General features: G+C 73.4%; 52 protein-coding genes and 1 pseudogene (1 of these 53 only partly in view). 14 read left to right on the top strand and 39 right to left on the bottom strand.

Translation table 11 applies throughout. From position 1 onward, the window contains the following. Positions 1 to 55 carry the 5' end (the start) of a gamma-aminobutyraldehyde dehydrogenase gene (locus ACZ4K2_RS06625; protein WP_467474364.1) on the bottom strand. The gene continues 1481 nt to the left of window position 1, outside the view, so the window shows 55 of its 1536 coding nt (coding positions 1–55); it begins with the start codon at positions 53 to 55; the stop codon falls past the left edge of the window. Between the two features lie 208 nt (positions 56 to 263). Between ACZ4K2_RS06625 and ACZ4K2_RS06620 the strand changes: the two genes are divergently transcribed. Beyond that, the gene (locus ACZ4K2_RS06620; RefSeq protein ID WP_467474363.1) at positions 264 to 824 is read left to right on the top strand and encodes an NADAR family protein; all 561 of its coding nucleotides are present in this window, start codon (positions 264 to 266) and stop codon (positions 822 to 824) included. A 110-nt stretch (positions 825 to 934) separates the two neighbouring features. On the opposite strand, the gene ACZ4K2_RS06615 is transcribed toward ACZ4K2_RS06620, so the two are convergent. Continuing rightward, complete coding sequence (locus ACZ4K2_RS06615; RefSeq protein WP_467474361.1) at positions 935 to 1357, bottom strand: DUF4190 domain-containing protein; 423 nt, start codon at positions 1355 to 1357, stop codon at positions 935 to 937. Between the two features lie 632 nt (positions 1358 to 1989). Between ACZ4K2_RS06615 and ACZ4K2_RS06610 the strand changes: the two are divergent. The 3 genes and pseudogenes from ACZ4K2_RS06610 (at position 1990) to ACZ4K2_RS06600 (ending at position 5261) form a co-directional block, all read left to right on the top strand. Further along, a pseudogene (locus tag ACZ4K2_RS06610) lies at positions 1990 to 3183 on the top strand (adenosine deaminase). A 68-nt stretch (positions 3184 to 3251) separates the two neighbouring features. Next, positions 3252 to 3938, top strand: a complete 687-nt coding sequence (locus ACZ4K2_RS06605) for a glycerophosphodiester phosphodiesterase (protein ID WP_467474360.1) — start codon at positions 3252 to 3254, stop codon at positions 3936 to 3938. 168 nt (positions 3939 to 4106) lie between these two features. Beyond that, complete coding sequence (locus ACZ4K2_RS06600) at positions 4107 to 5261, top strand: serine hydrolase domain-containing protein (RefSeq protein WP_467474358.1); 1155 nt, start codon at positions 4107 to 4109, stop codon at positions 5259 to 5261. A gap of 107 nt (positions 5262 to 5368) precedes the next feature. On the opposite strand, the gene ACZ4K2_RS06595 is transcribed toward ACZ4K2_RS06600, so the two are convergent. The 3 genes from ACZ4K2_RS06595 to ACZ4K2_RS06585 all read right to left on the bottom strand — a co-directional run bounded on the left by ACZ4K2_RS06595 (position 5369) and on the right by ACZ4K2_RS06585 (position 9374). Then, complete coding sequence (locus ACZ4K2_RS06595) at positions 5369 to 6400, bottom strand: zinc-binding dehydrogenase (protein ID WP_467474356.1); 1032 nt, start codon at positions 6398 to 6400, stop codon at positions 5369 to 5371. Between the two features lie 147 nt (positions 6401 to 6547). Further along, positions 6548 to 7741, bottom strand: coding sequence for an extracellular solute-binding protein (locus tag ACZ4K2_RS06590; RefSeq protein ID WP_467474355.1), 1194 nt, complete (start codon positions 7739 to 7741; stop codon positions 6548 to 6550). 193 nt (positions 7742 to 7934) lie between these two features. Continuing rightward, the gene (locus ACZ4K2_RS06585; RefSeq protein WP_467474353.1) at positions 7935 to 9374 is read right to left on the bottom strand and encodes a gamma-aminobutyraldehyde dehydrogenase; all 1440 of its coding nucleotides are present in this window, start codon (positions 9372 to 9374) and stop codon (positions 7935 to 7937) included. A gap of 170 nt (positions 9375 to 9544) precedes the next feature. Between ACZ4K2_RS06585 and ACZ4K2_RS06580 the strand changes: the two genes are divergently transcribed. The 7 genes from ACZ4K2_RS06580 to ACZ4K2_RS06550 all read left to right on the top strand — a co-directional run bounded on the left by ACZ4K2_RS06580 (position 9545) and on the right by ACZ4K2_RS06550 (position 18084). Then, on the top strand, positions 9545 to 10066 hold the full coding sequence (locus ACZ4K2_RS06580) for an Lrp/AsnC family transcriptional regulator (protein WP_467474352.1): 522 nt from the start codon (positions 9545 to 9547) through the stop codon (positions 10064 to 10066). Between the two features lie 2 nt (positions 10067 to 10068). Continuing rightward, entirely contained in the window at positions 10069 to 11433 is a 1365-nt protein-coding gene (locus tag ACZ4K2_RS06575; RefSeq protein WP_467474351.1) for an aspartate aminotransferase family protein, read from the top strand. A 190-nt stretch (positions 11434 to 11623) separates the two neighbouring features. Next, positions 11624 to 12364 (top strand): ABC transporter ATP-binding protein, encoded by a 741-nt coding sequence (locus tag ACZ4K2_RS06570; RefSeq protein ID WP_467474349.1) that lies wholly within the window; start codon positions 11624 to 11626, stop codon positions 12362 to 12364. After that, positions 12346 to 13698 carry a hypothetical protein gene (locus ACZ4K2_RS06565; protein WP_467474348.1) on the top strand — a complete coding sequence of 451 codons (1353 nt, stop codon included), beginning with the start codon at positions 12346 to 12348 and terminating at the stop codon, positions 13696 to 13698. The genes ACZ4K2_RS06570 and ACZ4K2_RS06565 overlap by 19 nt, the downstream gene beginning before the upstream one ends. A gap of 131 nt (positions 13699 to 13829) precedes the next feature. Then, entirely contained in the window at positions 13830 to 14237 is a 408-nt protein-coding gene (locus tag ACZ4K2_RS06560; protein ID WP_467474346.1) for a VOC family protein, read from the top strand. Positions 14238 to 14274: 37 nt separating this feature from the next. Then, on the top strand, positions 14275 to 15399 hold the full coding sequence (locus tag ACZ4K2_RS06555) for an LOG family protein (RefSeq protein ID WP_467474344.1): 1125 nt from the start codon (positions 14275 to 14277) through the stop codon (positions 15397 to 15399). Between the two features lie 480 nt (positions 15400 to 15879). Beyond that, on the top strand, positions 15880 to 18084 hold the full coding sequence (locus tag ACZ4K2_RS06550; RefSeq protein WP_467474343.1) for an acyltransferase family protein: 2205 nt from the start codon (positions 15880 to 15882) through the stop codon (positions 18082 to 18084). Between the two features lie 57 nt (positions 18085 to 18141). Here ACZ4K2_RS06550 and ACZ4K2_RS06545 read toward each other — a convergent pair whose 3' ends face one another. From ACZ4K2_RS06545 to rpsB, 11 genes are all read right to left on the bottom strand, one after another. Beyond that, entirely contained in the window at positions 18142 to 19161 is a 1020-nt protein-coding gene (locus tag ACZ4K2_RS06545) for an ABC transporter ATP-binding protein (RefSeq protein ID WP_467474342.1), read from the bottom strand. Next, positions 19161 to 20792 carry an ABC transporter permease gene (locus tag ACZ4K2_RS06540; protein WP_467474661.1) on the bottom strand — a complete coding sequence of 544 codons (1632 nt, stop codon included), beginning with the start codon at positions 20790 to 20792 and terminating at the stop codon, positions 19161 to 19163. The genes ACZ4K2_RS06545 and ACZ4K2_RS06540 overlap by 1 nt, the downstream gene beginning before the upstream one ends. A 17-nt stretch (positions 20793 to 20809) precedes the next feature. Then, the gene (locus tag ACZ4K2_RS06535) at positions 20810 to 21883 is read right to left on the bottom strand and encodes a thiamine ABC transporter substrate-binding protein (protein ID WP_467474340.1); all 1074 of its coding nucleotides are present in this window, start codon (positions 21881 to 21883) and stop codon (positions 20810 to 20812) included. A gap of 213 nt (positions 21884 to 22096) precedes the next feature. After that, positions 22097 to 23203 carry a dual-specificity RNA methyltransferase RlmN gene (rlmN, locus tag ACZ4K2_RS06530; protein ID WP_467474338.1) on the bottom strand — a complete coding sequence of 369 codons (1107 nt, stop codon included), beginning with the start codon at positions 23201 to 23203 and terminating at the stop codon, positions 22097 to 22099. Positions 23204 to 23327: 124 nt separating this feature from the next. Then, positions 23328 to 23663: a hypothetical protein gene (locus ACZ4K2_RS06525; RefSeq protein WP_467474337.1), complete on the bottom strand. Its 336-nt coding sequence runs from the start codon at positions 23661 to 23663 to the stop codon at positions 23328 to 23330. A 19-nt stretch (positions 23664 to 23682) separates the two neighbouring features. Next, a complete protein-coding gene (locus ACZ4K2_RS06520) occupies positions 23683 to 24936 on the bottom strand; it encodes a cytochrome P450 (protein WP_467474335.1) in 1254 nt (417 codons plus the stop codon). Between the two features lie 184 nt (positions 24937 to 25120). Beyond that, the gene (locus ACZ4K2_RS06515; protein ID WP_467474333.1) at positions 25121 to 26254 is read right to left on the bottom strand and encodes a phosphatidate cytidylyltransferase; all 1134 of its coding nucleotides are present in this window, start codon (positions 26252 to 26254) and stop codon (positions 25121 to 25123) included. Further along, complete coding sequence (gene frr, locus ACZ4K2_RS06510) at positions 26254 to 26811, bottom strand: ribosome recycling factor (RefSeq protein ID WP_467474332.1); 558 nt, start codon at positions 26809 to 26811, stop codon at positions 26254 to 26256. Before frr ends, ACZ4K2_RS06515 begins: the two co-directional genes overlap by 1 nt. Positions 26812 to 26994: 183 nt before the next feature. Next, the gene (pyrH, locus tag ACZ4K2_RS06505; RefSeq protein ID WP_467474330.1) at positions 26995 to 27753 is read right to left on the bottom strand and encodes a UMP kinase; all 759 of its coding nucleotides are present in this window, start codon (positions 27751 to 27753) and stop codon (positions 26995 to 26997) included. Between the two features lie 216 nt (positions 27754 to 27969). Next, entirely contained in the window at positions 27970 to 28806 is an 837-nt protein-coding gene (tsf, locus tag ACZ4K2_RS06500) for a translation elongation factor Ts (protein WP_467474329.1), read from the bottom strand. A 184-nt stretch (positions 28807 to 28990) separates the two neighbouring features. Continuing rightward, complete coding sequence (gene rpsB, locus ACZ4K2_RS06495) at positions 28991 to 29920, bottom strand: 30S ribosomal protein S2 (protein WP_467474328.1); 930 nt, start codon at positions 29918 to 29920, stop codon at positions 28991 to 28993. A 271-nt stretch (positions 29921 to 30191) separates the two neighbouring features. Between rpsB and ACZ4K2_RS06490 the strand changes: the two genes are divergently transcribed. Continuing rightward, positions 30192 to 30761 carry a murein hydrolase activator EnvC family protein gene (locus ACZ4K2_RS06490; protein WP_467474326.1) on the top strand — a complete coding sequence of 190 codons (570 nt, stop codon included), beginning with the start codon at positions 30192 to 30194 and terminating at the stop codon, positions 30759 to 30761. 102 nt (positions 30762 to 30863) lie between these two features. Here ACZ4K2_RS06490 and ACZ4K2_RS06485 read toward each other — a convergent pair whose 3' ends face one another. From ACZ4K2_RS06485 to ACZ4K2_RS06405, 17 genes are all read right to left on the bottom strand, one after another. Next, positions 30864 to 31421, bottom strand: coding sequence for a TetR/AcrR family transcriptional regulator (locus ACZ4K2_RS06485; protein WP_467474659.1), 558 nt, complete (start codon positions 31419 to 31421; stop codon positions 30864 to 30866). 64 nt (positions 31422 to 31485) lie between these two features. Further along, positions 31486 to 32328, bottom strand: a complete 843-nt coding sequence (whiG, locus tag ACZ4K2_RS06480) for an RNA polymerase sigma factor WhiG (RefSeq protein ID WP_467474324.1) — start codon at positions 32326 to 32328, stop codon at positions 31486 to 31488. Positions 32329 to 32649: 321 nt separating this feature from the next. Next, the gene (gene dprA / locus ACZ4K2_RS06475) at positions 32650 to 33810 is read right to left on the bottom strand and encodes a DNA-processing protein DprA (protein WP_467474322.1); all 1161 of its coding nucleotides are present in this window, start codon (positions 33808 to 33810) and stop codon (positions 32650 to 32652) included. Beyond that, positions 33807 to 35432: a YifB family Mg chelatase-like AAA ATPase gene (locus ACZ4K2_RS06470; protein ID WP_467474321.1), complete on the bottom strand. Its 1626-nt coding sequence runs from the start codon at positions 35430 to 35432 to the stop codon at positions 33807 to 33809. The genes dprA and ACZ4K2_RS06470 overlap by 4 nt, the downstream gene beginning before the upstream one ends. Then, positions 35433 to 35795: a YraN family protein gene (locus ACZ4K2_RS06465; protein ID WP_467474320.1), complete on the bottom strand. Its 363-nt coding sequence runs from the start codon at positions 35793 to 35795 to the stop codon at positions 35433 to 35435. It lies immediately after the preceding gene. Between the two features lie 126 nt (positions 35796 to 35921). After that, the gene (locus ACZ4K2_RS06460) at positions 35922 to 36230 is read right to left on the bottom strand and encodes a DUF2469 domain-containing protein (RefSeq protein ID WP_014675276.1); all 309 of its coding nucleotides are present in this window, start codon (positions 36228 to 36230) and stop codon (positions 35922 to 35924) included. Positions 36231 to 36286: 56 nt separating this feature from the next. After that, positions 36287 to 36817 carry an NUDIX hydrolase gene (locus ACZ4K2_RS06455; RefSeq protein ID WP_467474319.1) on the bottom strand — a complete coding sequence of 177 codons (531 nt, stop codon included), beginning with the start codon at positions 36815 to 36817 and terminating at the stop codon, positions 36287 to 36289. Further along, complete coding sequence (gene lepB, locus ACZ4K2_RS06450) at positions 36807 to 37589, bottom strand: signal peptidase I (RefSeq protein WP_467474318.1); 783 nt, start codon at positions 37587 to 37589, stop codon at positions 36807 to 36809. The genes ACZ4K2_RS06455 and lepB (ACZ4K2_RS06450) overlap by 11 nt, the downstream gene beginning before the upstream one ends. A gap of 145 nt (positions 37590 to 37734) precedes the next feature. Further along, a complete protein-coding gene (lepB, locus tag ACZ4K2_RS06445; protein ID WP_467474316.1) occupies positions 37735 to 38742 on the bottom strand; it encodes a signal peptidase I in 1008 nt (335 codons plus the stop codon). After that, complete coding sequence (lepB, locus tag ACZ4K2_RS06440; protein ID WP_467474315.1) at positions 38630 to 39721, bottom strand: signal peptidase I; 1092 nt, start codon at positions 39719 to 39721, stop codon at positions 38630 to 38632. Before lepB (ACZ4K2_RS06440) ends, lepB (ACZ4K2_RS06445) begins: the two co-directional genes overlap by 113 nt. Continuing rightward, a complete protein-coding gene (gene lepB / locus ACZ4K2_RS06435) occupies positions 39714 to 40415 on the bottom strand; it encodes a signal peptidase I (protein WP_467474313.1) in 702 nt (233 codons plus the stop codon). Before lepB (ACZ4K2_RS06435) ends, lepB (ACZ4K2_RS06440) begins: the two co-directional genes overlap by 8 nt. 46 nt (positions 40416 to 40461) lie before the next feature. Next, positions 40462 to 40812 carry a 50S ribosomal protein L19 gene (gene rplS, locus ACZ4K2_RS06430; protein WP_467474312.1) on the bottom strand — a complete coding sequence of 117 codons (351 nt, stop codon included), beginning with the start codon at positions 40810 to 40812 and terminating at the stop codon, positions 40462 to 40464. 135 nt (positions 40813 to 40947) lie between these two features. Continuing rightward, positions 40948 to 41781 (bottom strand): tRNA (guanosine(37)-N1)-methyltransferase TrmD, encoded by an 834-nt coding sequence (gene trmD, locus ACZ4K2_RS06425; protein ID WP_467474310.1) that lies wholly within the window; start codon positions 41779 to 41781, stop codon positions 40948 to 40950. Then, the gene (gene rimM / locus ACZ4K2_RS06420) at positions 41781 to 42350 is read right to left on the bottom strand and encodes a ribosome maturation factor RimM (protein WP_467474308.1); all 570 of its coding nucleotides are present in this window, start codon (positions 42348 to 42350) and stop codon (positions 41781 to 41783) included. Before rimM ends, trmD begins: the two co-directional genes overlap by 1 nt. Positions 42351 to 42476: 126 nt before the next feature. Continuing rightward, complete coding sequence (locus ACZ4K2_RS06415) at positions 42477 to 42716, bottom strand: RNA-binding protein (protein ID WP_003973401.1); 240 nt, start codon at positions 42714 to 42716, stop codon at positions 42477 to 42479. 5 nt (positions 42717 to 42721) lie between these two features. Continuing rightward, positions 42722 to 43141: a 30S ribosomal protein S16 gene (gene rpsP, locus ACZ4K2_RS06410; protein WP_071370664.1), complete on the bottom strand. Its 420-nt coding sequence runs from the start codon at positions 43139 to 43141 to the stop codon at positions 42722 to 42724. A 310-nt stretch (positions 43142 to 43451) separates the two neighbouring features. After that, positions 43452 to 44048, bottom strand: coding sequence for a hypothetical protein (locus tag ACZ4K2_RS06405; RefSeq protein WP_467474306.1), 597 nt, complete (start codon positions 44046 to 44048; stop codon positions 43452 to 43454). 521 nt (positions 44049 to 44569) lie between these two features. Here ACZ4K2_RS06405 and ACZ4K2_RS06400 point away from each other — a divergent pair. Continuing rightward, positions 44570 to 45454, top strand: coding sequence for a class I SAM-dependent methyltransferase (locus ACZ4K2_RS06400; protein WP_467474305.1), 885 nt, complete (start codon positions 44570 to 44572; stop codon positions 45452 to 45454). A 13-nt stretch (positions 45455 to 45467) separates the two neighbouring features. On the opposite strand, the gene ftsH is transcribed toward ACZ4K2_RS06400, so the two are convergent. The 6 genes from ftsH to nsdA all read right to left on the bottom strand — a co-directional run bounded on the left by ftsH (position 45468) and on the right by nsdA (position 55123). Next, the gene (gene ftsH / locus ACZ4K2_RS06395) at positions 45468 to 47408 is read right to left on the bottom strand and encodes an ATP-dependent zinc metalloprotease FtsH (protein ID WP_467474303.1); all 1941 of its coding nucleotides are present in this window, start codon (positions 47406 to 47408) and stop codon (positions 45468 to 45470) included. Between the two features lie 91 nt (positions 47409 to 47499). Beyond that, positions 47500 to 49050 carry a signal recognition particle protein gene (gene ffh / locus ACZ4K2_RS06390; protein WP_467474302.1) on the bottom strand — a complete coding sequence of 517 codons (1551 nt, stop codon included), beginning with the start codon at positions 49048 to 49050 and terminating at the stop codon, positions 47500 to 47502. 83 nt (positions 49051 to 49133) lie between these two features. Next, on the bottom strand, positions 49134 to 51617 hold the full coding sequence (locus ACZ4K2_RS06385) for a [protein-PII] uridylyltransferase (protein WP_467474301.1): 2484 nt from the start codon (positions 51615 to 51617) through the stop codon (positions 49134 to 49136). Positions 51618 to 51661: 44 nt separating this feature from the next. Further along, complete coding sequence (locus ACZ4K2_RS06380; RefSeq protein WP_467474299.1) at positions 51662 to 52000, bottom strand: P-II family nitrogen regulator; 339 nt, start codon at positions 51998 to 52000, stop codon at positions 51662 to 51664. Continuing rightward, positions 51997 to 53337 carry an ammonium transporter gene (locus tag ACZ4K2_RS06375; RefSeq protein ID WP_467474298.1) on the bottom strand — a complete coding sequence of 447 codons (1341 nt, stop codon included), beginning with the start codon at positions 53335 to 53337 and terminating at the stop codon, positions 51997 to 51999. The genes ACZ4K2_RS06380 and ACZ4K2_RS06375 overlap by 4 nt, the downstream gene beginning before the upstream one ends. 316 nt (positions 53338 to 53653) lie before the next feature. Further along, entirely contained in the window at positions 53654 to 55123 is a 1470-nt protein-coding gene (nsdA, locus tag ACZ4K2_RS06370; protein WP_467474296.1) for a transcriptional repressor NsdA, read from the bottom strand. A gap of 473 nt (positions 55124 to 55596) precedes the next feature. Here nsdA and ACZ4K2_RS06365 point away from each other — a divergent pair, with 473 nt between their 5' ends. Continuing rightward, complete coding sequence (locus ACZ4K2_RS06365) at positions 55597 to 56253, top strand: bifunctional DNA primase/polymerase (protein ID WP_467474294.1); 657 nt, start codon at positions 55597 to 55599, stop codon at positions 56251 to 56253. The last annotated feature ends 23 nt before the right edge of the window (positions 56254 to 56276 follow it).

Genomic DNA, 56276 nt, shown 5'->3' with positions numbered 1-56276 from the left:
CGAAACGGTCCTGCGCGGGAAATCGTTCCGGGGTGGCGGTGCCCGGGTTGTGCATGTCGCTCTCCTCCGCCGTTCGCCCCGGTAGGGGGGTGGGTGGCGTAGCTCCAGCTCGATTTGAGTGCCGATCCTGACAGAGCGGTAAGGCTCCAACAAGTGATTCCGTTGTTGCCTTTTGGTTACGCGACGAAATCTGTCGACCAGGTGTCGAGTCAGGACGGAAAAGGGCGGACGGAGTGTCAGTGGTGCCTGCCACACTCGCGTGCATGGGGACGATCGACGGGCTGGAAGCCCTGCTCAAAGAGGTCCGGGCGGGGAGCCGCATCAGGTACCTGCACTTCTGGGGACACCGGCCGCGGCCCGGCGGCCGGATCGGCGCGAGCTGCCTGAGCCAGTGGTGGCCGTCACCCTTCGTGACCGGCGGTGTGGAGTACGCGACGGCCGAGCACTGGATGATGGCGGCCAAGGCCCGGCTGTTCGGTGACGCGGAGGCGGAGCGCCGGGTGCTGGCCGCGGGCCACCCCGCCGAGGCGAAGAAGGCCGGGCGGCTGGTCCGGGACTTCGACGCGGGCGTCTGGGAGCGGGAGCGCTTCCGGCTGGTGGTCGAGGGCAGCGTGCACAAGTTCGCGGCCCACGACGACCTCGGGCGCTTCCTGCTGGACACCGGGGACCGGGTGCTGGTGGAAGCGAGCCCCGTGGACCGGATATGGGGCATCGGCCTGGCGGCGGACGACGAGGCCGCCGCGGACCCGGAGCGGTGGCGGGGCCTGAACCTGCTGGGCTTCGCCCTGATGGAGGCGCGAGAGCGACTGACGGCGGGGGCGTGACCCTACAGGGGGGCGGCCCTGCGGGGCTCCGGCGGGGGTTCCGGGGTGACGCCCGGTGCCGTTGTCCGCTGGAGCGGGGGCCGTCAGGCGCGCGTGCTGCGGGGGGGCCGTCAGGCGCGCGCCGTGATGATCAGGACGACGAAGCCCACCGCCAGGACGGTGCCCGCCGCGCCGCAGATGAGGCCGGCCAGGGCCGCCCCCGGGTTCGTCGCCTCGCCGCGGCGGGCCTTCGCCCTGCCCACGAAGCCGAAGATCATGGCCAGCACGCCCAGCACGATGGCGATCGGCCACAGCAGGAAGCCGGCCGCCGACACGATGCCCAGCGTCAGCGCGGCCGTGCCCATGCCGTTGCTGGGCACCGGCTGCATGCCGGGCCAGCCGTAACCGGGGCCCGCTGGATGGGGGAAACCGCCGTACGGCGCGGTGTGCGGGCCGGGGTGGCCGTACCCCGGCCCGGTGCCCGGGTAGCCGTACCCCGGGTAGCCGTACGGGACCTGGCCGGGGCCGTCCGGGGCCATCGGCGGCGGGGGCACCGGCTCCACTCCCCCGTGCGGCGGCGCGTAGGGGTCCACCGGAGGACCCGGCACGGCCGCGGGGGGTGCGAACGGATACCCCGGAGGCATGGACCCGGCAGGCGCGAACGGGTTCGGCTGCGGCGCGGGGTGCGGAGGCGCGAAGGGGGCCTGGTGCGCTGCGGCGGGCGGGGGCGCGAACGGATTCGGCTGGGCTGTGGCGGACGGCGGTGCGAACGGATTCGGCTGGGGTGCCGCGGGCGGGGACGCGAACCGCTGGGGCTCGACGGGCGGGGGCGCGAACGGGTTCGACTGGGCTGCGGCGGGCGGCGGCGCGAACGGGTTCGGGTGGGGTGTCTCGGACGCGGACGGGGGCGCGAACGGGTTCCGCTGGGGCTCGGCGGGCGCGGGCGCGGGCCCGGTGGGGTCGGCCCATGGCGCGGGTCCGGCCTGTGCCGGGGACGGCGGGGGCGGGGTCGCGGTCCGTCGGCCGTCGGCCGTGCCGGGGCTCGGTGCCCCGTCCGCCGCCGGTGCCGTCGCTTCCTTGTCCAGGGGGACCCGGGGCGCCGTCGGCCGCCCCCCTTCGCCGTGCTCCCCGGGCAAGGACTGCGCGACCTCGTCGGACATGCGGAAGGACCCCTCTGCTGGACGTCCTGTCATGCTACGGGCAGGGCCGGAGCCGCCGGGCCGGGGCCTACGATGATCCCGCGCCACCGATCAGCCGATCACCGCGCCCGCACCACGGACCCGGTCCGGGCGCCCGTCCCGGGGAGGACCCCTTGACCGCCACCTCCGTACCCGCCGCCGGCACCGCCGACCGCGACCTGCGTGCCTTCATCGCCGGGCTGCCCAAGGCGGAACTGCACGTCCACCACGTCGGCTCCGCCTCCCCCCGCATCGTCTCGGAGCTGGCCGCCCGCCACCCCGACTCCAGGGTGCCCGCCGACCCCGAGGCCCTGGCCGAGTACTTCACCTTCACCGACTTCGCGCACTTCATCGAGGTGTACCTGTCGGTCGTGGACCTCATCCGCACCCCGGAGGACGTCCGGCTGCTCACCTACGAGGTGGCCCGCGACCTGGCCCGGCAGCAGGTGCGGTACGCCGAGCTGACCATCACCCCCTTCTCCTCCACCCGGCGCGGCATAGACGAGCGCGCCTTCATGGAGGCGATCGAGGACGCCCGGAAGGCGGCCGAGGCCGAGTTCGGGACCGTGCTGCGCTGGTGCTTCGACATCCCCGGCGAGGCCGGTCTGGAAGCGGCCGAGGAGACGACGCGGCTGGCCACCGAGGACCGGATCCGCCCGGCGGGCCTGGTGTCGTTCGGGCTCGGCGGCCCGGAGATCGGCGTGCCCCGCCCGCAGTTCAAGCCGTACTTCGACCGGGTCGTCGCCGCCGGGCTGCACTCCGTCCCGCACGCCGGCGAGACGACCGGCCCGCAGACGGTGTGGGACGCGCTCACCGAGCTGCGCGCCGAGCGGATCGGGCACGGCACCAGCTCCGCGCAGGACCCGAAGCTGCTCGACCACCTGGCCGAGCACCGCATCCCGCTGGAGGTGTGCCCGACCTCCAACATCGCCACCCGCGCGGTGCGCACCCTGGACGAGCACCCGATCAAGGAGTTCGCGCGGGCCGGGGTGCTGGTGACGATCAACTCCGACGACCCGCCGATGTTCGGCACCGACCTGAACAACGAGTACGCGGTGGCCGCCCGCCTCCTGGAGCTGGACGAGCACGGCCTGGCCGGCCTCGCGAGGAACGCCGTCGAGGCCTCCTTCCTGGACGCGGCGGGCAAGGCGCGGATCACGGCGGAGATCGACGCGTACACCGCCGCCTGGCCGGCCCGCTGAACCCACGGCACGGGCCCACGCGGAGCAGGTGGGCCCGCGCCGCCCCGCGGGACCGACACAATGGGGCCATGCAGACCGTGACCGCCGTGGCCCATCGCGGCGACCCCTACCGCTTCCGCGAGAACACCCTCGGCTCCCTGCGCTCCGCGCTCGACCAGGGCGCGGACGCCGTCGAGATCGACGTACGGCTCACCCGCGACGGGGTGCCCGTACTGCTGCACGACGAGACGCTGCGGCGGCTGTGGGAGGTCGACCGGCCGTTGCGCGCGCTGTCGGCCGAGGAACTGCGCGGGCTGACGGCGGGCGGGGTGCCGACGCTGGCGGAGGCACTGGCCGCGACCGGCGACAGCCGGGTGATGCTCGACCTGTGCGGGCGGGTCGACCGCCGGACGGCCGGGCGGATCCTGGACGTGGTCCGGCGGAGCGGGGCCGGGGAGCGGGTCTACTACAGCGCCGGCGCGGAGGCGACGCTCGCCGTCCGCGCGGTCGATCCGTCCGCCGAGATCGCCCTGACCTGGACCTCCCTCGCCCCGGTCCGGCCCGCGCTGCTGGCCGCGATCCGTCCGCGCTGGCTGAACTACCGCTTCTCGCTGGTGAGCCGGGAGCTGGCCGCCCGTGTGCACCGCGACGGACACCTGCTGTCCGTGTGGACCCCGGACACCCGCCGCTCCATGAGCCGCCTGCTGGAGCTGGGCGCCGACTCGATCACGACGAACAGGATCGACGTCCTGCACGCCCTGCGCACCCCGGCGTGACCCGCGGCGGTAACCCTTAGGGGCCTTTCCGGGCGGTTCCCCCCGCTCCGCCGGGCGACCGGTCAGGGATGGACGAGGGTCGCACGCCCTCCTCGGTGAGGATCCCGGCGGGCGGGCCACCGGCTGAGGATGATCACACACCTTCAGCGATCCCCTCAGGAGCCCGTCATGCGCCGTACCCGTCGTTCCGCCCTGCTGGCCGCCGGTCTCGTCGCCGCGCTGGCCGCCGGCCCGCTGGCCGCCCCCGCGTTCGCCGCGTCCGCGTCCGCGCCGGCCGCCGCCGTCCCCGCCGCGGCGCCGACGGGCGAAGGGCCGGACGCCGAGGCTCTGTCCGCCGCGATCGCCGACCTCCCCGACCACGACGCCACCGCCGCGCTGCTCCGCGTCGGCGGTGACGGCACCTGGCGCGGGACCGCGGGCGTGCGGGACGTCCGCACCGGGGCGCCGGCCCTGGAGAACGCGCGGTTCCGGGCCGGTTCGGTGACGAAGGTGGTCACCGCGGCGATCGTGCTGCAACTCGCCGCGGAGGGCCGGATCGACCTCGACGGCACCGTGCAGCACTACCTCCCGGGCCTGCTGACCGGGGACTTCGAGCCGGTCACCGTGCGCCAGTTGCTGAACTACACCAGCGGTCTGCGTCCGGGCGCGTCCCTCGGCGACACCGTCGAGGAGGGCTACGCGCACCGCTTCGAGACGCTCACCCCCCGTCAGGTCGTGGCGGCCTCCGTCGCCGAGGGCCCCGCGTACGCGCCGGGCACGCGGCAGACCTACGGCAACATCCACTACACCGTGCTCGGCATGCTGATCGAGAAGGTGACCGGTGACTCGTACGCGCACCAGGCGGCGGTCCGCGTCTTCCGGCCGCTGGGCATGCGGGACAGCTCGTTCCCGGCCGGCGGCGACCCCCGGATCCACGGACCGCACAACCGGGGCTACGACTGGATCGACGGCAGGCTGGTCGACGTGACCGACTGGAACATGACGGACCGGTTCGCGGCCGGCGACCTCATCTCGACCACCGCCGACCTGGAGCGGCTGCTGGTGGGGCTGTTCCGCGGCCGGGTGGTGCCCGAGCCGCAGCTGCGCGAGATGTTCACCGTGCCCGACGTGCCCGGGGCGACGTACGGCGCGGCGCTGGACCGGATGGAGCTGGACGGCAAGGTGATCTGGGGCAAGACCGGCTCACGGCCGGGGTACGCCACGGTGATCGCCGCGACCCCGGACCTGTCCCGCACCCTGGTGTACTCGGTGAACGCCACGGACGCGAAGGGCGACGGCCAGGCCGTCGCCCAGCGCTTCGGGTTCCCGGCGTTCAACCGCTGACGGACCGCGGGCCGCTCGGCGCCCTGCGCCGCCGCGCGGGCCGCGGGGCCGGCCCGCTGACGGAAACGCGGCCCCCGCGGGCCGTGGGGCCGCCGCCGGCCGGGTCCTCAGGGGACGAGGACCAGCCGGACCGGGTCGCCGGCCTTGTCCTGGAGCCGCCGCACGGCCAGCGGGATGTGGCCGCTGACCGAGGGGGCCAGGTCGAGGCGGCCGGTGGAGGCCAGCCGGATCAGCTGCTCCACGTGCTCGGGCGAGGAGCCGTAGTGCCCGCGGACCTGGTTGCGGTTCCAGCTGAACCGCGTGCCCTCGGTGAGGGTGAGCGGGTGCGGCGTCAGCCCCACCAGGACCAGGACGCCCTCCCTGGCCAGCACGGTCGCGGCCTGTTCGCGTACGGCCGGGACGCCGGCGAAGTCGAAGGCGGCGTCCAGCCCGCGGCCCGCGGTGGCCCGGAGCACCGCCGCGGCGAAGCCCGGGTCGGCGGGGTCCAGGGCGAGGTCGGCGCCGAAGGCCAGGGCGCGTTCCCGGGCGGCGGGCAGCGGGTCGGCGGCGACGACCGGCGCGGCACCGGCCAGCCGGGCGAGCCAGATGCCGTGCGCTCCGAGGCCGCCCGCGCCCCAGACGCCCACGGCCTGGGCCGGGCGGACGCCCGCGGTGGTCACGACGGCGGCGTACGGCGTGGAGACCGCGTCCGGGATGATCGCGGCCTGGTCGAAGGGCAGGTGGTCCGGGATCGGGGCGAGCGTGTCCTCGCGGGCGACGGCGTACTGCGCCCAGCCGCCGTCGTAGTCGACGCCCCGGGTGCGGACGGCGAGGCACGGCGTGCGGCGGCGCCGGCAGTTGGCGCACTCCCCGCAGCTCTGGCCGGCCTGGAGCGCCACGCGCGTGCCCGGGGCCCACTCGCCCAGCAGCCCGGGGCCCGGGGTGTGCACCACTCCGGCGACCTCGTGCCCGAGGGTGACCTCCTCGACGGGCAGGAACGGCTTGAGGGTGCCGTCGATCAGGTGCACGTCGGACAGGCAGACCCCGGCGGCCCTGACCTCGACCAGCACCTCTCCGGGCCCGGGGACGGGCACCGGGACCTCCGTGACGCGGAATTCTCCGCCGGGCACGTGCAGGCGTCCGGCGAGCATGGTGTCCATGGATCGCGTCCCTCCGCTTCCGTCCGGGTGCGCGGCCGGGGCGTGACGCGCACGTCGACCGATGTACCGCCCGCCGGCGGGCGCCGCGCCGCGACACGCCGTGGCGGCACCGGACCGAGGGCGCGAGGTCCCGACCCGGCGGAGGGTCTACAGGCCCACGATCTTGTTCCAGCGCCGGGCGAACTCCGTGCGCTCCTCGGAGGTGATGTCGCGGGCGATGGCCAGACGCTCGCGCATGGTCGCGTTCGGGAAGATCAGGGGGTTGTCCGCCAGGGCCGCGGTCTCCTCGTCCCCGGACGCGGCGAGGACCTCGCGGGCCGCCGGGACCGGGCAGACGTAGTTCACCCAGGCGGCGAGCTCGGCGGCGACCTCGGGCCGGTAGTAGTAGTCGATCAGGCGCTCGGCGCCGGCCTTGTGCCGGGCCCGGTCGGGGATCATCAGGGAGTCCGACCACAGCTCGGCGCCCTCCTCGGGCACGACGAAGTGGATGTCGGGGTTGTCCGCCTGGAGCTGGATGACGTCACCCGAGTACGCCTGGCAGGCGAGGACGTCCCCGCTGACCAGGTCCTTGGTGTAGTCGTTGCCGGTGAAGCGGCGGATCTGGCCCCGCTTGACCTCCCGTTCCACCTGGTCGCAGATCCGGTGGAAGTCGTCCGCGGTCCAGCGGGTGATGTCGACGCCGTTGCCCTGCATGAGGAGCGCGAACGACTCGTCGAGGCCGGACAGCAGGGTCACGCGGCCTTTGAGGTCGTTCGCCCAGAGGTCCTTCACGTGCCGGATGTCCCGGCCCAGCTTGCGGCGGTTGTAGGCGATCCCGGTGATGCCGGACTGCCACGGCACGGTGTGCAGGCGGCCCTTGTCGAAGGCGGGGCCGCGCAGCAGCGGGTCGAGGTACTTCGCCACGTTCGGCTGGCGGGCGCGGTCCATCTCCTGGACCCAGCCGAGCCGCACGTACCGGGCGCACATCCAGTCGCTGATGACGATGAGGTCGCGGCCGGTGGACTGGTGGTTCATCAGCGCGGGGCTGATCTTGCCGAAGAACTCGTCGTTGTCGTTGATCTCCTCCACGTAGTCGACGGAGATCCCGGTGCGCTTCTCGAAGCCGTCCAGCGAGGGCCGCCGGTCGGGGTGGTCGTCGTCGGTGTCGATGTAGAGGGGCCAGTTCGCCCAGGTCAGCTTCTTGTCGGTCGCGGACCGGTCGGCGACCGCCCGGTCGCCGGGCTCGACGTAGGCGGCGGGTACGCCGCAGCCGGCCAGGGCGCCGAGCGCCGCGGTGCCGCCGAGGGCACGCAGCAGTGAACGGCGGGACAACACGGTCGTACGCGAGGATGTCTGGGCCACCCGGGAAGCATGCCGCCCCGCCGGGCGCCGGGACAATCGACGCTGCGTCGAGCGCGCCGGTGCCTGCCCGACACCTTGTCGACACCCCGGCCGGCCGCGGACTCCCCCGATCGGGGCCGCGCACCGGCGGGCGGCAACGCGGCGGCCCCGGACGGGGAGGTGTCCCGTCCGGGGCCGCCGGGCCGCGGGGCGATCAGCCGTCCAGGGACGTCATCACGTGCTTGATGCGGGTGTAGTCCTCGAAGCCGTAGGCCGACAGGTCCTTGCCGTAGCCGGACTTCTTGAAGCCGCCGTGCGGCATCTCGGCGACCAGCGGGATGTGGGTGTTGATCCACACGCAGCCGAAGTCGAGCTTCTTGGACATGCGCATCGCGCGGGAGTGGTCCTTGGTCCACACCGAGGAGGCGAGGGCGTACTCGACGCCGTTGGCCCACTGCACGGCCTGGTCCTCGTCCGTGAAGGACTGGACGGTGATGACCGGGCCGAAGACCTCGTTCTGGACGATCTCGTCGTCCTGCTTCAGGCTGGAGACGACGGTCGGGGCGTAGAAGTAGCCCTTGTCGCCGACCTGCCGGCCGCCCGCCTCGACCTTGGCGTGGGCGGGGAGGCGCTCGATGAAGCCGGCGACCTGCTTGAGCTGGTTGGGGTTGTTCAGCGGGCCGAAGAGCACGTCCTCGTCGTCCGGGTGACCGGTCTTCGTCTCGGCCGCGGCCTTGGCCAGCGCGGCGACGAACTCGTCGTGGATGGACTCCTGGACGAGGACGCGGGTCGCGGCCGTACAGTCCTGACCGGCGTTGAAGAAGCCGGCCATGGAGATGTCCTCGACGGCCTTGGCGATGTCGGTGTCCTCGAAGACGACGACCGGGGCCTTGCCGCCCAGCTCCAGGTGGACGCGCTTGACGTCCTTGGAGGCCGACTCGGCGACCGAGATGCCCGCGCGGACGGAGCCGGTGATGGAGGCCATGGCCGGGGTCGGGTGCTCGACCATCGCACGGCCGGTGTCGCGGTCGCCGCAGATGACGTTGAAGACGCCCTTGGGCAGGATCGAGCCGATGATCTCGGCGATCAGCACGGTGGAGGCGGGCGTGGTGTCCGAGGGCTTGAGGACGACCGTGTTGCCCGCGGCGAGGGCCGGGGCGAACTTCCAGACGGCCATCATCATCGGGTAGTTCCACGGCGCGACCTGCGCGCAGACGCCGACCGGCTCACGGCGGACGATCGAGGTCAGTCCCTCCATGTACTCGCCGGCCGAACGGCCCTCCAGCAGCCGGGCCGCACCCGCGAAGAAGCGGATCTGGTCGACCATCGGCGGGATCTCCTCGGAGCGGGTGAGCCCGGTGGGCTTGCCCGTGTTCTCCACCTCGGCCGCGATCAGCTCCTCGGCGCGCTCCTCGAAGGCGTCCGCGATCTTCAGGAGGGCCTTCTGCCGCTCGGCGGGGGTCGTGTCGCGCCAGGCCGGGAAGGCCGCGGCGGCGGCTGCCATCGCCGCGTCCACGTCAGCCTGTCCGGACAGCGGCGCGGTGGCGTACGCCTCACCCGTCGCGGGGTTCACCACCTCGGTGGTCCGTCCGTCGGCGGCGTCCCGGAACTCACCGTCGATGTAGTTGCGCAGACGACGCAGCTCGGTGCTCACTGCCGGCCTCCTGATCTGGTTCAAGGTGTCCAATCGCTGAGACACCCACCCTAGTCGCCGCGGCCACGTTTTCAACACCCCCACGGGCATCGGTTCTGCGAAATCCGCAAGCACGGGTCTCTCAAACAACGGATTTCATCGATCGGGCCTTGCGAAACTGTCGAGACGTCGTGCACAGTGAGGGTGTGGCCAGTCGAAGCGCAGACCAGAGGGACTCGCCCCGCGAGTCCAGGAACGGCAACAGTCCCCAACTGGACGCCGTCTCCCTCGCCATCATCCAGCAGCTCCAGGAAGACGGCCGCCGGCCGTACGCCGCGATCGGCAAGGCCGTCGGCCTGTCCGAGGCGGCCGTGCGCCAGCGCGTGCAGAAGCTGCTGGACCAGGGCGTGATGCAGATCGTCGCCGTCACGGACCCGCTCACCGTGGGCTTCCGCCGGCAGGCGATGGTCGGGATCAACGTCGAGGGCGATGTCGAGTCGATCGCGGACGCGCTGACCGGCATGTCGGAAGTCGAGTACGTGGTGATGGCCGCGGGCTCGTTCGACATCCTCGCCGAGATCGTCTGCGAGGACGACGACCACCTGCTGGACGTCATCAACAAACGCATCCGGGCGCTGCCCGGCGTGCGCTCCACCGAGAGCTTCGTCTACCTCAAGCTCAAGAAGCAGACCTACATGTGGGGAACCCGATAACCGTGAGTTCAAAGGACCTCAGCAAGACCGCGTACGACCACCTGTGGATGCACTTCACCCGCATGTCCTCGTACGAGAACTCCCCCGTCCCGACGATCGTCCGGGGCGAGGGCACCTACATCTACGACGACAAGGGCAAGCGCTACCTCGACGGTCTGGCGGGCCTGTTCGTGGTCCAGGCCGGTCACGGCCGCACGGAGCTCGCCGAGACCGCGGCCAAGCAGGCCCAGGAGCTCGCCTTCTTCCCGGTGTGGTCCTACGCCCACCCCAAGGCCGTCGAGCTGGCCGAGCGCCTGGCCAACGAGGCCCCCGGCGACCTGAACAAGGTCTTCTTCACCACCGGCGGCGGCGAGGCCGTCGAGACCGCCTGGAAGCTCGCCAAGCAGTACTTCAAGCTGGTGGGCAAGCCGACCAAGTACAAGGTCATCTCGCGTGCGGTCGCCTACCACGGCACCCCGCAGGGCGCGCTGTCCATCACCGGCCTGCCGGGCCTGAAGGCCCCCTTCGAGCCGCTGGTGCCGGGCGCGCACAAGGTGCCGAACACCAACATCTACCGCGCGCCGCTCTTCGGTGACGACCCGGAGGCCTTCGGCCGCTGGGCCGCCGACCAGATCGAGCAGCAGATCCTCTTCGAGGGCCCGGAGACCGTCGCCGCGGTCTTCCTGGAGCCGGTGCAGAACGCCGGCGGCTGCTTCCCGCCGCCCCCCGGCTACTTCCAGCGCGTGCGCGAGATCTGCGACCAGTACGACGTACTGCTCGTGTCGGACGAGGTCATCTGCGCCTTCGGCCGCCTCGGCACGACGTTCGCCTGTGACAAGTTCGGTTACGTCCCGGACATGATCACCTGCGCCAAGGGCATGACCTCGGGCTACTCCCCGATCGGCGCCTGCATCGTCTCCGACCGGCTCGCCGAGCCGTTCTACAAGGGCGACAACACCTTCCTGCACGGCTACACCTTCGGTGGCCACCCGGTCTCCGCGGCCGTCGGTCTCGCCAACCTCGACATCTTCGAGAAGGAGAAGCTCAACCAGCACGTGCTGGACAACGAGGGCAACTTCCTCTCGACGCTGCAGAAGCTGCACGACCTGCCGATCGTCGGCGACGTCCGCGGCAACGGCTTCTTCTACGGCATCGAGCTGGTGAAGGACAAGAACACCAAGGAGTCCTTCAACGACGAGGAGACCGAGCGCGTCCTGTACGGCTTCCTCTCCAAGGCCCTGTTCGACAACGGCCTGTACTGCCGTGCCGACGACCGCGGCGACCCGGTCATCCAGCTCGCCCCGCCGCTGATCTCCAACCAGGAGACCTTCGACGAGATCGAGCAGATCCTGCGGGCCACCCTCACGGAGGCGTGGACCAAGCTCTGATCATCCGACCGGATGATCGATCCCGGCCCCGGCGCCGTCCGTTCGAGTGAGAACGGCGGCCCGGGGCCGCGTGCTGTCCGGGCTCCCGCGCGGGACCTGCCTAGCGTGCCAGTGACCGATCGGCCCGGCCCTCGTTCCGCCGGACGGGGGAACAGGCCCGGGACAACGGATCAGAACCGAGGTGTACGCCATGGAGGCACCGCCGGACAACGACGTGCTCTGGGCACGCTCCCTGCACTTCACGCACCGCGACGGCTCCCTGGGGCTCGCCGGCGTCTCGCTCGGGGTGCGGGAGGGCGAGATCCTCGCCGTGAGCGGCCCGCGCGGCAGCGGCAAGACGACCCTGCTGCGCTGCCTGTCCGGCCAGGTGCCGGTGTGCGGCGGAGAGGTCTGGTTCAACAGCTCCCCCGTGCACACGCTCGGCCCCGTGGCCCGCGAGCGGCTGCGCCGGAACCGCTTCGGCTGGATCGACCCCGAGCCGGTCCTGGTGCCCGAGCTGAACGTGTGGGAGAACGCCGCGCTCCCGCTGATGCTGCGCGGCACCGGTCGCCGGCGGGCCAAGGTCGCCGCGCTGGAGTGGCTGGAGCGCCTGGACGTCGGCGACCGGGCCCGGTGCCGTCCGCACACGCTGCGGCACGCCGAACGCCAGCGTGTCGCCATCGCCCGCGCGCTCGCCCCGGGGCCCGCGGTCCTCTTCGCCGACGAGCCCACGGCCCCCCTGCACCGCGCCGACCGCACCCACGTCCTGCGCACCCTGGCCTCGGCCGCCCGCTCGCACGGCATCACGGTCGTCCTCGCCACGCACGACGCCGACACCGCCGCCCTCGCCGACCGCACGGTGACACTGCTGGACGGGCGGCGCGTGCGCACCGTGCACCTGCCGGACGCCCCCGACGCGGAAGGCCGGGCCGCGTGCTCAGTCTCCGTCTGACCCGTGCCGCCCGGCCGGCCGTCCAGCTCCGCCGCCTGCTGGTGGCCGCGGCCTCGGCGGGCACCGGCTTCCTGCTCCTCGCCTGCCTCGGGCACGCCCTGGTCCACCCGGACGCCTCGGGCGCCGCCGCGCTGCGCCTGGCCTGGTGCGCGGCGCCGCTCACCGCCACGGTGTACCTCGCGCTCGCCGTCGCCCGCACCGACCCCGGCACCCGGCCGCGCCCCGGGCTGTCCGCCCTGGGCCTCGGCCCGGCCCGCCTCATGGCCGTCTCCGCGCTGACCACGGCCCTGTCCTGCACGCTGGGCTCGCTGCTGGCGCTGCTGGTCTTCCTGCACCTGCGCGGCGACCTGACGGGCCTGCCGTTCGACGGCGCGGCGACGGGCCTCCTGGCCGCGGACCGCCCGCTGCCCGCACCGGCGGCGCTGACCCTGCTGGCGCTGGTCCCGGCCACGGCGGCCACGACGGTGGCCCTCGCCCTGCGCCCACGGGACCCCCGCCCGCCCGTCCGCGGCCCCCGGGGCTTCGGCCGCTTCGGGGCGTACGGCGGCACGGCGGCCTCGGACACGTTCGGGGCCTACGGCCGCTTCGGCGCCCGCTCGGGCCGCCGGTCCCCGGGAGGCACGCCAGGCGCGGGGGACCACGGGCAGCCGCACGTGCCCGGGGCGCCCGCCGGCACCCGCACGGACCCGGCCACCGCGGCGGACCCCGGGCTTTCCGCACCGGACGCCGACGGGACCGGCGCCGGCCTCGAGCCTCCCCGGGAAGCCCCGGCCGGTCTGCCCTGGGGTGTGGCACTCGTCACCGCGGGACTGACCGCCCAGGCCTACGCCGGCCGCTCCGCCCCCGCCCCGGCCCTCACCGTGCTGCTCGGCTGGCTCCTCACCGGCACCGGCCTGGTCCTGGCCGCCCCCGGCCTCACCCACCTCTGCGGCCGGCTCGTGCAGTGCACCCGGCCGGGCGCGCTCCGGCTGCTCGCCGGCCGGGTCCTCATGACGGAGGCCGCACGGATCGGGCGCCCCCTCGGCGTGGTCTGCGCGGTCGCCGCCGCCTGGTACGCCACGACCTCCCTGTCCGACGGACCGGTCCGCGTGTTCGGCCCGCTGTCCGCCCTCGGCGCGTCGGTCGTCGCCGGCTCCGCGGTCGCCACCCTGCTCACCGCGGCCGTGGAGATGCGCCAGTGCCGCGCCGGCACCACCGCCGCGCTGCTCTGCCTCGGCGCGCCCGCCACCCTGCTGCGCGGGGCCGCCGCCCTGCGCGCGGTCGCCCTGCTGGCCGTGTTCGGCCCGCTCACCCTGGCGGTCGCCGGCCTGTCGGCACTGCCGCTGACCCGCTGACCGCCGCCCCGGAACCATCGCCGGGCGGAAGGCGGAAAAAAGTCCGCCGCGCACCGATGATTTCGCGGCGGCCGGCCGGTCCACCCCTTCGCACACCATGAACCGCGCACGACTCAAGGGGAGCAGCCCGCATGTACCAGCAGATGATCTTCGTGAACCTGCCCGTGACCGACCTCGACGCCTCCAAGAAGTTCTTCACGGAGCTCGGCTACACGATCAACCCGCAGTTCAGCGACGAGAACGCGGCGTCCGTCGTGATCAGCGACACCATCGTCGCGATGCTGCTGACCAAGCCGTTCTACGCGACGTTCACGAAGAAGGAGATCGCCGACGCGACGACCACCAGCGAGGTGCTGATCTGCCTGAGCGCCGAGAGCCGGGAGAAGGTGGACGAGCTGGTGGAGAAGGCGGTGGCGGCGGGCGGCACGGCGACCGGCCCGACCCAGGACCACGGCTTCATGTACGGCCGCGCCTTCGACGACATCGACGGCCACACCTGGGAGATCACGTGGATGGACCCGGCGGCGGTCCAGGGCTGACCCCCACGGGCTCGAACGCCCGTGCCAGCATGGGCGGGTGCATCCGACACCCGCCCAGCCGCCCCGCGCCGCCCGCGACCACGAGATAGAGTCCCTCGCCGAGTTCGACGAGGTGGTCGCCGAACACGGCACGCTCGCGCGGTACCGCGTGCAGGCGGTCGACCTGACCGACCGCACCGCCGTCCTGCTCCGCCTCGACACCACCGGCGCCGTCTTCCTCGGCTGCCCGATGGACCCCGAGGCCGCCGCCCGCGTCCGAGCGGCCGGAGCGCTGGTGTTCCCGCCGGTCCCGGGGCTGCCCTTCGATCCGTACCGCGGCTCCGTCTACACGCCCGACGAGTTGTTCGCGTCGCTGGACGAGGGGTACGAGGCGACGCCCGACGCGCTGGCCCACGCCTGGTTCCGGCGGACGCGGGACGACGGTGACGTCTTCGGCTCGATGCTCCGCGCCGTCCACGACGACGCCGTCTCCGACGCGCTGGACGAACTCCTCGCGGGCGCCCGGGTGGTGGGCGTCATGGGCGGGCACGCGATGGACCGCGGCACCACCGCCTACGCCGGTGCCGCCCGGCTCGGCCGGGAACTGGCCCGCGCCGGGCTCACGGTGGCCACCGGCGGCGGCCCGGGCGCCATGGAGGCGGCCAACCTCGGCGCGTACGCCGCCCCGTTCGACGACGGCATGCTCGACGACGCGCTGCGGCTGCTCGCCGAGGCCCCCTCGTTCCGGCCGTCCGTGGCGGACTGGGCGCGGGCCGCCTTCGAGGTGCGCGACCGCTGGCCGGGCGGCGGCTCGTCGGTGGGCATCCCCACCTGGTTCTACGGCCACGAGCCGCCGAACGCGTTCGCCGCGCACATCGCCAAGTACTTCGCCAACGCCACCCGCGAGGACGGGCTGCTGGCCCGCTCCACGGCCGGGGTGGTGTTCCTGCCGGGCGCCGCCGGGACCGTGCAGGAGATCTTCGACAACGCGACGCCCAACTACTACGAGTCGCGCGGGGAGCCGACGCCGATGGTGCTCGTGGACGCGGAGCACTGGACGCGGGACCTGCCCGCCTGGCCGCTGCTCCGGTCGCTGGCGCGGGGACGCGCGATGGAGTCCCGGATCGCCCTCGTCGACCGGATCGAGCAGGCACCGGCGGCCCTCGCGCGCCTCGGCGGCTGACGGGCGGGCGCGGCCGGCGGCGCGGGGGGCGCCGACGCTTCAGGTCCGGTGGCTCCGGCCGTCGTGCGCAGGAGCGCGACGGCGTCCCCACCGGCCGCCGGGTCCGGCCCGGCGCCCATGGACCCTCGCGCGGCGCGCCGGTCCTCGCGGCCGGCGACCCCGGTCCCGCCGGAACCGTCGGCGGGTTCCGGCACGGTCCGGACCGCGCCCGCCGGCCCCTGGGGCGCGCCGTACCGTCCGGTGCGGGCCCGTGCCCGCCCTCGTACCGGAGGGGCCCGCGCGCCGTCCGGCCGGGTTCCGTTCACGCGGACGCAAGCCCGTTCACGCCTTTTGTTGTGACGATGTGATCACATCCTCATCGTCCAAGGGCCGGGACAAGGGTATGTTCGATCGTCCGGCTCCGGCGCGACCGTCGGCACCGCCCCTCCCGGCGGAGCCCCACCCCCGGAGCCGTTGCCGACGGCGCGTGGACGCGTCGCGGTGACCTTTCCCACGAGCAAGGAGATCCCCACGGTGCCCGTCCGCCGCCTAGCGCGCCCTCCGCGGCCCACACCCACGGAGGCCGCCTCCCCACCGAACCCACGCGACGGCGCCGCCGGAGAGGCCGGCAAGCCAAGCAAGGCGGCCGGCACCAAGGGCCTGCGGCTGGACATCCAGGGTCTGCGCGCGGTGGCCGTCTCGCTGGTGGCCCTCTCGCACGCCGGAGTGACCCAGGTGGCCGGCGGCTTCATCGGCGTGGACGTCTTCTTCGTGATCTCCGGCTTCCTGATCACCTCGCTGATGCTCCGCGAGCACCGCCGCGACGGCCGGATCGCGCTGGGCCGCTTCTACGCGCGGCGCGCGCTGCGCCTGCTGCCCGCCTCGACGCTCGTCGTCATGGTGACGCTGGCGGGCTCCTGGCTCTTCCTCGGCCCGCTGCGCTTCGCGGAGTACGCCAAGGACGCCATCGCCTCCGCCTGGTACGTCGTCAACTTCCGCCTCGCCGACGCCGGCACCGACTACTTCAACACGGACGTCCCTCCCTCGCCGTTCCAGCACTTCTGGTCGCTGGCGGTGGAGGAGCAGTTCTACCTGGTCTGGCCGATCCTCCTGATCGTCGCGCTCAAGCTGTTCCGGCGCCGGGCCCTGCTCGCGATGCCGCTGCTGGCCCTGGCCGCGGCCTCCTTCGCGATCAACCTCCACCTCACCGACACCTCGCCGTCCTGGGCCTACTTCGGTTCCCAGGGCCGTATCTGGGAGCTCGCGACCGGCGCGCTGCTGGCGCTGGTGGCGGACCGCCTCGACGACATCCCGCGGCCGGTCGCCGCGGTCGTCAGCTGGGCCGGCCTGGGCGCGATCGCCTACGGCGCCGTCTTCTTCGACGACACCACCCGCTTCCCCGGCCACAACGCGGTCGTCCCGGTCCTCGGCGCCGCCGCCGTGCTGGCCTGCGGCTCCGCGGGCGGGCGCTGGGGCGCGGGCGCGCTGCTGTCCCTGCGCCCGGCCGTCTGGGTCGGCGGTGTCTCGTACGCCTGGTACCTGTGGCACTGGCCGCTGATCCTGCTCGTCCCCGCCGCCGCCGGCTTCGGCGAGCACGACGGGCCGCTGCGCCTGATCGCCGCCCTGTGCGGCATCCCGCTCGCCTGGCTGACGCTGCACCTGATCGAGAACCCGATGCGCTTCCACCGCGCGTTCAAGGCCCGGGCCGGGCGGGGCCTGGTGCTCGGCCTCGGCCTGTCGGCCGTCGCGGCCTGCGTCGCGATGGTCGCCGCGCAGTTCCCGCCGCAGCTGGAGGAGGGCATGGCGCGCAAGAGCCCCGGCAAGGTGATCGCCGAGGCGTCCGACCCGCGCGCGGCGCTGACCGAGCTGCTGGGGCAGAAGGTGGACAAGCTGCCCTCCAACCTCTCGCCCAGCATGCGGGACACCGCCTACAAGCGGTCCGAGGTGTACACGGACGGCTGCGCCCTGACGATGACCGGCACGGTGCAGACGCAGCCCTGCCTGTACGGCGACACGAAGGCGGACCGCAGCGTCGTCCTGTTCGGCGACTCGCACGTCGCCCAGTGGTTCCCGGCGCTCGACAAGATCGCCGAGAAGCACCACTGGCGGCTCTACTCGTTCACGAAGAACGCGTGCAAGGTCGCCCAGATCACCATCGAGTACAACAAGGGCCCCTACTCGACCTGTGACGACTGGCGGAAGGTCACCATCGAGAAGATCCAGAAGATGCGGCCCGAACTCGTCATCACCTCCAGCTCCGAGTCGGCGAAGCTGTGGGGCGACGGCGACATGGCCGAGGTCTGGGGCAAGGGGCAGGCCGAGACGTACCGGATGCTCCAGCGCGGCCGCACGCGGGTGGTGACCTTCCTGGACACCCCGTGGCCGAAGAACAACGCGGTGGACTGCGCGACCACGCACTCGGACGACCTGAGCGCCTGCGCCCGCGACCGCTCGGAGGCCGACGTGCAGCCGGACGTCACCGCGGCGATCAAGGCGGCCGCGCGCGCCGAGCACGTGACGACCGTCGACCCCTACGAGTGGGTGTGCGCGCCCTCCGGCAACTGCCCGGTCGTCGTGGGCAACACGATGGTCTACCGCGACTACGGCCACCTCGCGGACGGCTACGTCAAGGCCCTCACCCCGGTCGTGGAGGACAAGCTCCTGAGCCTGTTCGGCGACGACCTCCGCAAGCGCCCGCGCGCCTGACGCGGCACCCGGCAGGGGCCGGCCACCGTGCCCGTCGGGCCGGTGGCCGGCCCCTGCTCAGTCCAGCACCACGATCTCGGACGCGTCGAACTCCACCCCGACCGCGCTGCCCGGCTCCGGTGCGTCCCGGAGCGCGCAGGCCGCCTCCAGCCGCGGGCCGTCCGCCGGCTGGAGGCGGACCGCCACGTGGGTGCCCCGGAAGGTGCGGGCGGTCACCGTGCAGGGCAGCCCCTGGTCGGCCGGTACGAGACGGACGCCGGCGGGGCGGACCAGGACCGAACGGCCGCCCTGCGCCGAGCCGTCGGGGACGGGCAGCTTGCCCCACGCGCTGTCCGCGGCCGTACCGGCGACCGTCGCCCCGACCACGTTCTCGAAGCCGAGGAAGCGCGCCACGAACGCGTCGGCGGGCCGCTGCCACACCTCGACGGGCGTCCCGGACTGCGCGATCCGCCCGTCCCGCATCACCACCACCCGGTCGGCCAGCGCGAACGCCTCCCCCTGGTCGTGGGTGACGGCGAGCACGGTCGTACCCAGCCGGCCGAACAGCTCCCGCAGTTCGACGACCAGCCGCTCGCGCAGCGAGCGGTCGAGCTGGCCGAGGGGCTCGTCCAGCATGAGCAGCCGGGGCCGGGGCGCGAGCGCCCGGGCGAGGGCCACCCGCTGCTGCTCGCCGCCCGACAGCGAGGCCACGGCCCGCCGGGCCGCCCCCGGCAGCCCGACCAGGTCGAGCAACCGGCCCACCTCGGCCTCCCGTTCGTCCTTGGCCACCCCGCGCATGCGCAGCCCGAACGCCACGTTCGCGCCGACGTCCCGCTGCGGGAAGAGCTGGTGGTCCTGGAACATCAGCCCGACGCCCCGCTGGTGCGCGGGCGCCCCGGACTGGTCCCGGCCGTCGAGCAGCACCCGGCCGGAGTCCAGCCGCTGGAGCCCGGCGACGGCCCGCAGCAGCGTCGACTTCCCGCTGCCGCTGGGTCCGAGCACGCACACCACCTCGTGCTCGGCCACCTCCAGGCCGACCGCGTCGAGCACGGCCCGCCCGCCGAAGCGCACGGTCGCGGCATCCAGGGTCAGCAGCATCAGAACTCCCCCGTCCGGTCGGTACGCAGCCGTTCCAGGATCAGCAGCGCGGCGGCGCACACCACCATCAGAATGGTCGAAAGGGCCATCGCCTGCCCGTAGTTGAGTTCCCCGGGGCGGCTGAGCAGCCGGGCCACCGCGACCGGGAGGGTGGGGTTGTCGGGCCGGGCGATGAACACGGTCGCCCCGAACTCGCCCAGCGACACGGCGAACGCGAACCCGGCGGCGACCAGCAGCGCCCGCCGCACCAGCGGCAGGTCCACCTCCCGCCACACCCGCCAGGGCGAGGCCCCGAGCACCGCGGCCGCCTCCCTGAGCCGGGTGTCCACCGCCCGCAGCACGGGCAGCATGGTCCGGACGACGAAGGGGGCGCCGACCAGCGCCTGGGCGAGCGGCACCAGGATCCAGGACTGGCGCAGGTCCAGCGGCGGCTCGTCGAGCGCGATCAGGAACCCGAAGCCGACGGTCACGGCGGAGACGCCGAGCGGCAGCATCAGCAGCGCGTCGAAGCCCCGCAGCAGCCGGCCGGCGTCCCGGCGGGCCAGTGCGGCCGCGGCGAGGCCGCCGATCACCACGGCGATGGCGGTGGCGGCGACGGCGTACTCCAGCGAGGTCCACACCGCGTGCACCGGCGCCACCAGGAACGTACCGCCGTCGGACGCGGTCAGGGCGCGGTAGTAGCCGAGGCCGGCGCCCTCGAAGGAACGCCGGACGAGCACGGCGAGCGGCAGGACCAGCAGCAGCGCGACGGTGCCGAGGACCCCGGCGAGCAAGGCCCACTGCCCGGCCCCGCGCGGCCGGCGCGCGGTCACCGCGGGGTCGACGAGGCGCAGCGCGGTCTCCCGCCGCCGTACCGTCCAGGCGTGCACGGCCAGGACGGCGCCGACGGCCGCGAACTGCACGAGGGTGAGGACGGCGGCCGTGGACAGGTCGAAGGCCTCGGTGGTCTGCCGGTAGATCTCCACTTCGAGGGTGGAGAAGGCAGGGCCGCCGAGGATCTGCACCACGCCGAAGGAGGTGAAGGTGAACAGGAACACCATCAGCGCGGCGGCGGCCACGGCGGGCGCGAGCGCGGGCAGGGTGACCTTGCGCCAGGCCGCCGCCGGGGAGGCGCCGAGCATCCGGGCGGCCTCCTCCTGCCGGGGGTCGAGCTGCGCCCACAACCCGCCGACGGTGCGGACGACGACGGCGTAGTTGAAGAAGACGTGGGCCAGCAGGATGGCCCACACCGTGGTGTCCAGCCGTACGCCCCACAGCTCGTCGGTCAGCCCGCCGCGGCCGACGAGGGCGAGGAACGCGCTGCCGGCCACGACGGTCGGCAGCACGAACGGCACCGTGACGACCGCCCGCAGGACCTGCTTGCCGGGGAAGTCGAAGCGGGCGAAGACATGCGCGGCGGGCAGCGCCAGCAGCAGGGTGAGCGCCGTGGAGGCGAGCGCCTGCCAGGTAGTGAACCACAGCACGTGCCGGATGTCCGGCTGCGCCACCACGTCCGCGATCCGCCCGAACCGCCAGGCGCCGTCCGCCTTCAGTCCGCGCGCGACGATCGCGGCCACGGGCCAGGCGAAGAACAGCGCGAAGAACAGGGCGGGCAGGGCGGTCAGGGCGAGCCGTACGGCGCCGCCGCGCAGGTCCCGCCTGCGCGGGGCTACTTCACTACGAGCGAGGTCCACGACTTGACCCACTGGTCGCGGTTGGCGGCGATCTTCCCGGGCGCGAGCGTCTCGGGGTTCCGGGCCGCCGGTCCGTACCGCGTGAACTCGGCGGGCACCTTCGCCCCGTCGAGCACCGGGTAGACGAACATGTTCAGCGGCATGTCCTCCTGGAACTCCTTGGAGACGAGGAAGTCGACGAGCGCCTTGCCGCCCTCGGTGTTCGCCGCGTTGCTCAGCAGCCCGGCGAACTCGACCTGGCGGAAGCAGGTGCCGGCCACCACGCCCGTCGGGGCGGTGGCGGGCGGCTTCTTCGCGTAGATCACCTCGGCGGGCGGCGAGGAGGCGTACGACACGACGAGCGGCCGGTCGCCGCCGGCCTTCCTGCCCTGCGCGGAACCGGAGAACTCCTGGTCGTAGGCCTGCTCCCAGCCGTCGACGACCTTGACGCCGTTGTCCTTCAGCTTCTTCCAGTAGCCCTGCCAGCCCTCGTCCCCGAACCGCGCGGCGCTGCCCAGCAGGAAGCCGAGGCCCGGTGAGGAGGTGGCCGCGTTCTCGGTGACCAACAGGTTCTTGTACCGCGGCTCGGCGAGATCCGCGAAGGACCGCGGCGGGGCCAGCCTGTGCTCGCTGAAGTAGGCCTTGTCGTAGTTGACGCAGACGTCGCCGTAGTCGACGGGCGTGACGCGGTGCCGGTCCCGGTCGAGCTGGTAGGCGGCGCCGACCTTGCCGAGCCCCTTGGCCGCGTACGGCTGGAACAGGCCGTTGTCGAGGGCCCGGGACAGCAGCGTGTTGTCGACGCCGAAGAAGACGTCGCCCTGCGGGTGATCCTTGGTCAGGATCGCCTTGTTGACGGCCTGGCCGGCGTCGCCGTCCTCCAGGACCCGCACCCGGTACCCGGACCGCTTCTCGAAGTCCGCGAGGACGTTCTTCGAGACGGCCCACGAGTCGTGGCTGACCAGGGTGACGGTCTTGGAGTCGGCGGACGTCCCGCTCCCGCCGGAACCGCACGCGGACAGGCCGATCAGGCCGAGCCCGGCCGCCACGGCCACGAAGGTCTTGTTCTGCACTGGTTGTCCTCCTGGGGTTGGCCAGGAAGAGACGCGGCCCTGCCCGGGCTCCTGGCCAGGAGCCCGGGCAGGGCGCAACAGCTTGAGTGGTGTCCGAACTCCCTACCCAGAATGACCTGGGCGAGGTTCAGAGGGTCTGCGGCCCTGTCCGCCGCACTCTCAGCGCTGTGGCGCTCCCCTGTCGGAATATGAAGATGTGTGGACCCGGCCAGATTACCGCTCGGTGGCCGCGAGCTGGCCACAGGCTCCGTCGATCTCCTGCCCCCGGGTGTCCCGGACGGTCACCGGCACCCCGTGGGCGGCGATGGCCTCGACGAACGCCTTCTCGTCCTCGGGCCGGGAGGCGGTCCACTTCGACCCGGGCGTCGGGTTCAGCGGGATCAGGTTGACGTGCACGGGCCTGCCCTTGAGCAGCCGGCCGAGCCGGTCACCGCGCCACGCCTGGTCGTTGATGTCCCGGATCAGCGCGTACTCGATGGACAGCCGGCGCCCGCTCCTCGCGGCGTACTCGAACCCGGCGTCGAGCACCTCGCGCACCTTCCACCGCGTGTTCACGGGGACGAGGGTGTCGCGCAGCTCGTCGTCGGGGGCGTGCAGGGAGATGGCCAGCCGGCACTTGAAGCCCTCGTCGGCGAACCGGTGGATGGCCGGGACGAGTCCGACGGTGGACACCGTGATCCCGCGCTGGGACAGCCCGAGGCCGTCCGGGGCGGGGTCGGTGAGCGCGCGGATGGCGCCGACGACCCGCTTGTAGTTGGCGAGGGGCTCGCCCATGCCCATGAAGACGATGTTGGACAGCCGCGCCGGGCCGCCCGGCACCTCGCCGTCCCGCAGGGCCCGCATCCCGTCCACGATCTGGTGGACGATCTCGGCGGTGGACAGGTTCCGGTCCAGCCCGGCCTGCCCGGTCGCGCAGAACGGGCAGTTCATCCCGCATCCGGCCTGCGAGCTGATGCACATGGTGACCCGGTCCGGGTACCGCATCAGCACGGACTCGACGAGGGTCCCGTCGAACAGCCGCCACAGCGTCTTGCGGGTGGTCCCCTCGTCGGTGGACAGGTGCCGCACGACGGTCATCAGCTCCGGGAACAGCGCTTCCCGGAGCCTGGCACGCGAACCGGCGGGGATGTCCGTCCACTGCTCCGGGTCGTGCGCGTACCGCGCGAAGTAGTGCTGCGAGAGCTGCTTGGCACGAAACGGCTTCTCCCCCGCCTCGGCCACCGCGTCCTTGCGCTCGGCGGGCGAGAGATCGGCGAGATGCCGCGGCGGCTTCTTGGCTCCGCGCGGCGCGACAAAAGTGAGTTCTCCGGGCTTGGGCATGGTGCATCCAGTGTCGCAGATCGACTTGGGTGACCTGGGACCGTCGCTCGCGGTGGACCGGAGACACGCACTGCCGCCGGACACCGGCGAGAGCGCCGCGGCCGTGGGTGCGGGCCCGGGGCGCTCAGGCCGTCTCGGCTTCCCTCCTGCGGCGGTGTGCCGTGACCGCCCGCGTGAACGCGCTGGGCGGCGGTAGCACGTCACCCCTCAGGAACGCGCCGAGACCCTCGGGAGCATCCTGACTGACGAACGGGCGTCGGACACCGGCTTTCGACGAGACCTGTTCGCCGCCGTTCATGGTCGGCCCGAAGCCGCGGGCGCGGTGCCGGCGGCTGCGGCGGTGGGCGTCGCGGGCCAGTTCGCCCGCGGCGAGGGCCGCCGCCGACACGGCGCGGGTCCAGGGTGGTCCCCCGAGCGCCGCCCACACCACGCAGCCGCATCCGGCGGTCCTACCGGACATGTGCGGGCCCGGGCTTCCGTCACCAGGTCACCGGGAGGGACTTCGGGCCGCGGATCAGGCCGCCGCGCTGGAACTCGACCTCCCCGGGGGGCACGGCCAGCCGGATGCCGGGGAAGCGGGACAGGACGGCACCGATCATGACCTCGGCCTCCATGCGGGCCATGGCCGCGGCCAGGCAGTGGTGGGGGCCGTGGCCGAAGGCGACGTGGGAGGCTCCGTCTCGGTCGAAGTCGAGGGCGCCGGGGCCGGGGAACACCCTTGGGTCGCGGTTGGCGGCGAGGTAGGCGTTGTAGACGACGTCCCCGGCCCGGACCAGCCGGCCGCGGATCTCGACGTCCTCGGTGGCGATCCGGGGGATGCCGACGCCGTTGCGGTGCGGGACGTAGCGGAACAGTTCCTCCACCGCCCTGGGCAGCAGCCCCGGTTCACGGCGCAGCCGGTCCAGGTGCCCGGGGTGGGTGAGCAGCGCGTACATCATCGAACCGCTGTTGTTGCGGACCGCGTGGCCGCCGCTGACCTGTACCGCCATGGCGAGGGAGACCGCCTCGTCGTCGGTGATCTCCCCGGTGGCGGCGGCCCGGGCCAGCACGCCCGCCAGGTCGTCGCGGGAGTCCTCGCGGCGGGTCCGCAGCAATTCGGTGATCAGGGCGCGGGTCGTCCCGGCGGCCTCCCGGGCGCGGGCGGCGGAGCCGGCGCCGGCGGACAGCAGGGCCTCCCCCGTGGCGGCCCAGCGGTGCCAGTCCGTCTCCGCCACGCCCAGGAAGTCGTGGAGCACGGCGACGGGGAACGGGCCGTGCAGGTGTTCCATGAGGTCGGCCGGGGCACCGGCCCGGGCCATCCCGTCGAGCAGCCCGGCGGCCCTGCGCTCCGCGAGCGGGCGCAGCCGCCGCATGCTCCGGCCGGTGAACGCACGGGCGACGACACCGCGCAGCACGGTGTGCCGGGGCGGGTCGACGTACTGCAGGCCGGCGCTCTGGGAGGCGACCGGCACCGGGCGCATCGCGGTGACGTCGCGGCCGGCCACCCGGGCCCGGGAGAAGCGCGGGTCGGAGGTGACGAAGCGGACGTCCTCGTACCGCGTGACGAGCCAGGCCCAGCCGGCGCCGTGCGGCAGCCTGATCCGGGTGACCGGTTCGTCGCCCAGGGCCTCGTCGAGGAACGGGTCGGGGGCGAGCGCGGGCAGGTCGTCGACGGCCCAGGACCGCACCGGCGGGACGGGCGGGCCGGCGCACCGGCGCAGCGGGGCCCGGCCGGGTGCGGGGTCGAGGGGCATCGGGCACACTCCCTGCTGCGTCGCCGGGCGGCGGTGGGACCGCCGTCCCCAGAGGGAGTCTGCCGCGTCCGCGCCCCGGGCGCCGACTCGTGCTGCGGCATCCGGGGGCGGCGACCGGCAAGACGGCTGCCGGGCCCCCGTCCGCGTCAGGACGGGGGCCCGGCAGCCGTGGAGCGTGCGCGGGTCAGGCGGAGCCGACGAACACCACCAGCAGCAACCAGACCACCGGTGCCGTCGGCAGCAGCGAGTCGAGGCGGTCCATGATGCCGCCGTGGCCGGGGAGCAGGGTGCCCATGTCCTTGATGCCCAGGTCCCGCTTGATCATGGATTCGCCGAGGTCGCCCAGCGTGGCGCTGACCGCGACCGCGAGGCCCAGCAGCAGGCCCTGCCACCAGATGCCGTCGTCGATCAGGAACTCCATGCACAGCGCGCCCCCGGCCATCGCGAACAGCACCGCACCCAGCAGGCCCTCGCGGGTCTTGCCGGGGCTGATGCGCGGGGCGAGCTTGTGCTTGCCGAAGCGCCAGCCGACCGCGTAGGCGCCGGTGTCGCTGACGACCGTCAGCACCAGGAAGGTCAGCACCCGCCAGGAACCGTCGTGGGCGGTCAGCATCATCGCGACGAAGGTGGCGAGGAAGGGCACGTAGAACGCGGCGAAGACACCGGCCGTGACGTCCCTGAGGTAGCCCTCCGGCGGTTCCGTCATGCGCCAGACCAGCACGGCCAGGGCGGTCAGGGCCATGGCGACCCACGCGCCCTCGGCGTCGCGGACGTAGCCGGCGGCGACCATCGCCGCGCCGCCGACCGCGAGCGGCACGAGCGGCGCCTTGATGCCCTTGCGCTCCTGGAGCCTGCTGGTCAGTTCCCACAGGCCGACGACGACCGCGACCGCGATCACGCCGACGAACACGGCCTTGACGACGAACAGGGACGCGACGATGACCACACCGAGCCCGACCCCGACGCCTATGGCGGCGCCCAGGTCACGGCCCGCGCTCTTCTTCTGCGGCGCCGGCGGCGTGTGGGGGACGTCGGGCATGGGCTCCGGGTTCTGGGTCTCGGCCGGGAGTTCCCGGGCCTGGAACGTCTCGTCTCGGAACGGGGGGCCGCCCGGCCGGGCGGCCGCCCGGCCGTCGTCCTGGTGACCGCCGTACGCGGGTACGTCGGGCACGATGGGCATGGGGCGGGTCTGCGGCGCCTCAGGCGCATCGTACGCGGGACCCGCCGGGGCAGCCCCCTGGGCAGGCCCACTCATCGTGGGCCCCCAGTACCCGGCCTGCCCCGCCGACGGTGGCGCCCCCCAGGAAGAGTCGCTCATCAGACTTCGAGCAGCTCCGCTTCCTTGTGCTTGAGCAGCTCGTCGACCTGGGCGACGTACTTCGCCGTCAGGTCGTCCAGCTCCTTCTCCGCACGGCGGCCCTCGTCCTCGCCGGTCTCGCCATCCTTGATCATCTTGTCGATGGCGTCCTTGGCCTTGCGGCGCACGGAGCGGATGGACACCTTGGCGTCCTCGCCCTTGCCCTTGGCGACCTTGATGTACTCGCGGCGGCGCTCCTCGGTCAGCTCGGGGAACACCACCCGGATGATGTTGCCGTCGTTGCTGGGGTTGACGCCCAGGTCGGAGTCGCGGATCGCCTGCTCGATGTTGCGCAGGGCGCTCTTGTCGAACGGGGTCACGACCGCCATGCGCGGCTCCGGCACGGAGAACGAGGCCAGCTGGTTGATCGGCGTCAGGGCACCGTAGTAGTCGGCCACGATCTTGTTGAACATCGCCGGGTGCGCACGGCCGGTGCGGATCGCGGCGAAGTCCTCCTTGGCGACCACGACGGCCTTCTCCATCTTCTCCTCGGCCTCGAGGAGGGTCTCTTCGATCACCACTTGCTCCTGCGTGTCTTGAGTGAGGCCCGGCCGCGGTTCCTCATGCGGGCGGCGGCCGGCTGCGTCGCGTCTTCTTCCTGCACGGTTCCCGACCGGCAGGACATTGTCCATCCCCTGGCCGGGGCGCGTCCTGTCCGTCCCCCGGACAGGTGGCGTGCCCCCGGCGACGGGGGCGTCCGGTCAGTCCCGGGTGCCCTGGTCGCCCACCAGCGTGCCGATCTTCTCACCCTTGACCGCGCGGGCGATATTGCCCTCCGTGAGGAGCTCGAAGACGAGGATCGGGAGCTTGTTGTCACGGCACAGCGTGATGGCGGTGGCGTCGGCGACCTTGAGGTCGCGGGTGATGACCTCGCCGTAGCCGAGGGCGTCGAACTTGACGGCGTCGGGGTTGGTCTTGGGGTCGGAGTCGTAGACCCCGTCCACACCGTTCTTGCCCATGAGCAGCGCCTCGGCGTCGATCTCCAGGGCGCGCTGGGCCGCGGTGGTGTCGGTGGAGAAGTAGGGCATGCCCATGCCGGCGCCGAAGATGACCACGCGGCCCTTCTCCATGTGCCGCACGGCGCGCAGCGGGATGTAGGGCTCGGCGACCTGGCCCATGGTGATGGCGGTCTGCACGCGGGACTGGATGCCCTCCTTCTCCAGGAAGTCCTGGAGGGCGAGGCAGTTCATCACGGTGCCGAGCATGCCCATGTAGTCGGAACGGGCGCGGTCCATGCCGCGCTGCTGGAGCTCGGCGCCGCGGAAGAAGTTGCCACCGCCGATGACGACCGAGATCTGCGCTCCGTCGCGCACGACGGCCGCGATCTCACGGGCGATCTTGTGCACCACGTCCGGGTCGACGCCCAGGCCCCCGCCACCGGAGAAGGCCTCTCCGGACAGCTTCAGCAGAAACCGGCCGCGTACTTTGCCGTCGTCGCTCGTCTGGGCGTTGGTGGTCATGGGGGATCCCGCCTCTTTCATGTGTTGCACATACGAAGAAGGCCATTGCCGATGGGGTTGCTTTTCGCTCCCATGCGCGGCAATGGCCTCCTCGTCAGATCTGCTGCCGTCCGCTCCACGCCGGGGTGCGGCGGTGTGCGCGGGCGACTGCGGTCGACCCTACCGGGATCTCCTCGCGGATCTTCCCGGGGGTCACGCGTCGATCGCGGTCCGGACTCAGATACCGACCTTGATGCGCGAGAAGCGCTTCAGGGTGACACCGGCCTCGTCCAGGACCTTCTGGACCGACTTCTTGTTGTCCAGCGCGTACGGCTGGCCGAGCAGCGTGGCGTCCTTGAAGAAGCCGTTGACGCGACCCTCGACGATCTTGGCGATCGCGGCCTCGGGCTTGCCCTCGGCGCGGGTGGTCTCCTCGGCGATGCGGCGCTCGGACTCGACGACCTCGGCCGGGACGTCCTCCTGGGAGAGGTACTTCGGCGCGAAGGCGGCGATGTGCTGGGCGATGCCCTTGGCGACCTCGGCGTTCGGCTTGTCCAGCTCGACCAGGACACCGATCTGCGGGGGCAGGTCGGGCATGGTGCGGTGCATGTAGGCGCTGACGTAGCCGTCGGAGAACTGCGCGAAGCGGTCCAGGACGATCTTCTCGCCGAGGTTGGCGTTGGCCTCGTCCACGAACGCCTGGACGGTCTTGCCGGCCTCGATCTCGGAGGCCAGCAGGGCCTCCAGGTCGGCCGGGTTCGTCTTGGCGACGTGCTCGGCGATGGCCTGGGCCACGGCCTGGAACTTCTCGCCCTTGGCGACGAAGTCCGTCTCGCACTTCAGCTCGACGATGACGCCGGAGGAGTTGTCGTCGGCGATGATGGAGACCACGGCGCCGTTCTCGGCGGAGCGGCCCTCGCGCTTGGCGACGCCCTTCTGGCCCTTGATGCGGAGCGCCTCGACGGCCTTGTCGACGTTGCCCTCGGCCTCGTCCAGCGCCTTCTTGCAGTCCATCATGCCGGCGCCGGTGAGCTCACGGAGCTTCTTGACGTCGGCGGCGGTGTAGTTCGCCATGAGTCTGTGAGTCTTTCTCGAAGTCTGGGAGATCTTCTGGATCCGCACGGTGTGCGCCCCACATGTGAGCGCGGAACGCGGACAACGTGCCGACCTACGGGTGAACAGCGGGGGCGGATTCCATCGCACCGGGGTGCTGTGGATGCGGCACCGCCCCCGCCGTCGAACGCTGACGGACCAGGCGTCAGGCCTGCTCGCCCTCCGCGGCCTGCTCGCCCTCGGCCGGAGCGGCAGCGGCCTCGGCGGGAGCCTCGGCCTCGGCCGGAGCGGCGTCAGCCTCGGCGGGAGCGGCAGCCTCGGCCGGAGCGGCGGCGGCCTCGGCGGCCGGAGCCTCGTCCTTCTTCTCACCCTCGAGCAGGTTGCGCTCCCACTCGGCGAGCGGCTCGCCCGCGGCCTTCTCGCCCTTGTCACCGGTGGCGACGCCGGAACGGGAGATGAGGCCCTCGGCGACGGCGTCGGCGATCACGCGGGTGAGCAGGGTGACGGAGCGGATCGCGTCGTCGTTGCCCGGGATCTTGTAGTCGACCTCGTCGGGGTCGCAGTTGGTGTCGAGGATCGCGACGACCGGGATGTTCAGCTTCCGGGCCTCACCAACGGCGATGTGCTCCTTCTTGGTGTCCACGATCCAGACGGCGCTGGGCACCTTCTGCATCTCGCGGATACCGCCGAGGGTCTTCTCCAGCTTGGCCTTCTCGCGGGAGAGGACCAGCAGCTCCTTCTTGGTCAGACCGGAGGCCGCGACGTCCTCGAAGTCGATCTGCTCGAGCTCCTTGAGGCGCTGCAGACGCTTGTAGACGGTCGAGAAGTTGGTGAGCATGCCGCCCAGCCACCGCTGGTTGACGTAGGGCATGCCGACGCGGGTGGCCTGCTCGGCGATGGCCTCCTGCGCCTGCTTCTTCGTACCGACGAACATGACCGTGCCGCCGTGGGCGACGGTCTCCTTGACGAACTCGTAGGCGCGGTCGATGTACGACAGCGACTGGAGCAGGTCGATGATGTAGATGCCGTTGCGCTCGGTGAAGATGAAGCGCTTCATCTTCGGGTTCCAGCGACGGGTCTGGTGACCGAAGTGGACGCCGCTCTCCAGCAGCTCCCGCATCGTGACGACGGCCATGGCCATCTCCTTGGTGTTCTCGGTTGTGCCGCGTCCGCCGGACGACGGTCGCGCCTGACGCCCGCGACGCGCCGTGCCACTAAGGACCGAGGGGCGCTTGGTACGAACCGTTGCCGATTGCCGTACCGGGGCGTGCGAAGTCGACCCGGTGACCCGGATCGCCAGAAGAAGTGTACGGGACCGACGGGGTACCGGGTGACGGCGCTGTCCACAGCCGGTGGGTGGTCCACAGGCCGGACCGGGGCCGAGGGGAATGCGGGACGGTTGCGCCATGCGACGAGAGATGCGACGCGCCGTGCTGTGGGCGCTCCTGCCGCTGGGCGTGTCGGCACTTCCGCTCACGCCTCCGGCCTGGGGGGACACCCCTTCCCCGGCCCCTCCCCCGGCTCCGGCGCCCCCGGTCGCGGCGATCGGCCGCGCCTGGCCGGTCGGCCTGCGCCCACCGGTCCTGCGGGGCTGGGAACCGCCGGCGACGGTGTACGCCCCCGGGCACCGCGGGGTGGATCTGGGGGCCCCGGCCGGTGCTCCGGTGCGCGCGGTGGCCGCCGGCCGGGTGGTGTACGCGGGGCGGGTGGCCGGGCGCGGGGTGGTGTCGGTGGCGCTGGCGGGCACGGATCTGCGCACCACGTACGAGCCGGTGCGCCCCTCGGTCGGGAAGGGGGACCGGGTGGGCGCGGGCGAGGTGGTGGGGACGGTGGAGCCGGGCGGCTCCCACTGCGGCCCCGCGACGTGCGTGCACTGGGGCCTGCTGCGGGGCGGCACGTACCTGGACCCGCTGTCCCTGCTGCCGCCCTGGCTGCTCGACGGCGGCCCGTCACGCCTGCTGCCGGTGTACCCCTGAGCGGCGGCGGGGCCGGCCCCGCACCCGCCGTCCGCGCCGTCGTGGACCGGCTGGTGAGCGTCTCGTCCGTACGGGTGACGGTCCGGCGCGTGCCGGCGGGCGTCAGCCCTTGACGCCCCGCAGGGCCATGGCCACGGCGGCGTCGGTGATGACCGCGGGGTCCTCGGCCGCCCCCAGCTCGATCCTGCGGACCGCCGCGTCCACCACCCCTTGCAGCAGCATCGCCGCGAGCCGGGGCTGCTCGTGGCCCATCTCGCCCAGCGCCTCGGCGATCATCGCGACCAGTCCCCCGTGGGCCGCCCGGATCTTCTCCCGCGCCCCGGCGTCCAGCTCGCTGGCGGAGATGGCCACGACGGCCCGGTGCCGCCGGTCCCCGACCAGCGCGAGCTGCCGCCGTACGTACGCCTCGACCTTGCCCTCGGCCGAGCCGGCGCGCTCCATCGCCCCCGCGACCTCCGCCGCCCACACCGGGAAGTCGACCGCGCACAGTTCCTCGACCACGGCGGCCCGCGACCGGAAGTACTCGTACACGGACGAGCGCGCCAGCCCCGTCCGCTCGGCCAGCGCGGGGAAGGTCAGCGCTTCGGTCCCGCCCTCGGAGAGCAGGGACCGAGCCGCGTCCAGCAGGGCGGCTCGCTGCATCGACCGGTGTTCGGCCACGGAGGCCGCTCGAATCCTTGGCACGTCGACCACTTTACGGACCCGTCGTCCGGTGAGGGAGGAGTCACCGTCCGAAGCTCGCCAGCTTGGCCCGTAGCTGGAGGACCGATTTGGTGTGGATCTGGCTGACCCGGCTCTCGGTGACGCCGAGCACGTTGCCGATCTCGGCGAGTGTGAGCCCCTCGTAGTAGTACAGGGTGACCACGGTCTTCTCGCGTTCGGGCAGCGTGTTGATCGCCCGGGCGAGGAACCGCCGCAGCTCCCGGTCCTCGGCCACCTCCACCGGGTTGTCGGCGGCGGTGTCCTCCAGCGTGTCCATCAGGCTGAGCCGGTCCCCGCCCTCGCCGCCGACGTGCAGCAGCTCCTCCAGGGCGACGACGTTGGCCAGCGACAACTGACTGAACACGGCGTGCAGTTCCTCGACCTCCATGCCCAGTTCGGCGGCGACCTCGCCCTCCGTCGGCGTCCGCCGCAGCCGCGCCTCCAGGGTGGCGTAGGCGCGTTCGACGTTCCGCGCCTTCTGCCGCACCGAGCGGGGGATCCAGTCCAGCGCCCGGAGTTCGTCGATCATCGCGCCGCGGATCCGGGTGATCGCGTACGTCTCGAACTTGATCTCCCGGTCGATGTCGAACTTCTCGATCGCGTCGATCAGCCCGAAGACCCCCGAGGAGACGAAGTCGGCCTGTTCCACGTTGGGCGGCAGGCCGACGCTGACCCGGCCCGCCACGTACTTGACCAGGGGCGAGTAGTGCAGGATCAGCTGCTCCCGCAGCCGGTCGTCCCCCGTCGCCTTGTACGACCGCCACAGCTCCTCGAGCGTCGAGGGGGCGGGCGGTCGCACGCTGCCACCGTCGCGGGCGGTTGGGGGGAGCGCCGCCCGGTCGGACCCGGAGGTGTGCTGGGGCATTCGTCGCCTTGTGCCGTTCTGCCGTGAAGTGCCGTGAAGTGCCGCGCGGCGGGAGGAAGCGGGGTTGGTGCGGGGAAGTGGGCTGACTGGGTGAGGTGTCGGTCCGGTGCCGGGTTCGTCCGGTCTGCGCCGCCACCGTCGTGAGCGTAGCGTGACTGAGGAGTCGCGGTGTGCGAACAACGGGGCGCCACCCCTGCGCGAGGGGCTCGTGCGGGGCGCGCGGGCGTGCCCGGCGGCTCGCTGCGCGTGACTGCCCCGGGGCACCAACTCCGGGCAACGTCAAGGGCGTCGGGGTTCCCCCGGACGGCCGAACACCGTCGGTCAGCACGGGCGGCGGCCGTTCCGGACCGAGATCAGCGCCTGGCGTGTCAACTTCCAGCCGTCGCCGTGTCGTTCGACGTAACCAAGTGCTCGGAGTTCGTACAGCCTCGCGATCGCCTCGTCCCGCGTGGTGCCCGCGCCGAGCGCGATCTCCCCGGTGGGCGCGGCCCGGTCCCCGGGCAGGGCCGCGAGCACGGCGCGGGCGGCCGGTGCCAGCAGATCGCGCGGGAGGACCGGGCCCCGCCGGGCCGGCGCGAGCTCGCCCATGTCACCCACCAGTTCGATCACCTCGCCGGCCTCGGTGACCAGGGCGGCCTCCTCGCGCAGCAGCTCGTGGACGCCGGCGGAGAGGGCGCTGGTGACCGGGCCGGGCACGCCCATGGTGAACCGGCCCAGGCGCTGCGCGGCCCGCGCGGTGGCCAGCGAGCCGCTGCGGCGGGCCGCTTCCACGACGACGGTCCCCCTGGTCAGGGCGGCGATCACCCGGTTGCGCAGGATGAACCGGCTGGGGGTGGGGTGATCGCCGGGCGGCAGTTCGCCGACCACGAGCCCCTGTTCCGCGATGCGTGCGATCAGCGCCGCGTGGCCGCGCGGGTAGGGCTGGTCGACGCCGCAGGCCAGGACGGTGACGGTGGCGCCGCGGGCGGCGAGCGCGCCCCGGTGGGCGGCGCCGTCGATGCCGTAGGCGCCGCCCGACACGACGACCCAGCCGCGCTCGGCGAGGCCGGAGGCGAGGGTGGCCGCCGCGTGGGTGCCGTACGCGGTGCAGGCGCGGGCGCCCACGACGGCCACCGAGCGCAGCGCCCACATGCGCAGGTTCGGCCGGCCGCGCACCCACAGGCCGAGGGGCCGCGCGTCCCCGAGGTCGTCGAGCTGGCGGGGCCACTCGCCGTCCCCCGGGCACACGAACCGCGCCCCCGCGTCCCGGGCCGCGGCGAGGTCGCGCTCCGGTTCGGCCCGCGCGGCCCGCGCGACGAGTCCCGCCCACCGGGTGCCGCTCACGCCCGGCAGCGCCCGGCCGCCGCAGCGCAGCCGCCGCACCACCTCCCGCACCCCGTGCTCCCGCACCCACCGCCCGCCGGCCTCGTCCCCCGGCTCGATCACCCGCCCGAGCAGGACGCGACCGAGGAGGTCGTCACCGGGCTCCCCGGCCCGGGTCACGCCGGCGCCCCGATGGCCATCGGCACGCCCCGGGGGACACCGGTGCGCAGGTGCAGCGCGAGGGCCACGTCGCCCGCGTCCGGGCGGTCGTGTCCGGCGAGGTCGGCGACGGTCCAGGCGACGCGCAGCACCCGGTCGATGCCGCGGGCGGTGAGCAGGCCCCGCTCCAGGCCGCGTTCGGCCTCGTCCATCGCCCCGGCGGCCGCCTGGTACCGGCTGCGCAGCTCGCGGCCGGGCACCTCGCCGTTGGCGCGCCAGGGGGTGCCGGCCAGGCGGGCCGCCGTCCGCTCCCGGGCCTGGCGCACCCGGGCGGCCACGGCCGCCGTGGACTCCCCGCGGGCGCCGGGCGCGGTGAGCTGGGCCCGGGTGACCGGATCGACCTCGACGCGCAGGTCCACCCGGTCCAGCAGGGGGCCGGACAGCCGGGACTGGTAGCGGCGGATCACCGACGGCGGGCACTCGCACAGCGAGTCACGGAGCGAGAAGCGCCCGCACGGGCAGGGGTTGGCCGCGAGGACCAGCAGGAACCTGGCCGGGAAGCGGACCACGCCGGCGCTGCGCGCGATCACCACGTGCCCGGACTCCAGCGGCTGCCGCAGGGCGTCCAGGGTCTGGCTGCGGAACTCGGGCGCCTCGTCCAGGAACAGCACGCCGCGGTGGGCCAGGGAGACCGCGCCGGGGCGGGCGATGCCGGGGCCGCCGCCGACGAGTGACTGCATCGTGGCCGAGTGGTGCGGGGCGCAGTAGGGGGCGGCGTCGATGAGCGGTTTGCCCGGGGGCAGCAGCCCGGCGACCGAGTGCACCGCCGTGACCTCGAGCGACTCCTCCCGGGTGAGCCGGGGCAGGACGGCGGGCAGCCGCTCGGCGAGCATCGTCTTGCCCGCGCCGGGCGGGCCCTCCAGGAACAGGTGGTGCCCGCCGGCGGCGGCCACCTCCACGGCGGTCCGGGCGGAGAGCTGGCCCACGACGTCCGCCAGGTCGTGGCCGTGGTCGTACTGCGCGGACCCGGTGGTGTGCATGCCGGTGGCGGCGCCCGCCCCCGGTACCCGCAGCCCCGCCAGCAGCGGGTCGGGCCGGCCCGGCTCGTCGGGCGCCTCGTCCGGGACGGGCTCCTCGGTCAGGACGGCGACGAGCTGCCGCAGACTGCGCACGCCGAGCACGGACACGCCGGGGACCAGCGCGGCCTCGGCCGCGGCGCACTCCGGCACGACCACCTGCTCGTAGCCGGCGTCGGCCGCCGCGAGGACGGCCGGCAGGATGCCCCGGACCGGTCGCACCCGGCCGTCCAGGCCCAGCTCTCCGATCATGACGATGTCGGCGAGGACCCGGGGATCGATCCGTTCGGCGGCGCCGAGCACCGCGCAGGCGACGGCCAGGTCGAAGCCCGAGCCGGCCTTGGGGACCGACGCGGGGCTGAGGCCGACGGTGAGCTTCTTCTGCGGCCACTCTCCGCCCGAGTTGACCACCGCCGCCCGGACCCGGTCCCGGCTCTCCGTCAGGCTCTTGTCCGGGAGGCCGACCAGGGTGAAGGCCGCGACGCCGGGTTCCAGGTCGGCCTGGACCTCGACGACGACGCCCTCGACGCCGACGAGGGCCACGGAGCACGTGCGGGCGAACCCCATTCAGGCCACCCCCCGCGCGTGCTCGACGGTGGGGGCGCCCCGGCGGGGCAGGACGACGCCGACCAGATCGATGCGGACGCCGCCCGGCGGGGCCCCGCCGTGGGCCTGGATCCAGTGCGCGGCCAGGGCGCGGAGCCGGGCCGCCTTCCCGGGGGTCACCGCGGCCATCGGGTGCTCCCAGGCGCCGCCCCGGCGCGTCTTCACCTCGCAGACGACGACCGCGTCCCCGTCCCGCGCCACGATGTCGATCTCGCCGGACCGCCCGCTGCGCCAGTTGCGCTCCAGGATCGTCATCCCGGCCTCGGCGAGCCACCGTGCGGCGAGGTCCTCCCCGTACTTGCCGATCGCTTCCCGTGCGTTCATGTCGGCACCACCTCCGGCGCCAACCGTCACGCGTTCCGGCCGAGGGTGTCGATCTTGGTGGACCACCCGGCCGCTGTGGAAAAAGCCGTCACCCGGAGGGGTGAGAACGCGCGCAACCGCAGGTCATCAGCCGCCCGGCAGCTCCAGGTCGCTCTTGTTCAGCTCTTCGATGTTCACGTCCTTGAAAGTCAGGACGCGTACCTGCTTCACGAAGCGGGCCGGCCGGTACATGTCCCAGACCCAGGCATCGGCCATCGTCACCTCGAAGAACACCTCGCCCTGCACCGAGTGCACCTGCATCTCGTAGTCGTTGGTGAGGTAGAACCGCCGCTCGGTCTCGATCACGTATTTGAACAGACCGACGACATCTCGGTACTCCCGGTAGAGCTTCAGCTCCATCTCGGTCTCGTACTTCTCGAGGTCCTCGGCGCTCATGGCATGTTCCCCTTCAGCCGTGCGGTCCCCCCATTGTGCGCCAGACCCCGGAACCCTCAGACGATTTCCGTCTCCAGGGTCACCGGCCTGTCCGGGGGCCCCTCGACGAGCAGCTTGCGCAGCAGCTCGGCGAGCCTGGTCGGGTACACCGTCTCATGCGTCCGGGCCAGTTCCCGACACGTCCACCAGCGCGCTCCGCGGACGCTGCGCCGCTCCAGTTCCGTCAGCGCCGTCGCCCCGGTGACCGTCTGGTGCGTGCGGGCGAGGTAGTACCACTCCTCCTGGTCCCAGCGGCGGCCGGCGAACGGGAACGAGCAGCGCCGCCGCCACAGGACGGGTCCCAGCTCGACGTCGGTGATGCCGGTCTCCTCCACGAGTTCCCGCCGTGCGGCCTCCTCGTGGGTCTCCGCGCCCTCCAGGCCCCCGCCGGGCGTGAACCACCAGGCGTCGGCCGGGTCGTCCGGCTCGTGGCCGTGCAGGAGCAGGATCCGGTCCTCGGGGTCGAGGAGGACCACCCGGGCCACCCTGCGCGGGCCGCCCCCGCCCTCGTGCGCCTCGTCGGCCGGGCGGACGGACTCAGCGGACACGTGCCGCCTCCACCCGGGCGGTGCGGGTGCGGGAGCGGCTCAGCAGCCCCGCGACCGGGCCGTAGGCGCCGCCGCCGAGGACCAGGACCGCGCCGGCCACGATCAGCAGCTCGATCGTGCGCAGCGGGCCCGGCGGGGAGAGCGCGCCGAGCGGTTCGAAGCCGGCGGGACGCTTGAGCCCGCCCTGCCAGGGCCAGACCACGGCCTCCACGCGCGCGGAGACGGCGCTTCGGGAGACGGTGCCCTTCGCCGCGTCCGTGAGGTGGGCGGTGGAGTCCAGGGAGCCCTGCCGTTCGTCGCCGAGCAGGAACAGCCGGCCCGCAGGGACCGTGACCGTGCCGAAGCCCTGGATCTCGGCGAGGCTGCCCTCGGGCAGGTACGACTCGTCGATCTGCTTGCCGTTGACGGTCAGCTTGCCCTGCGTGCAGCAGGAGACGGTGTCGCCGCCCACGGCGACCACGCGCTTGACCACCTTGGCGTTGTCGACCCAGGACCTGTCCTCGAAGACGACCACGTCACCGCGGCGCACCTCGCCGCCGTCGACGCGCTGGGCGAGCACCCGGTCGCCGGCGTCGATCGTGGGGGTCATGGAGCTGGTGGGCACGGTGTACGGGCGGTAGACCAGTGCTCCCCACGCGAATCCGCCCAGGAAGAGCAGCAGGCCCAGCGCCACGGCGATGTTGGACAGCCGCTGCCCGAGCCGGCCGCCGGCCTGCGCGGTGCCCGTGCCGCCGCCCTGCGGGACCGTACGCGTCATGCTCTCGCCACCCATGGACCCGCACCCTACCCGCCGGTCACGAGCGGGGGCAGCCCCTCCCGCCGTCCGCGGTCAACCGGCTGCGAGCGCTCGCCCCGGGCCGGTCCGAGCGGCCCGGGCCCGGCGGGGCGGGTGGGCCCGGCGGCGGCCAGGCCGTGGGTCACGGCCGTCCGGCCGGCGTCCCGCTCTCCGGTCCGGTCCGGAGCGCGTCCTCGCGCCTGCGCCGCCAGAGCGCGAACGGCATCACCGCGACGACGGCCACGCTCTGCGGGGCCACCGTCAGGGACGCGGCCGCGGAGGACTGCTGCCCCAGACCGGGCTGGTCGAAGGTGTCCGGGACCGGCAGGGTGCCCCAGCGGTTGATCGGCCACGCCTTGACGATCGCCCGGCCGACGACCTCGTCGACGGGGACCATGCCGTGGTTCTTGTCGGACTGGTTGTAGCGGGAGTCGCGGGAGTTCTGGCGGTGGTCGCCCATCACCCAGATGTAGCCCTCGGGGACCTTCACCTTGAACTGGCCGCCCTGGTCGTCCACGCTGCACGGCGTGTTCCCCGGGTAGACGTACGGCTCGTTCAGCGTCTTGCCGTTGACCCGCAGCGGTCCGCTGCCCTTGCACTCGACGGTGTCGCCGCCGACCCCGACCACCCGCTTGATCAGGTCCTTCTCCTCCGCCGACGGCATCAGGCCGATCCAGCTCAGGACCTTCTGCACCGGGTTGGGGTTCGGCGTCGGCTCGCCCGCGAGCCAGTCGGCCGGGTCGTGGAAGACGACGACCTCACCGCGCTCGGGCTCGGACCCGAACCAGGGGGTGAGCTTGTCGACCAGGACGCGGTCACCCTCCTGGAGGGTGTTCTGCATCGAGTCGGACGGGATCGAGAACGCCTGCACCAGGAAGGTCTTGATCAGCAGCGCCAGGACCAGCGCGATGCCGATCAGGATCGGCAGCTCCTTCCAGAAGGAGCGCGGTTTCTTCGGCCCGGGCGACCCGTCGTCCGCGGCCGCGCCGGGAGGTCCCTGCGGGTCCTGCGGCGTGCCGTCGTCGCCCGCGGCCGCGTCATTCCCGGAGGTCATGGCGCCGTCCTGGGTGGGAGCGGGCGGCTCCACGGGGCGCCCGCGGTGCTCCTCGCCGTCGTGTCCCGACCGTGCGCCTACCGCCACATCCCCCACGCCAACTCCTCACTCTGTGCCGCCGCCTGCCCCACGTACGGCGCAGGCCCACCACTCCCATAACGAGCGGGAGTTCCGCAGGGGTCGGGAGCTGTGCCATTCCGTTCGGATTCTCGGATTCAACCCTATGCGACCAGCGGGGAGCAGCGGTCGTCCGCGAGGCCGAGTCGGTGACGCTTGCGAAGGTTTTAGGTTCCGCCAGGCGCGTCCAGTGGCCGAGGGGCCAGCCGATCACCATGGCCCGTCCGACCACCGACTGCTCGGAGACCGTGCCGCCGAAGGGGGTGTCCTGGTGGGCGCGGGAGTCCGCCGAGTTCTCCCGGTGGTCGCCCATCACCCACAGCCGGCCCTCGGGCACGGTGATGTCGAAGGGGGTGGAGGAGGGCGGGTTCCCCGGGTAGAGGTAGTCGCCCTCGGTGAGCGGTACGCCGTTGACGGTGACGCGGCCCTGCGCGTCACAGCACTTGACGCGGTCGCCGCCGACCCCGATGACCCGCTTGATCAGGTCCTTCTCGTTGTCGGACGGCAGCAGGCCGATGAAGGCGAGCCCCTCCTTGAGCTGCTTGACGACGACGGGGGGCTCCTGCGCGGCGGTCTGCTCGCCCTGGAGCCAGCCGCCCGGGTCGTGGAAGACGACGACGTCCCCGCGCCGGGGCTCGGCGCCGAACCAGGGGGTGAGCTTGTCGACCAGGACCCGGTCGCCGATCCGGATCGTCTGCTCCATGGACCCGGACGGGATCACGAACGCCTGGACGAGGAACGTCTTCAGCACGAGCGCGATGAGGACGGCGACACCCACCAGGAGGGGGATCTCCCTGACGGCCGAGCGCCTGCGCTTGCGCTTGACCTTGCGCTGCAGTCTGCGGCGCTCCGCGCGCGTGCGGCCGCCGCCCGGGGCGGAGGTGCGCCGCGCCCCGGCGGGCGGCGGGTCGCCGGCCGGGCCGCCGGGCGTCCCGCGCGGCCTGCCGCGGTTACCCATGGCCGTCCTCCGCGGGAGCGGCGGGCACGTGCGCGTAGGCGGCCGGCCGGGTCAGCCTGGTCCAGTGGCGGTACGGCCACACGATCCAGTCGGCGCGGCCGATGACGTCGCCCACGGGGATCATGCCGCCGCCCGGCGAGCCGAGGTGGTCGCGGGAGTCGCTGGAGTCGCTGCGGTGGTCGCCGAGGACGAAGAGGCGGCCCGGGGGCACGACGATGTCGAAGGGAACGCTGGAGGGCCTGTCCCCGGGATGGAGGAACGCCGTCTCGTCGACCGGCCGGCCGTTCACCTCGATCCTCCGCTCCCTGTCGCAGCAGACCACATGGTCCCGCCCCACACCGACCACCCGCTTGATGTAGTCGGCGTTCCCGAAATACCCGGTGCCGTCGAAGACAATCACGTCACCGCGGCGCGGCTGGGCGCCGAAACGGTAGGCCGCCTTGTTCACGAGGACCCGGTCGCCGATCCGCAGCCCCTGCTCCATGGAGCCGCTCGGGATCTCGAACGGCTGCGCCACGAAGGTGTTGAGGAGCAGCAGGAACGCCAGACCGACGAGGACCGAGAGGGTGATCCGGCCGCCCGGGACCCATGCGGCGACGCGCGCCGCCAACGCGAAACGCGACCGGCCCTCCGCACCCGGGGTTCCGGTGTGGGAGGAGCGGTCGCGTTCCGTCGGCTGTGCTTCGGTGTTCATCGGGGCGAGATGGTATCCCGACCCGCCATGAACTCCTTCAGAGCGCTCAGCGCTCGCGCTTCTCCTTGATCTTCGCGGCCTTGCCGCGCAGCTCACGGAGGTAGTACAGCTTGGCGCGGCGCACGTCACCACGGGTGACCAGCTCGATCTTCTCGACGATCGGGGTGTGCACCGGGAAGGTGCGCTCCACGCCGACGGAGAACGAGACCTTGCGGACCGTGAAGGTCTCGCGGACACCGGCGCCCTGGCGGCGGATCACAACGCCCTTGAACTGCTGCACACGGGAGCGGTTGCCCTCGATGACGCGGACGTGGACGTTGACGGTGTCACCCGGACGGAAGGCCGGGACGTCGCTGCGCAGCGACGAGGCGTCGACGGAGTCGAGCAGGTGAGACATTTCGTCTGCTTTCTTCGCTGATGCCACAGGTCATCAACGGGAGCTAGGTGTACAGGAGGCTGCCGTGCGGGGTCGGGACGGGCGTCGTCTCCCCCTGTGGCAGGGGCGCACGCCGGACGGACGCACAACAGCGGTCTATTCTTCCACGCCCTCGGCCCGCCGCCAAAATCGGCCCCACCGCTCCCCCTGCGGGTCCGGTTCCCAGCCCAGGATGGAGAGCATCTCGCGGTCCTTCTTGTCGAACGCGCGGGGGGCGCAGCGCTCGATCAGGTCGGGCCGGTTGGCGGTGGTGCGCCGCAGGGCCTCGTCGCGGCGCCAGCGGGCGATCTTCCCGTGGTGGCCGCTGAGCAGCACGTCGGGGATGTCCCGGCCGCGCCAGGCGGGCGGCTTGGTGTAGACGGGGCCTTCGAGGAGGCCGGCCATGGCGCCGGGGGCGAAGGAGTCGTCGCGGTGGGACTCGGCGTTGCCGAGGACGCCGGGCAGCAGCCGGGCGACGGCCTCGGTGATGACCAGGACGGCCGCCTCGCCGCCGGCGAGCACGTAGTCGCCGATGGAGACCTCGTGCACGGGCATGCGGGTGGCGTACTCGTCCATGACGCGGCGGTCGATGCCCTCGTAGCGGGCCGGCGTGAAGATGAGCCAGGGGCACGCGGACAGTTCCACGGCGAGTTCCTGGGTGAAGGGCCGGCCGCTGGGAGTGGGGACGATCAGCGCGGGGCCCCGGGCGCCGGTCTCGTAGCCGTCGGCGAGGACCGTGTCCAGGGCCTCGCCCCAGGGGCCGGTCTTCATGACCATGCCGGGGCCGCCGCCGTACGGGGTGTCGTCCACCGTGTTGTGGCGGTCGTACGTCCACGCGCGCAGGTCGTGCACGCGGACGTCGAGCTGCCCACGCGCGCGTGCCTTGCCGACGAGGGAGACGTTCAGCGGATCGAGGTACTCGGGGAAGATCGTGATGACGTCGAGGCGCATCAGGACTCTTCCCCGGGAGCCGCGGAGCCCTCGGCCTCCCGCGGGGAGGCGATCTCCGCGCGGTCGTCGATCAGGCCCGGCGGGGGTGCGATGACCGCCTTCTGCTCCTCCAGGTCGATCGCGGTGACGATCTCCTCCACGAAGGGGATCAGCACCTCGCCGCCGTCCGGGCGCTCCACGATGAACAGGTCCTGGGAGGGCAGGTGCGAGATCTCGGTGATCCGGCCGACCTCCGTGCCGTCCTCGGTGACCACGTCGAGGTCGATCAGCTGGTGGTCGTAGTACTCGTCCTCGTCCTCGGGCGATTCCCCGGGGTCCACCTCGGCGATCAGCAGGGTGTTGCGCAGCGCCTCGGCGGCGCTGCGGTCGGCGACGCCCTCGAAGCGCAGCAGCAGCCGTCCGCTGTGGACGCGGCCGGCGGCGATCGTGAGCGGTCCGGTGGCTGCGGGGTCGGTGGCCAGGACGGCGCCCGGGGCGAGCCGCAGTTCGGGCTCGTCGGTACGTACCTCGACGGTGACCTCGCCCTTGATGCCGTGGGCGCGGCCGATCCGTGCGACTACCAGCTGCACGTGTCCAATTCTCCTGTCATCTGCTGCGCGCGCATCCTGCTCGTACGGCGTGCGCGGCCTGCTCATACGACTCGGGCCGGGGACGGCCAGTGGCCCTCCCCGGCCCGAGCCGGTTGCGATGAAGCGTCAGCGGACGTGGTCCACGTCGACGAGGTCGACGCGGACACCGCGGCCGCCGATGGCGCCCACGACGGTGCGCAGGGCGCGCGCGGTGCGGCCGTTGCGGCCGATCACCTTGCCGAGGTCGTCGGGGTGGACCCGGACCTCCAGCACGCGCCCGCGGCGCAGGTTGCGCGAGGCCACCTGCACATCGTCAGGGTTGTCGACGATGCCCTTCACGAGGTGCTCAAGCGCCTCTTCGAGCATGCTGCTCAGGCCTCGGTCGACTCGGACTCAGCCGCGGCCTCGTCCTTCTTCTCAGCCTTCTTCTTCTGGGTGATCGCCTCACCCTTGCCCTCGTCGTCACCGCCGAGGGCCTCGAACGACGGACGCGCGGCCTTCGGCGCGGCGACGAGCAGCGGCGCCGGGGCGGGCTCGCCCTTGAACTTCTGCCAGTCGCCGGTCTTCTTCAGGATGGCGAGAACGGGCTCGGTCGGCTGCGCGCCGACACCCAGCCAGTACGCCACGCGGTCGGCGTCCACCTCGATGACCGACGGGTTGTAGGTCGGGTGGTACTTGCCGATCTCCTCGATGGCCCGGCCGTCACGGCGGGTACGGGAGTCGGCGACGACGATGCGGTAGTGAGGCGAACGGATCTTGCCCAGACGCTTCAGCTTGATCTTGACTGCCACGGGAGTGGGTTCTCCTGGTTTTGACGTGGTTGGGCACGGCGAGTTGCCGCGTGGGGTTGCGGTACCCGAGTGCCCGATGGACGCGTCAGCCGGAGGAGAGAGGGGTCCTGTGCGACTGTCGAGTACAGCTAGACATTGTGCCATACCCCGCAGGTCGCTCTCGGCCCCGGGGACGTGAGCTGCGCGCGGGCAGGCCGAGGGGGCACCCGGCGCCGGAGGTGAGGTCACGTCGGGTGCGCTGTCCGGCGTCGTGGGGCCGCCGGCCCGCGACCCGGTATCCACGAGATGCCGGTGTCCCCGCGGTGCGCGCCTACGCGACCCCCGCGACCTCCGGGATCCGGAACGGCTTGCCGCAGCCCCCGCAGACGATCGGGGCCTGCGCCAGCACCGACGGGACCACCCGGACGTTGCGACCGCAGTCGCACACCGCCTTGACCCGCACGCCGCCGCCGGAGGAACCGTGCCGGGCGGCCGGGCCGCGGAAGGTGCGCGCGGTGTCGGCCGAGGTGGCCGCCAGGTGGGCCTTCAGGGCGCGCTGCAGCCGCTCGATGGTCGGCCGGTAGCGCCGCTTCGCCTCGGCGTTGAGGGTGACCAGCGAGAAACCGCTGCTGGGGTGCGGCTCCTCGGGGTGGTCCAGGCCCAGTTCCTCGGCGATCGCCAGGAAGCGGCGGTTGTGGTAGCGACCGGCCCGGGAGGTGTCACGGACGCCGCGCGCGGCGGCGATGCCGTGGACGGCCTCGTGGAGCAGTCGTTCGAAGGAGAGCTCGTGGCCGCACGCGGACGAGGACTCTCCGATCAGGGACTCTGGCGCGGCAAGGTCAGGCAGCTCGGGGTGGTTCCGCTGAATATCGGCCCACGCCTGCGCCAGCTCTGCGGCGAGAACAGGTGGTGTCTGTGTCGTGCTCACGTAATGACAACGAGCGGGGGTACCGCTGTGTTCCTATTCCGGGGCATCCCAAATAATTTGCACGTACCCGTCAGTTGCCACTGATGCGTCCTGACGAGGGCGGGTGCGCTGAACTGCGGAGAAGCGTCACAGCTCGTACCAAGCCGGTGCGTAGGTGGCGCCACGCCCCGTGTGTGCGTGCCGGGGCGGCACCGGCGGTCCGCCGCGCAAGAGGGGTTTTCGGCCGCGTCCGGCGCACCGCCCCCACTGCGGTCTGCGTCGCCGGTCGCCGCGACGTTACCGCGCCCCGCCGCGGCCCCCGCGACCGGCCCGTTCCCGGGAACGGACACCGTACGGGCATCCCGGTTGCCGGGACGTGAAATCTCGCCACACCCGCACCCGGAGCACGAACCGGGCGCCTCGCCCCTGGACGGCACCGCGAGCCGGGAGTTAGGTGGCATACGTGGGATGTGCGAGGCGCACGGCACGGGGGCCACACGACCGGGCACAGCGGCGAATCGTCGGCGGATTGGGGCGCATCCATGACACCTGCACTCGTGCGGCAGCACGTGTCCTCCGCGGAGACCACAGCCCGCGTGGACCGGTGCGCACGCGCGCGTGACTGGTCCGAGATCCAGGAGCGGATGCTGGTACCGCTCTACGAAACCGTCTACGAACGGCTCGAAGTGGGCCCCGGCACCCGGCTGCTGGGCCTGCGCTGCGGTTCAGGGCTCGCCCTGCTGATGGCGGCGGCCCGGGGCGCCGCGGTCACCGGCGCCGACTCGGCCTCCCCCGAGCGGCTCGCCCTCGCCCGCGAGCGCCTGATGCCGGACGTCCCGCGCGGCGGGGCCGCGGGCGCGCGGCGCGGCACGCGCGCGCGTGCGGCCGCGGCGCTCCTCGACGGGCTGCCCGCGGACCCGGCCGGCGCGACGGCTCCGTACACCCTGGTGACCCTCTTCGAGCCGGTCGGCGGTGTCCCGGGGGACGCCGAGGGGCTCGGCGGCCTGCTCGCCCGCGCGCTCCCGCTGGCCGCCCGCGGGGCGGCCGTGGTGCTCGCCGGCTGGGGTCCGCCGGAGCGCTGCGCCACCTCGGCGGTGGTGCGGGCGGTCACCGGGCCGGACCGCGCGCCGCGCGGCGGACGGGACCGGCGGACGGTCCGGCGGGACGAGCTGGAGGAGGCCGCCGGACGGGCCGGGCTGAAGCCGGACGGCTCGGGCCGGGTCGCCTGCCCGTTCGGGTACGCCGGGCTCGGCAGTGCCGTACGCGGGCTGCTGTCGACCGGCCTGTTCGACGCGGCGACGGCGGCGGCCGACGACGCCCGGCAGGTCGGCAAGGAGCTGACGGAGGCGCTGCACCCCTACCGGCGCCCGGACGGCACCGTGTGGATGCCGAACGTCTTCCGCTACCTGATCGCCCGGGTGCCCTGAGGCATGCCCGGGTTCAGGCGTCGCCGTTCTTCGTGAGGCGGGTGATCCCGGCGATCCGGTAGGCGTCCGCCTCCTCCAGGGTCTCGCTCTCCAGCAGGGCGCCGGCCAGGGCGTCGAGCTGTCCGCGGTGGTCGCGGAGTTTGCGGCACGCCTCCTCGTAGCACTCGTCCACGATCCGGCGCATCTCGGCGTCGATCACGTCGAGGGTCTGCGGGGCGGCGGCCAGGCCGTACGCCTGCTGGGCGTCGTTCGGGAGCGCGGAGAGCCGCCCGACCCGCTCGCTCATGCCCCAGCGCGACACCATGCCGCGCGCGATGCCGGTCACCTGCTCCAGGTCGCTCTCGGAGCCGGTGGTGATCACGTCGTAGACCACGTGCTCGGCCGCCATGCCGCCGAGCGCGCCGATGATCCGCCCGCGCAGGTACTCCTCGGTGTACGCGTACCTGTCGGCGTCCGGGGTCGACAGGGTGACCCCGAGCGCCCGGCCGCGCGGCACGATCGTGATCTTGCGGACCGGGTCGGCGCCCGGCTGGAGCATGCCCAGCAGGGCGTGTCCGCTCTCGTGGTACGCGGTGCGCCGGCGTTCCTCCTGGGGCATCACCAGCGCCCGCTCCGCGCCGAGCTGGATCTTCTCCAGGGCGTCGGAGAGGTCGGCCGGTGTCACCCGCCGCTGCCCCCGCTTCACGGCGAGCAGCGCTGCCTCGTTGGCGAGGTTCGCCAGCTCCGCGCCCGTCATGCCCGGGGTCGTCCGGGCCACCTTTGCGAGGTCGACGTCGTCGGCGAGCGGGATGTCACGGGTGTGGATCTCCAGGATGGCCTCGCGTCCGCCGCGGTCCGGCGGCGAGACCTGGACCACCCGGTCGAAGCGGCCGGGGCGGGTCAGGGCCGGGTCGAGGATGTCGGCGCGGTTGGTGGCCGCGATCACGATGACGCCCTCCGAGCCGGAGAAGCCGTCCATCTCGGTGAGGATCTGGTTCAGGGTCTGCTCGCGCTCGTCGTGCCCGCCCACCGACGCGCCGCCGCCGCGCGCCCGCCCGATGGTGTCGATCTCGTCGATGAAGATGATCGACGGCGCGACCTTGCGGGCCTCGGCGAACAGCTCCCGCACCCGGGAGGCGCCCACGCCGACGATCATCTCGATGAACTCGGAGGCCGAGGCGGAGAAGAACGGCACGCCCGCCTCGCCGGCCACCGCCCGCGCGAGCAGGGTCTTACCGGTGCCGGGCGGGCCGGCGAGCAGCACACCGCGCGGCATCTTGGCGCCCATCCGGCGGTAGGCGTCGGGGTTCTTCAGGAAGTCGACGACGTCGTTCAGCTCGCCCGCGACCTCGTCGATGCCCGCCACGTCGGCGAACGTGGTGCGCTTCTCCCCCGGCACCAGCTCCACCGGCTTCGGGGGCGCCTTCCGGCCGAGCATGCCGCCCGCGCCGCCGAGTCCCGCGCTCATCCGGCGCGCGACGAACAGCCACACGGCGATCAGCAGCAGCATCGGGGCGAACGAGAGCAGCAGGTTGGACAGGAAGCCGCGGTGCTGGACGACCGGCTCGGCCGTCACGGTGACCTGGTGCCTGGTCAGGTTCGCCCACAGGTCGTCGTGGGCGAAGGACGGCCGCTCGGTGTTGAACTTGGTGTACTCCCCGCCGCCCCCGGGTCTGCCCCGCTCCTTCTTGAGCTGGCCCTGGATCGAGTCGCCCTTGGCGTAGATCTTGGCGACGTTGCCGTCGTTCACCTGCCTGCTGAACTCGGTGTAGGCGATCGTCGGCTCGTTCGCCTGGTCGAAGTAGGACAGCACCAGGTTCGCTATCAGGTACACGATCAGCGCGGTGAGGATCAGCCGCCACCAGCCGCCCCGCATCCGGCGGCCGCCGGGCGGCCGCCGCTGCGGCTCCTGCGGGGCGCCCTCGGTACGCCAGGGCTGGTCGGGAGACCTGCGCGGCGGAGCGGGGTTGCTCATACCGGGACGGTACGGCACCGGGACCGCACCGGCACGCGCAGAGGTGCCCTTCCCGTCGGCGGAGAGGGCGCCCCCGCGGCATACGGGCCGGTCAGCCCATGAACTTCTTGAACTCGTCGGGCAGCTCGAAGTCCTGGGCGCCCTGCTGCGGCAGTCCGAAGGCGCCGCCGTTCTGCGCGGCGGCCTCGCGGCGCTGGGCCTCCTCCAGCTCCTGCTGCCTGCGCTTCATCGGGTTGCCGGAGCGCTGCTTGCCCTTGGCCTTCTTCGGCTGCTTCTTCTGCCGGCCGGGGCCGCCGCCCATGCCCGGGATCCCCGGCATGCCGGGCATGCCACCGCCCTGGGCCATGCGGGACATCATCTTGCGGGCCTCGAAGAACCGCTCGACCAGGTTCTTGACGGCGCTGACCTCGACACCGGAGCCCTTGGCGATACGGGCGCGGCGGGAGCCGTTGATGATCGTCGGTTCCTGGCGCTCGGCCGGGGTCATCGACTTGATGATCGCGGCGGTGCGGTCGACGTCGCGCTCGTCCAGGTTGGCGATCTGGTCCTTGATCTGGCCCATGCCGGGGAGCATGCCGAGCAGCTTGCTGATGCTGCCCATCTTCCTGACCTGCTCCATCTGGGACAGGAAGTCGTCCAGGGTGAAGTCCTGGCCCTTCTTGGACGCCAGCTTGGAGGCCATCTTGGCGGCCTCTTCCTGGCTGAACGTCTTCTCCGCCTGCTCGATCAGGGTGAGCAGGTCGCCCATGTCGAGGATGCGGGAGGCCATCCGGTCCGGGTGGAACGCGTCGAAGTCGTCGAGCTTCTCGCCGTTCGACGCGAACATGATCGGCTTGCCGGTGATCTGCCGGATGGACAGGGCCGCGCCACCGCGGGCGTCACCGTCGAGCTTGGAGAGGACCACGCCGTCGAAGCCGACGCCGTCGCGGAACGCCTCGGCGGTGTTGACGGCGTCCTGGCCGATCATGGCGTCGACCACGAACAGGATCTCGTCCGGGGACACGGCGTCCCGGATGTCCGCGGCCTGCTGCATCATCTCGGCGTCGATGCCGAGGCGGCCGGCGGTGTCCACGATCACGATGTCGTGGACCTTGGACCGCGCGAAGTCGATGGAGTCCTTGGCGACCTTCACCGGGTCGCCGACACCGTTGCCCGGCTCCGGGGCGTAGACGGCGACGCCCGCGCGCTCGGCGACGACGCTGAGCTGGTTGACGGCGTTCGGGCGCTGGAGGTCGCAGGCGACCAGCAGCGGAGAGTGCCCCTGCTCGCGCAGCCACCTGCCGAGCTTGCCCGCGAGGGTGGTCTTGCCGGCGCCCTGGAGGCCGGCCAGCATGATCACGGTCGGCGGCTGCTTGGCGAAGCGCAGGCGCCGGGTCTCGCCGCCGAGGATGGTGACCAGTTCCTCGTTGACGATCTTGAGGACCTGCTGGGCCGGGTTCAGCGCCCGGGAGACCTCGGCGCCGAGCGAGCGCTCCTTGAGGTTCTTGATGAACGCGCGGACGACCGGCAGGGCCACGTCCGCCTCGAGGAGCGCGATGCGGATCTCGCGGGCCGTGGCGTCGATGTCCGCCTCGGAGAGCCGTCCCTTGCCGCGCAGGTTCTTGAAAGTCGCTGACAGGCGATCGGAGAGAGTGTCGAACACGGCGCTCGCGGTCCTCGGGGTCGGTGACGGTCTGTGGGAATCGCCCTCCAGAGTATCCCGGCGCCGCAGGCACCGGGGCAGGGTCACCCGCGCAGGGCCTCCTCCAGGGCCCGGGCCGTCGCCGCGGCGACGGCGGCGGGCAGGGGCGCGCCCGCCGCCGTCGTGACGTAGAACGCGTCCACGGCGTCGGCGCCCAGGGTGGAGACGTGCATGCTCCGCACCCGCACGCCCGCCCGCTCCAGGGCGGTCCCGATGCGGTGCAGCAGGCCCGGCGCGTCCTGGGCGCGGACCTCGATCACCGTGGCGTGCCGGGAGGCCGCCGGGGCCACCGTCACCCGGGGCGGCGGGGCGGTCCGGCCGCGCCGCCGGGGGCGGGCCGCGTCCCGCTCGGCGAGGCGGCCGGCGATGTCCAGGGAGCCGTCCAGGGCGCGGGCGAGGTCGGCGCGCAGCCGGGCCGCCGGGGGCGGTGCGCCGTACTGGGCGGCGACGCGCCAGTCGAGCAGGAGCACCGTGCCGTCGCCGTCCGCGGCGCCCGGCGGGCGCAGGGTGCGCAGCTCGGCCGTGCGGACGGTGAGCCGGTGCACCGCGAGGACCCCGGCGACCGCGGGCAGCACGCCCGGCCGGCCGGGGACGGCGATGCGGAGTTCCACGCCCAGCGGTTCCGGCTCGCCGGGCCGCTCCCCGTCCGGCACCGGTTCGCCGCGGGCGCGCAGGGCGAGGACCGGGCCGCCGGTACGAGCCGCCTCGACGGCGAGGCGCTCCTGCTCGGCGGTGGGCGCGGCGGGCCCGGGCTCGTCGGGGGCGTCCCCGGTGAGCACGGCGCGGACGCGCCGTACGAGGTCGGCGACGAGGGAGGCGCGCCAGGAGGACCAGGCCGCCGGTCCGGTGGCGAGGGCGTCCGCCTCGGTGAGGGCGTGCAGCAGCTCCAGGGTGCCCGGGGTGCCGACCGCCCCGGCGACCGAGCGGACGGTGGCGGGGTCGTCCAGGTCGCGGCGGGTGGCCGTCTCGACCAGCAGCAGGTGGTGGCGGACGAGGGCCGACAGGACGGCCGTGTCGGCGGGGCCGAGGCCGATCCGCGCGGCGACGTCCCCGGCGATGGTCGCGCCGGCCACGGAGTGGTCGCCGGGCCAGCCCTTGCCGAGGTCGTGCAGCAGCGCGGCGACGAGGAGCAGGTCGGGGCGGCCGACGCGGCGGGTGAGGGCGGAGGCGCGGACGGCGGTCTCGATCAGGTGCCGGTCGACCGTCCAGCGGTGGACGGCGTTGCGCTGGGGGCGGCAGCGGACGCGCTCCCAGTCGGGGAGCAGGCGGGTGATCAGCTCCTCGGCCTCCAGTGCCTCCCAGACGTCGACCAGGGGGCGGCCGGCGCCGAGCAGGGTGACCAGCTCTTCGCGGGCCTCGGCGGGCCAGGGCACGGGCAGGGGGCGGGCGGCGGCCAGGCGCCGTACGGCGTGCGGGGAGAGCGGGAGGCCGGCCTGTGCGGCGGCGGCCGCGGCGCGCAGGGGGAGCACGGGGTCGCGTTCGGGGCGCGCGGTGCGGGCGAGCACCACCTCGCCGTCCTGTTCGACGACGCCCTCGGCCAGCGGCGACCGGGCGGCGGCCGGGGCGCCGCCGCCCAGGACGGCGCGCAGGCGGGGCCGTCCGGCGCGGGAGCGCAGGACGCGTCCGACGTCGCGCCAGGTGACGTCGGACGCGTAGGCGATGACGCGCGCCGCCTCGTAGACCTGCCGGAGCAGGGTGTCGGCGTCGAGCAGTCCGAGCCCGGCGGCCACCTGGTCCTGGTCCTGGTGGGCGAGCCGGTCGGTGGCGCGGCCGGTGGCCAGGTGGAGGGCGTCCCGCACGTCGAGGAGGCGGCGCCGGGCGTCGGCGAGGCCCTCGCGCGGGGCGTCGGCGAGCCAGGAGGCGGCCACGGCGCGCAGGGCGGTGGCGTCGCGCAGACCGCCCCGGGCCTCCTTGAGGTCGGGTTCCAGCAGGTACGGCAGTTCGCCGTGCCGGGCGGCCCGGTCGGCGCACAGGTCCCGGAGTTCGGGCAGCCGCCGGGGGGCCCGGGCGCGCCAGTCGGCGAGGGCGGCGGTGCGCAGGCCGGCGGTGAGGTCCGCGTCGCCGGCGAGGTGGCGGGCGTCCAGCAGGCCGAGGTGGGCCTTGAGGTCCTCGCCGGCCGTCCGGCGGGCCTCGGCGGGGGTGCGCACGGAGTGGTCGAGAGAGATCCCGAGGTCCCAGACGGGGTACCAGAGGCGGTCGGCGAGGGCGGCGACCGCGCCGGGGTCGGAGCCGTCGTGGAGCAGGACGAGGTCGAGGTCGCTGCGCGGGGAGAGTTCCCCGCGGCCGTAGCCGCCGACGGCGACGAGCGAGACCCCGCCCGGTCCGCCCGTCCGCCGGCCGGGTCCCGTCCCCTCGTGCTCCCCGGCCGCCGCGGTGAACAGCCCGGCGAGCCAGTCGTCGGTCAGCGCGGCCAGGGCGGTGCGGCGCGCCGGCCCGGACCGCGTCCCCTCGGTGAGGAGGCGCAGCCGGGCCGCCGCGTAGCCGCCGGGGCGCGGCTGCGCCGCCGTGTGTGCTTCCGTGCCCGCCACCCGGTGGCTCCCGTCCTGTGTCCCCTGATCCGGTTTCCGGCGTGTCAGAGCGCGTCCGGCCCGCGCTCGCCCGTGCGGACCCGTACGACCGTCTCGACCGGTACGGACCACACCTTGCCGTCTCCGATCTTGCCGGTGCGGGCCGCTTTCACGACGGCCTCGATGACCTGCTCGGCGTCGTCGTCCTCGGCCAGCACCTCGATACGGATCTTGGGGAGGAGGTCGACGGTGTACTCGGCGCCGCGGTAGACCTCGGTGTGGCCCCGCTGCCGGCCGTAGCCGCTGGCCTCGGTGACCGTCAGTCCGTGGACGCCGAAGGCCTGGAGGGCCTCCTTGATCTCGTCGAGCCGGTACGGCTTGACGACGGCGGTGATGAGCTTCATGCGTCCACCTTCCTGGACTGCGCGGCGGCCGGGGAGAGCGCGGCGGGGCTGCCGGCGACCCCGCCGCCGGCGCCGCTGAAGTCGTACGCGGTCTCGGCGTGCTGCGCCCGGTCGATGCCGGAGACCTCCTCGTCCCGGGTGACCCGCATGCCGAGGGTCCGGTCGAGCAGGAGGGCGAGGACGGCCGAGGCGGCCAGGGAGTAGGCGAGGACCGCGAAGACGCCGGCGCACTGCTTCCAGAGCTGGTCGAAGGAGTGGTCGCCGTAGAGGACGCCGGTGGCGGTGGACTGGCCCTCGCCGGTGGCGAGGAAGCCGATCAGCAGGGAGCCGGTGATGCCGCCGACCATGTGGACGCCGACGACGTCGAGGGAGTCGTCGAAGCCGAACCTGAACTTCAGGCCCACGGCCGCGGCGCAGGCGACCCCGGCGACGGCGCCGACGGCGATCGCGCCGAGCGGGGAGACCGCGCCGCCGGCGGGGGTGATGGCGACCAGGCCGGCGACCGCGCCGGAGGCGGCGCCGAGGGTGGTGCACGCGCCGTGCCGGATCCTCTCCCAGGCGAGCCAGGCCAGCATCGCGGCCGCGGTGGCGATCTGCGTGTTGACGAACATCAGCGCCCCGACGCCGTCGTCGTTGCCGAGCCAGGAGCCGGCGTTGAACCCGAACCAGCCGAACCAGAGCAGGCCGGCGCCGAGCATGACCAGCGGCAGGCTGTGCGGGCGCATCGGGTCCCGGCGGAAGCCGACGCGCCTGCCGATGACGAGGATGACGCCGAGCGCCGCCGCACCGGCGTTGATGTGGACCGCCGTACCGCCCGCGAAGTCGATCACGCCGAGCCGGTAGGCCCAGCCGTCGGCGCCCCAGACCCAGTGGGCGACCGGGAGGTAGACGATCGTGACCCAGAGCGTGATGAAGAGCGCCCAGGCCGAGAACTTCACGCGGTCCGCGAGGGCGCCGCTGATCAGGGCGGGGGTGATGACCGCGAACATCAGCTGGAAGACCATGAAGACGAAGACCGGGATGGTGGAGCCGTCCCAGAGCTGCGTCAGCCCGATGTGGCCGAGGCCGAGCCAGTCGGGGTTCCAGCCGAGGAGGGCGCTGCCCGTGCCGAAGGCGAGGGAGAAGCCGTAGAGCACCCAGAGGAGGGTGACGATCCCGAGGCTGACGAAGCTCATCATCAGCATGTTCAGGGTGCTCTTGACGCGGACCATACCCCCGTAGAAGAAGGCCAGGCCCGGGGTCATGAGCATCACCAGGGCGGAGCAGACGAGCATGAAGCCCGTGTTGGCGGACGACAGCCTGGGTGCGTCCGCCGCCAGCAGGACGGCTGGTGCCATCGGCGTCTCCTCGTGGATCGTGCGGCCCCGTGCGGGCGGTGCCTGAGCGGTCCGGCCGGTGGGAGCGGGCCGGTCGTACGGCTCGAGCCTGACGCGGCGCGGTTTCGGCGGGAGCCCCGCGCTGTTTCGCCGGGGTGACGAAGGTGGCCTGCGTGTTACGCGCCCATGACGTGCGGGCGTTCCGCCGGGAGGTACCGGGGGGACAGGACCGGCCGCGGCGGGCCTCTCGACGACCTGGCATGGGGGAGCCGAGTCGGGCAGTTCGGGAGGACCGGCCGCGGCCGGAATCGGTGGGGCCCGGGGAGGGCGGGAAGGCTCAGGCGCTCTCCGGCAGCTCGACGGCCAGCTTCTCGGAGAGCGCGCCGACCACGGCGAGGTCGCCGTGGTCGCGCACGGCCGCGTCGACCGTCTTGCGGATCCGGGTGTTCACCCGCTCGGAGCGGACCTTCTTGGCGACCTCCATGGCCTGTGCCGTGTACTCGACGGTGGGCTCGGGCTCGCGCTGCAGGAGGTGCACGGTGGCCATGCCGATGAGGTTGAGCGCGTACGACCGCTGGTGCTCGTGGTCCTCGGCGAACAGCTCGACGGCCCGCCGCATGAGCGGCTCGGCGAGGGAGGCGTAAGTGGGGCTGCGCCCGGCGACGTAGGCGAGGTCGCGGAAGGAGTGGGAGTTCTCGCCGTACAGCTCGGCCTCGGAGAAGAAGCGGATCCAGTCGGGGTCCGGCTCGTCCCACTCGCCGACCTCGGCGAAGGTGTCCTCGGCCATGCGGACGGCGCGCTTGGTCCTGCCGGGCTGGCCCATGTTGGCGTAGGCCCGGGCCTCCATCGCGTACAGCATGGACTGGGTGCGCGGGCTCGCGCAGTCGCGGCTGCCGTACTGCGCGAGGTGGATCAGCTCCAGGGCGTCCTCGGGCCGGCCCAGGTGGATCATCTGCCGGCCCATGCTGGAGAGGATGTACGAGCCGAGGGGCTTGTCGCCGGCCTCCTTGGCCGCGTGCAGGGCGAGCACGAAGTACTTCTGCGCGGTGGGCTGGAGCCCGACGTCGTACGACATCCAGCCGGCCAGTTCGGCCAGTTCGGCGGCGACCTTGAACAGCTTGCGGGTGGTGGCCTCGGGCTGGGGCTCCTGGAGCAGGTCGGTGACCTCGTGGAGCTGGCCGACGACCGCCTTGCGGCGCAGTCCGCCGCCGCACTGGGCGTCCCACTGGCGGAACATGCGCGTGGTGCACTCCAGCAGGTCGAGCTCGGGCCGGGACAGCCGGCCCGGCCCGCGGGCGTCGGGCCCTGACCCCGGCCCGGGCGGGACCGCGGGGCCCGGGGCGGGCACGAGCCAGCGCTGCATGGGCTCGATCAGTGACGGTCCGGCGGCCAGGGCGAGCGAGTTGCCGAGGAAGCCGCGCCGGGCCAGCATCAGGTCGCTGCGGGAGAATTCGCCGAGCAGCGCCACCGTCTGCGGGCCAGTCCAGGGCAGGTCGACCCCGGAGTCGGCCGGCGACGGCCGGGCGACGCGCAGGCCGAGGTCCTCGACGGAGACCACGCAGCCGAAGCGCTCCGAGAACAGCTCGGAGAGGATGCGCGGGATGGGTTCGCGCGGGTTCTCCCCGTCGAGCCAGCGGCGGACCCGCGAGGTGTCGGTGGAGATGTGGTTGGCACCCAGCTGACGGGCCCGGCGGTTCACCTGGCGGGCCAGCTCGCCCTTGGACCAGCCGCTGCGCACGAACCACGAGCCGAGCAGCCCGTTGGGGCACTTCTCGGCGTTCGTCCGGCCACCGCCGTTGCCGCCCAAGGGAACGCCCCCCTTCCTGAGACCACTGGTCGCCGACCGCCTGTCGCCGTCGGTACGCCGAGCCCTGCCAGGATGCCGGTGAAGAGGGCCCCCGTCCGCCGGTTCTCACCGTTCGAACGAGTTGACGGCTTGCCTCCGGCATACCCATGAGTGCATGTGCCCCCAGGACTCGCACACTCAGAGTAATCCCGCGATCACCCATCCAGCCACGTGGTTCCCTGAAACGCCACCATTCGCCACCCCTTCGAATGAACCCTCTCCCACCGCGGCGCGATTCACTTGACGCGGGACTGACGGAAGCCGGCGGACTGACGCACGAGGGGGGCGCATGCCTCCTGGCGTGCCACCCGATGCGCCCCAAGGCGCCGCCTTGAGGAGCTGACCGCTCGGGAAGGCGGAGCCGTAGCGTTACGTTCCGCTTCCGTCTCGTTCCGTGTCGTTACCACCGGCGCGCCGGACCCGTTGGAGGGGGCATGGGCTTCACGATCGCCGGCATCCGCGAGCTCCGCTCCGGCACGCGCCGGCGCGGCCGGTCCGCGGAGTGCACCGCCGTCGCCGAGTTCACCGGGCTGTGGGGCTGGGACGTGGTGCCGGGGGCCCGGGCCGCCGGGGGCGCCTGCTCCTGCGGCCGGTCCGGCTGCCCGGCGCCGGGCGCGCACCCGCTGGCCTTCGCGTCCCCGGTGCCCGCGGGTGCCACGCTGGGCGAGGTGAGCCGGGCCTGGTCCGCGTTCCCGGGCGCCTCGGTGATGCTGCCGGTGGGCCAGGCGTTCGACGTCATCGAGGTCTCGGAGGCGGCCGGGCTGCGCGCCCTGGTCCGCCTGGAGCGGATGGGCCTCCCCCTCGGCCCGGTCACGGCCACCCCGGACGGCCGCGCCCACTTCCTCGTCGCGCCCGGCGCCGCCGCCGACCTGCCCCGCCTGCTCTACCGCACGGGCTGGGACGACCCGGCCGCCCTGGACCTGCGCGGCCTCGGCCCCGGCACGCACATCACCGCGCCGCCCTCCGACCGGGGCGGCCTGGGCCCGGTGCGCTGGCTGCGCCCGCCCGCGCTGGACTCGGCGACCCGGCCCCCGGCGGCGCGGCTGCTGCTCGGCACGCTGGCGTACGTCGCCCATCGGTCGCGGGGCTGAGCCGCCGCCGCAAGACGGAGCGC

This window comes from Streptomyces sp. NPDC025833, from assembly GCF_055558055.1.
This window is presented reverse-complemented; position numbering and strand designations above follow the sequence as displayed.

What these genes read in the sequence shown, in the direction of transcription:
- ACZ4K2_RS06620 (WP_467474363.1), top strand. Translation starts at nt 264, where the DNA reads ATGGGGACGATCGACGGGCTGGAAGCCCTGCTCAAAGAGGTCCGGGCG.
- ACZ4K2_RS06605 (WP_467474360.1), top strand. Translation starts at nt 3,252, where the DNA reads ATGCAGACCGTGACCGCCGTGGCCCATCGCGGCGACCCCTACCGCTTC.
- ACZ4K2_RS06600 (WP_467474358.1), top strand. Translation starts at nt 4,107, where the DNA reads ATGCGCCGTACCCGTCGTTCCGCCCTGCTGGCCGCCGGTCTCGTCGCC.
- ACZ4K2_RS06595 (WP_467474356.1), bottom strand. Translation starts at nt 6,400, where the DNA reads ATGGACACCATGCTCGCCGGACGCCTGCACGTGCCCGGCGGAGAATTC.
- ACZ4K2_RS06570 (WP_467474349.1), top strand. Translation starts at nt 11,624, where the DNA reads ATGGAGGCACCGCCGGACAACGACGTGCTCTGGGCACGCTCCCTGCAC.
- ACZ4K2_RS06560 (WP_467474346.1), top strand. Translation starts at nt 13,830, where the DNA reads ATGTACCAGCAGATGATCTTCGTGAACCTGCCCGTGACCGACCTCGAC.
- ACZ4K2_RS06545 (WP_467474342.1), bottom strand. Translation starts at nt 19,161, where the DNA reads ATGCTGCTGACCCTGGATGCCGCGACCGTGCGCTTCGGCGGGCGGGCC.
- rlmN (WP_467474338.1), bottom strand. Translation starts at nt 23,203, where the DNA reads ATGCCCAAGCCCGGAGAACTCACTTTTGTCGCGCCGCGCGGAGCCAAG.
- ACZ4K2_RS06525 (WP_467474337.1), bottom strand. Translation starts at nt 23,663, where the DNA reads ATGTCCGGTAGGACCGCCGGATGCGGCTGCGTGGTGTGGGCGGCGCTC.
- ACZ4K2_RS06520 (WP_467474335.1), bottom strand. Translation starts at nt 24,936, where the DNA reads ATGCCCCTCGACCCCGCACCCGGCCGGGCCCCGCTGCGCCGGTGCGCC.
- ACZ4K2_RS06515 (WP_467474333.1), bottom strand. Translation starts at nt 26,254, where the DNA reads ATGAGCGACTCTTCCTGGGGGGCGCCACCGTCGGCGGGGCAGGCCGGG.
- pyrH (WP_467474330.1), bottom strand. Translation starts at nt 27,753, where the DNA reads ATGACCACCAACGCCCAGACGAGCGACGACGGCAAAGTACGCGGCCGG.
- tsf (WP_467474329.1), bottom strand. Translation starts at nt 28,806, where the DNA reads ATGGCGAACTACACCGCCGCCGACGTCAAGAAGCTCCGTGAGCTCACC.
- rpsB (WP_467474328.1), bottom strand. Translation starts at nt 29,920, where the DNA reads ATGGCCGTCGTCACGATGCGGGAGCTGCTGGAGAGCGGCGTCCACTTC.
- ACZ4K2_RS06490 (WP_467474326.1), top strand. Translation starts at nt 30,192, where the DNA reads ATGCGACGAGAGATGCGACGCGCCGTGCTGTGGGCGCTCCTGCCGCTG.
- whiG (WP_467474324.1), bottom strand. Translation starts at nt 32,328, where the DNA reads ATGCCCCAGCACACCTCCGGGTCCGACCGGGCGGCGCTCCCCCCAACC.
- ACZ4K2_RS06470 (WP_467474321.1), bottom strand. Translation starts at nt 35,432, where the DNA reads ATGGGGTTCGCCCGCACGTGCTCCGTGGCCCTCGTCGGCGTCGAGGGC.
- ACZ4K2_RS06465 (WP_467474320.1), bottom strand. Translation starts at nt 35,795, where the DNA reads ATGAACGCACGGGAAGCGATCGGCAAGTACGGGGAGGACCTCGCCGCA.
- ACZ4K2_RS06460 (WP_014675276.1), bottom strand. Translation starts at nt 36,230, where the DNA reads ATGAGCGCCGAGGACCTCGAGAAGTACGAGACCGAGATGGAGCTGAAG.
- lepB (WP_467474318.1), bottom strand. Translation starts at nt 37,589, where the DNA reads ATGGGTGGCGAGAGCATGACGCGTACGGTCCCGCAGGGCGGCGGCACG.
- lepB (WP_467474315.1), bottom strand. Translation starts at nt 39,721, where the DNA reads ATGGGTAACCGCGGCAGGCCGCGCGGGACGCCCGGCGGCCCGGCCGGC.
- lepB (WP_467474313.1), bottom strand. Translation starts at nt 40,415, where the DNA reads ATGAACACCGAAGCACAGCCGACGGAACGCGACCGCTCCTCCCACACC.
- rplS (WP_467474312.1), bottom strand. Translation starts at nt 40,812, where the DNA reads ATGTCTCACCTGCTCGACTCCGTCGACGCCTCGTCGCTGCGCAGCGAC.
- trmD (WP_467474310.1), bottom strand. Translation starts at nt 41,781, where the DNA reads ATGCGCCTCGACGTCATCACGATCTTCCCCGAGTACCTCGATCCGCTG.
- ACZ4K2_RS06415 (WP_003973401.1), bottom strand. Translation starts at nt 42,716, where the DNA reads ATGCTCGAAGAGGCGCTTGAGCACCTCGTGAAGGGCATCGTCGACAAC.
- ACZ4K2_RS06400 (WP_467474305.1), top strand. Translation starts at nt 44,570, where the DNA reads ATGACACCTGCACTCGTGCGGCAGCACGTGTCCTCCGCGGAGACCACA.
- ftsH (WP_467474303.1), bottom strand. Translation starts at nt 47,408, where the DNA reads ATGAGCAACCCCGCTCCGCCGCGCAGGTCTCCCGACCAGCCCTGGCGT.
- ACZ4K2_RS06380 (WP_467474299.1), bottom strand. Translation starts at nt 52,000, where the DNA reads ATGAAGCTCATCACCGCCGTCGTCAAGCCGTACCGGCTCGACGAGATC.
- ACZ4K2_RS06375 (WP_467474298.1), bottom strand. Translation starts at nt 53,337, where the DNA reads ATGGCACCAGCCGTCCTGCTGGCGGCGGACGCACCCAGGCTGTCGTCC.
- ACZ4K2_RS06365 (WP_467474294.1), top strand. Translation starts at nt 55,597, where the DNA reads ATGGGCTTCACGATCGCCGGCATCCGCGAGCTCCGCTCCGGCACGCGC.